Below are 57,671 nucleotides of genomic sequence, written 5' to 3' on the forward strand. Positions count from 1 at the left end.
GATTATCCAGCTCAATCGCGATAACGCGGGAAGGCAGACTCGCCTCCAGCAGCGTGTCCAGTAGCATAAAGAGCGGCGGGAAAACCTGCTCCGGCAGCTCATGCCGGTAGCGTGGGATCTCCTCCGGCGTATTGCTGAGGGAAAACGTCAGCAGGCTGCCTGCCAGCCGCACCAGCTCGCGATAAAGCAGTTCAGGATGACGTGACGGCGCGTGGTGCAGCTCTGTCAGTACCGGATCGGCGCTGTTTAGCGCATTCAGCAGCCAGAACAGGGAAACGTCGGACACGGCAAAGTCCGCCATACGCTCATTGCTTTCGCGGCGCAGCTGCATCAGATGCTGACGCCGCGCCTGCAGGCGGTGCAGCAGGTCACCCAGCCCCGTAACCAGCGCCGGACAGGCAGTCAGTGCCAGCATGGGCGGGATAAACGCCGCGTCGCGCACCCACTCTCCCTGCGCATTGCGCTTAAGACGGGCTACCGGACAGGTCAGATACGCGGCGTTTTCCTGATGCGCCAGCCGCAGCCGCAGGGCATAACGCTGCACCGCAATCTCCGTGATCTCATGACCGGCCAGTTCCTGCACGCGCTCCCGGGCGGCGATCCAGCGGCGCGGACGCTCGCTTTCGGCATCGTTGACCAGATTACCGCCGCTTGCGTTGATGAGCGGTAATGCCAGCACCACCTCCACACAATCCCGATCTGTGACGTTCGTTAAGTCACAGACTGGCGGAAGCGCATCAGCCAGGCGGGTATCAACCAGCGTGCCATCGGTAAAGCGGACGGCAATGCGCGTCGCATTCAGTTTTGAGAGTGCCAGTGCGCCGTCATCGAACTCTGCACACAGCACCCCCCATGGATGGGCCAGCGTCATCCCTGCGACAGTGCCGGCCACGTGCGCGTCCCACATCGCCTGCTGCTGGAACTGCTGCGGCGTCAGAAACGCGCCCTCTTCCCATAACGGACGGTAAATTTTCATTCCGGATGGCCGCCTTACGCTTTCGCTTTTGGCATCCGGGATACCAGTGACAGGTTGACGTCCATGCCTTCCACCTGAAAGTGCGGCACCGCAAACAGCTTCACGCGGAAGAAGCCTGGATTGTCCTCAATGTCTTCCACTACCACTTTTGCTTCACGCAGCGGGTGCGAAGCCTGCAGTGCATCGCCAGGATTTGTCATCTCCGTCACCAGCGTTTTTATCCAGTTATTGAGCTCCAGCTCCAGCAGGCGACGATCTTTGGTGGTTCCGATGTTCTCGCGCTGAATCAGCTTCAGGTAGTGCGCAATACGCGACAGCAGGAAGATATAGGGCAGGCGGGCATTGATACGGCTGTTTGCCGTAGCGTCAGCCGTGTCATACAGCGCCGGTTTCTGCGTGGAGTTTGCCGAGAAGAAGCAGGCGTAGTCGCGATTCTTATAGTACGAGAGCGGAATAAAGCCGAGGTTCGCAAACTCAAACTCGCGGGTTTCCGGGATCATCACCTCTGACGGGATTTTCACCTGGCTGCCGGTGCCGAGATCATAAAGATGAATAGGCAGGTCATCTACTGCGCCGCCCGCCTGCGGACCGCGAATTTGTACGCACCAGCCGTTGCTGATGAAACTTCTCACCATATTTGCGGCAAAAGCGAACGCGGCGTTTACCCACAGATATTTCTCGTGGTCCGGTCCTTTCACCTCCTCCGCGTAGTTAAAACTGCGTACCGGCATGGTGTCGGGGCCCCAGGGCAGACGACCCAGCACGCGCGGCATGGTCAGGCCGATATAGCGGGCATCATCGGTTTCGCGGAAAGATTTCCACCTGATGTACTCAGCGCGATCAAAGTAGTTGCCGATATCCTTAATGGCCGCGACCTCTTCCATGGAGTCTTTCAGGAAGAACGCCGGACCTGCTGAACCGATAAACGGCATATGCGCAGAGGCAGCCACTTTAGAGATGTTGCGCAGCAGCGCGATATCCTGTGCGGATGCATCAAACTCATAGGCTGAAATGACTGCCCCAATCGGCTCACCGCCTGGCATATCGTATTCAGCAACGTAGGTCTGCAAATAGAGACCGCTCTGGACTATTTCCGGCGCATCTTCAAAGTCCTGGCGCAGGTCATCTTTCGATATGTCCAGCACGTCGAGCTTTACGTTCTGACGAAAATCGGTTTTATCTACCAGAGATTTAAGGCCGCGCCACACCGACTCAACCTTCTGAAACGCCTCATGGTGCATCACTGCATCCAGCTGACGGCTAATCTGCGCATCAAGCTCAGCAATGTGGTGATCCAGCAGATGCTTGTCGAGTTTCTCAACCTGTGTGTTGCTGCTTTTCAGACGGGTAAGCAGCACCTGTATGGCCGCGGTAACGCGCTCATCGGCCGAGGCGTCTGACAGCGCCTGACTATCCTGCCAGACGTTCAGATCGCTGAGTTCAGAGACCGGATTGAGATTAATTTTATCAAACAGCGAGGCGTAAACGCCCTCCGCTGCCGGGCGCTGCGGCACGGCGGCACTGCCCGCAGACAGGGTTTCATTCTGAACTGACATCAGGATTGTCTCTCGTATTAGTCCGTTAAGGGGAGAATTCAGTCGTGGTTACTGGCGAGGGCAGAAAGCTCGCTGCGCAGTTCACGGCTCAGGGCCGGATCTCTGAGAATGGTTTCAAACTCTTTGCGAAAGGTCGCATTGTCGAGCAGGTTGGATTTCAGATCGCGCAGCAGGTTGCGCATGGCCAGCATCACATTGAGCTGCGGGATTTGACGGGCAACCTGTTCCGGCTCGAAGTCCTTCATGCTGCGAAATGTCAGGCTGACCTGTTGTTCGCTACCGTCAGCGGCGACGGCGTCTGGTACAGCGTAATGTACCGCAGGTGAAAACTCGCTCAGCACGCTGTCAAAGTTGTTTTTGTTGACGCTGATTTTTTCGCGTTCAGAAACTACACGCTTATCTCTGCCGTTGCTGAAATCGCCTGTCACCAGCAGTTTCAGCGGCAGCTCAGTTTTCTTCTGTGTCCCGCCGGTATGCAGGTCAAGGCGCAGATTAATACGTGCTTTAGGGATCTCGTTTTGATAAGAATTGCTCATATTTACTCCTGTAAAAATGGCGAAAAAAACAGATAACCCCTCTGCTTCCTTAGGGGTATGGCGTGAATATAAAATAGGCCGGATTAATAAATCAACCGCATGGGTTAAATTCTTATAATTGATTTATATAGAAAAAAAGCGAAAATTCGACTTAAGTCATTGAAATTGATTTTTAAAACATTGTTCAGATTTATCTGAAAATTAATCGATTGTATTTTTCACTCCGCCAGGTTATGAGACCTCTGCGCAGTTAACTTGATCAGCATCTTTTAACTGTTGTTTTATGGAACAGTTCCTCGATGTAATTAACAAGCAGGTAAAACCAGACGCTTTTAATCGCGCTCCATACCGCACACCTGCCAGCGCACCGCACTGACGCCCTTCTCCAGGCTGATGCGGCTGACAAGATTTTCCAGCTGCTGGGTCAGATTGGGCTTACCCAGCACTTCGGCGCTGACCATCATGCGCTGCGAGCTGTCGATATCTTCACTCTGCAGCGACTGCAGGCGCAGATCGCTGTTGCCTAAACTGTGCAGCATCAGGCTGCGTACCTGCACCTCATCCTGCGCCAGGCAGGTGATCTGCACCGTATAGTGCTGCACCGCTTCGGCGGCCGGCACCAGCGTCTGACGGTTGATGCTCCGCGTCAGTTCGCGCAGCAGAATGTTAGCGCACAGGATGATCAGGGTGCCGATAGCCGCCTCCAGCAGCAGCCCCATGCTGCACAGCACCCCTACTGCCGCCGTGCACCAGAGCGTGGCAGCGGTGTTGAGTCCGCGCACGTTCAGGCCATCACGCATAATCACGCCGCCACCGAGAAAGCCGATGCCAGAGACCACGTAGGCGGCGATGCGCGATGCGTCATGGGCAATACCAGGTACGCTCTGCGTCATCAGTACAAACAGGCAGGCACCGGTGCTGACCAGCGCGTTGGTGCGCAGGCCGGTCATGCGCTGCCGCAACTGGCGTTCGCTGCCGATCAGCGCACCCAGAATCAGTGCTGCAGTCACCCGCAGCAGGAAAATTTTCCAGTCCATTTTATCCTCCGCATTTCAGCAGACGCTGACAACAGCTCAGAATGAAAGAATGGATCGCAGCGGGCGACGTGCTGCACGTGAGGCAGCAGATGAACAGAGGCCATTCGGGAGGGAATACGCCATCTCAACGCGCGGTTAAGACAGCGGGAACACTATCTTAGCGCGGAGGCCTTTTGCGATCGTTTGGGACAGTTGTCCAAGAGAGTGCTCCTGTTAAGTAAACCGCCGCGATTTTAAGCACAGGAAGTCGCGTAATCAAACTGATTTCCCGTCTGTTTAGGGATGATTGACCGTTTTTTGCAACAGCGCGAGCACGGCAGCAGGCGCGCCGTTCTGATGCGATTTGCGCTCCCCTGCCCCGGAATACGCGTGCTATCTTAGCTGCTCGCTTAACTGCAATCGGATAAGAAACAATGGCAAAACAGCGCGTAGGGATTGTCTTCGGCGGCAAATCTGCTGAGCATGAAGTCTCATTACAATCAGCAAAAAATATTCTGGATGCGCTGGACCCGCAGAAATATGACGCGGTGCTGCTGGGCATTGATAAACAGGGCCGCTGGCGGCGCTATGACGCCGGCCGCTTTCTGCTCAACGCTACGGATCCGGCGCGCATTGCGCTGCACCCGGAAGGAGAAGCCGTGGCGCTGATACCCGGAGGCGAGCGGGCGCAGTTTATCGGCTGTGAGCAGGCGGAGCCGCTGCCTCATCTGGATGTCATTTTTCCGATTGTGCACGGTACGCAGGGGGAAGATGGCTCACTGCAGGGGCTGCTGCGCATGGCGGATGTCCCGTTTGTCGGCTCGGATGTACTGGGGTCCGCAGTGAGCATGGATAAAGATTTTACCAAGCGTCTGCTGCGTGATGCCGGCCTTCGCGTTGCGCCGTGGATCAGCGTGACCCAGGCAGAGCGCGACACGCTGGACACGGCAGCGGTCATTGCGCAACTGGGCCTGCCGCTGTTTATCAAACCGGCTAATCAGGGATCGTCGGTGGGCGTCAGCAAAGTTACCGATGCCGCTGAGTTTAACGTTGCTGCCGATCTGGCGTTCCGTTTTGACCGCAAAATCCTGATTGAAACAGGGATTAACGGGCGTGAGATTGAGTGTGCGGTGCTGGGTAACGACGCGCCGGAAGCGAGCCCGTGCGGAGAAGTAGTGGTGCAGGATGCGTTCTACGCCTATGACACCAAATATATCAACGCCAGCGGTGCGCAGGTGGTAGTGCCGGCAAACATCAGCCGGGAAAACAGCGCGGCTATTCAGGCAACCGCGCTGGCCGCCTTCAAAGCGCTCGAATGTTTTGGCATGGCGCGTGTCGATGTGTTTCTGACGGATCGCGACGAGATCGTGGTGAACGAAGTGAATACCCTGCCCGGCTTTACCAATATCAGCATGTATCCCAAGCTGTGGCAGGCGGCGGATCTGAGCTATCGCGATCTGATCAGCCGCCTGATTGAGCTGGCACAGGCGCGACATCAGCAGCGTCAGCGCTTAGCCAGCACGATGTAAGCGGCGCTCAGGCCACATGACTGGCGCTCAGCGCGGCGGCGGGCGCCACCTGGTTACGTCCGTTGCGCTTGGCGCTATAGAGATGTTTGTCTGCTGCGGAAATCAGCCGGTTGATTACCTCCGGCCACTCCCGCTCGTGCCGGGCGCAATCCCACGCCAGGCCCATACTGGCCGTCACCGTCACGCTGTTTCCTTTGATCCAGAACTTTTCGCGCGCCAGCGCCTGGCGCACGGACTCCGCCAGCCGGTAGAGCTGTTCCGGCACGGCATCAAACACCACAATCACAAACTCTTCGCCGCCAAAGCGGCAGATCATGCCCTGCTGCTGCGCCACCTGTTGGATACGTCGCCCAATCTCTTCCAGCACGCTGTCACCGGCGTCGTGTCCGAAGTTGTCGTTAATGGTTTTGAAGTAATCGACATCCAGCATGATCACGCCGGTATGGCGCTGCAGAGAAAACGGCATCTGTTTCAGCTGTTCATACAGGCCGGAGCGCGACAGCTGCTGCGTCAGCACATCGACGTTTGCCCGCAGCGCCAGACGCTGATTAAGCTGACGGATAGCGTCCATACTGACCGCCACCAGCAGCGGGCTCAGCGCAACGGTCGCCACCCCGAGGCGTGCCGACGTAAGGTGGCCAATCGGCAACAGCGCGTCGTTACCCTGAATATTCATCACGCCGTGAGAAACCAGCACAATCTCTGTAATACCGGTCAGCAGGATCACCACGCTGGTGACCGGCATAGGCAGCACAATCGCACACCAGATCAGCGCCGGCACCGGAAAGGTCAGACTGCCGGCGCCGCCAATCAGCGCGCCCGCTGTCAGCGACAGCACCACGGCGAGCAGCGGCAGCAGCGTCGCCGGCGTCAGCAGCTGACGCAGAGAGACGCTGCGCAGCGGGCGGGCCAGCATAACGGGCAGCAGCATCAGCGAGGTCGAGATCTGTTCGCTGAACCAGTCAGCCCATGCGACCACAAAGCGCGCATTGAAATCGATGCCCTGCGCCCAGGCGCCCCAGGTCGCACAGGCAGCGGCCCCGAGTAAACAGGCGGGAAAAATGCGCATCGCATTGACGACCTGACTGCTGGCAGCTGGTGTCTGCAGCGGTCTGATCAGCATACAGACCGCGACAAGCGTAAACAGAATATTGGCGATATTGATCGTGACAGCAGCAAAGGCCCAGCCTGAAAATACCGTGTCGTTAAAAATCATCGCGGCCAGAGCAACAAGATAGCTGGAGGGCGTATGCAGAAAAGGCTGACGGACAATCAGCCCGGCAATCAGCGCATTAACAGGCCAGAACAGTGAAAACTCTTCAGGGACCCGCAGGTGGCTGCCAAGAAAACAGAAAAAGAGCGTAATCAAGAACAGCGTGAGAGCATTTTTCTTATCGTTATGTTCATCAAACAGCGAAACGCGCATTCATCCGCATCCTGTAACCTGAAATTGTTGCCGCGTTGCAGTGGCACCCCCTTTTATTGAACATCAGATCGTGCGGTGCCAATTCAGCGAACAGGTTCGGGTTTACTCTCCTGTTCGGCTGGCTAAGGCATCCGGCCTGCAGACGTTCTGCCGCCGATTATGCCGCGCCCGAACAAAAACCGTCTACCCGTGATATCCGATTTTTGCCGGGCATAATCATTTACTTAACGGCTACCGGCCACTGGCTCAGCCGTATGCCCCGCTCCGGCGCATTTTCACCAAAGTCGCGCAGAACCGCTTTCACATCCGGATCGAGATATTCCGCGTTACCCTGCTCCACAATCACCAGGCTGTTTTCCGGAATTTCTGCCAGCACGCCCTGCAGCTTAGGGTTATGCATAAACGTCAGGTTCTGATGAAAGCGCAGCACATAGTGATCGTCATGGCGGGTGAGCTGCAGCGCATTGCGGTGGCTCTGATAGATGCTGCAGAGGATCTGCACGGCGATCCCGAGGAAAATACCGGCCAGCATCCCCAGCAGGATGATGCCGCCAATCGTGGCCAGAAAAGGCACCGACTGCGCCCACCCCATCCGGATCTGCTCAGCAAACAGGCGCGGCGTCGCCAGCTTGTAGCCGGTGTAAAGCAGCACAGCGGCCAGGCTGGCCAGCGGGATCGCGTTGAGCAGCGAACTGAACCACAGGCCACAGACCAGCAGCAGGACGCCATGGATCAGAATTGAGAGTTTACTCTGTGCACCGACGCTGACGTTCACCGAACTGCGGACAATGACGGCGGTAATCGGCATTGCGCCCAGTAAGCCTGCCGTTAAGTTACCTATTCCCTGCGCAAACATCTCCTTATCAGGCGAGGGAGCAGGATACTGCGGACGCAGTTTTTTCAGCGCCTCCTGGCTGAGCAGCGTCTCCAGGCTGGCGACCAGCGCCAGCGTAACCGCTACCACCCAGACGGCGGGATTCTGCCACGCCAGCCAGTCCGGCGTTTCCAGTTCAGCGGCCAGCGCACTAAGGCTGTCAAACGCAGGCAGTACGATACGCGGTAACCCGTCGCCCAGCGCCGGAAAGAGCCGGTCTCCGGCGAAGGTTGCCATACAGCCAATCAGCACCGCCACCAGTGGACCGGGGATCCAGCTGAGCACCCTGACTGACTTAACCAGCGGCGTGGTCCAGAGCCAGAGCGTCAGCAGGCCCGCGGCTGCTACCCCAATAGCACTGGCTGAGAACGCGACATTGCCTGACATCAGCGCCCCCAGCCCGCCCTCTCCGGCTGCGCCCAGCGCCACCGGAATCTGCTGCATAATCAGCAAAATGCCGATTGCGGCCAGCATGCCTTTAATCACGCTGCCGGGCACCAGCGCGATAAACCGCCCGGCGCGCAGCAGGCCCAGCAGGCACTGCAGGACACCCGCCAGAATCAGCGCGGTCAGAAAAGCAGAAAAACTGCCCAGCGTCTGGATGGACGCCACCACAATCGTTACCAGCCCTGCTGCCGGGCCGCTGACCGCAAAGCGCGACGGACTCAGCGCGGTTACCAGCAGCCCGCCAATTACACCGGTAAGCAGACCGGCGAAAGGCGGCAGACCGCTGGCCTGAGCAATGCCCAGGCAAAGCGGCAGCGCCACCAGAAATACCACCAGCCCGGCCGGAATATCCTGCCGCAGTGTTTTAACGTTCATGGCACATGCTCCTCAGCTGATTGCGGTACAGATGACGCAGAGGGTATTTAACATAGCCTGAGCGGTGCTCATGACAGGGTAAAACGGCGCCGCGATATTTCACTGATAACGGTTTTTGTATCATCACAATCATCTTCTCTTTATGCCTGCGTATCTGATTTGCAGATAATAAATGCCCTCTGAGCAGGAGGCCGTAAACCTCCGCAGCGGAAACAAAGCAGCTTCACCTCACAAAAATTGGTTATAGCCGCTTAAGATTTAAGTTGCATCTTTATTATTTAACGCCGCGGGACGGCAGCCGTTTTGTAAAATAAAAGTCAGGAAAGGTAATTAATAAGTCAGTTTAAGCAAGCATATTTAAAAGAGGATAATTAGTTAAAGCGATTATATTTCAATGGATAAAAATCTATAAAAAATAACGCAAGAAGCTGGCTGACAAAAATATACATATTACCTGGCAGCAGCGTGCACCGCGCTGGCTAATAATCGCACTATAACCAGGATAGTTCTTAGTTATTAAAATTAATGCTTAGCGCAATAATCTGTATTACCCGGAAAACATCAAAATTATCCACTCATCGCTGGCGTAAAATCAGGTTATATATCATGAAATGCCGCCAGCGCCTGGCAGCTAACGCAAAATGTAAATATGCGTGGCTCTGACGGTAAAACGTAATCCCCTGCGCCGCCGGGTGTTTTTTCAGTGGTCAAATTATTTACCGTTCCACTCTTTTATGCAGTTACTCCGGCTCTGCCCGGCAATCTCAGCGCAGGCCATCGTGAAACACAGCGCTGTGATACGGGCAGCTATAAGCTGAACGCATGACGTTAGCCGTGATGAGAAAGATATCTGCCAGAGCGCTGTAAAAACGTACCGGTTAACGTAAGCTGTGCGCAGTCGCCGGTTACGTTCAGGTCACAGGAGAGAAGTATGGAGAGTAAAATCTGCGGTCCGCGTTCAGCGCTGCTGGATAGCCTGACATGGCTGGAGTATGCCTTTCAGCCTGCGGGTCTGCCTGCACCTGAGGCTGCCGCTTACGGACATCAGCGTCACAGCGCCCGCGTGGTGTTATCGGGACAAAACCGGCCGCCAAAAAGCTGTGAATCTGACGGTGTGATTGCTGAAGATAACCGTCCGGTAGCGGTTTATACTGCCGACTGCCTGCCGGTGCTGTTTGCCGATCCCGTGCAGCAGCAGGTGGCGGCGATCCATGCCGGGCTGAACGGCACGCTTAGCGGAATTCTGCAAAGCGCGCTGGATGCCCTGCTGGCACGCGGCGCGAGTATCGATACGCTTTGCGTCGCTATCGGTCCGGCCATTGGCCCCTGCTGTTATGAGCTGGGCGAGGATCGTATCCGCCAGATGCAGCAGCGCAGCGATCTGCCGCCGCTGCAGTGGACGCATCAGCAACCCGTGAATCCGCAGGCGGTACGTGCGCAGGCGCAGGCGCAGCAGCAGGGGGCGTGGTTCAGCCTGCCCGGGCTGGCGCGCAGCATCCTGCTAGAGCGCGGACTCGGGCCGGCACAGATTGATGCGGTCAACGTATGTACCTACTGTATGGCCGAGGCGGGATCCAGCTACCGGCGCAATACCCACTTCAGTAGTGGATACCAGTCGCGCTTTTCGTGGATCCGCCGTCGTTAATCGCTTTGCTGCCCTGTGAGCAGCCGGCCCGTGGATAAGCGCGCTAAGCGTCAGCAGAGCCGCGGCTCCAGGCGGCGAGATTGGCGCTTTCTTCTGAATCTCCACTGTTTAAAATGTTGCCAGGCAGGCTCTCGGGCCACGCACTACACGGCTACGCGCATACCGCCATCGACAAACAGCAGATGTCCGTTAACGAAATCTGAGGCGGCAGAGGCCAGAAAGATGGCGGCACCAATCAGCTCTTCCGGCTTACCCCAGCGCGCAGCAGGCGTACGCTTAGTCAGCCAGCCGGTAAACGCGGGATCGTCAGCCAGCGGCTGCGTCATCTCGGTGACAAAGTAGCCCGGCGCAATCGCATTAACCTGAATGTTGTAGCGCGCCAGCTCGACGCACATTCCCCGCGTCAGCATGGTGACCGCCCCTTTAGAGGCCGCATAAGGCGTGATGGTGTCGCGGCCCAGCTCACTCTGCATTGAACCGATATTGATAATTTTGCCGCGCTGGCGCGTTACCATCTGCTGCGCCACTTTTTGCGAGACAAAAAACACGGCGGTCTGGTTTACCGCAATTACGTCGTGCCAGTCCTGTTCAGGAAACTCCAGAAAAGGCCGCCGACGCTGGATGCCGGCGTTATTTACCAGAATATCGATGGCGCCCCACTGTGCTTCAATTTCATCGATCGCCTGATGCACCGCGCCGGAATCGGTTACGTCAAACGCTTTGGCCCGGGCGACGATCCCCTGCTCACGCAGGGCGACGGCGGCGCGCTCTGCCCCTTCAGCTGTGGTCGCGTTAATAATCACTTCGGCGCCGGCTTCACCCAGGCCCTGCGCCAGCAGAAACCCGATACCGCGTGCTGAACCGGTCAGCAGTACACGCTTGCCGGCCAGAGAAAAGAGTGCGTTCATAGTATCTCCCTAAAAAGTCAGCTGAACTTTTGCCGCGCGGGTTTTATCGCTGGCAAACTGCAGCGCCGCATCGATATCCTGAAGCGGGTATTCCCCGCTGTAGAGCGGCAGCGGGTTGATAACGCCCTGCGCCAGCCACTCAACTGCCGTATTGAATTCATGCGTAAAACGGAACGATCCCGTCAGATTTATCTCTTTGGCAATCAGCGTCATCAGGGGGAAATCAGGAAATGCGCCGCCCATTCCTACCTGCACCACCGTGCCTCTGGCACACACAACTTCCAGGCAGCGCTGCAGTGACGCCGGATGGCCGGACGCTTCAAACGCAACATCGAAGTAGCCCTTATCCGCCATCCAGCCGGTGAAATCGCCGCTTGCCGCGTTAACTATTTGCGTGGCACCCATTTGCTGCGCCATCTCCAGCGAACGTTCACTGATATCGCTGCAGACAACCTCTGCAGCACCACGCGCCTGCGCGGCAGCGGCAATCAGACAGCCAATTGGCCCGGTGCCGGAGATAAAGATACGCTTACCGGTAAGATCGCCAGCCTGATGCGTGGCGTGAATGCAGACCGCGAGCGGCTCAGCAAACACCATCACCTTTTCATCGGCATCCTGTGGAAAAGGCACGCACTGGCTGCTCGCCACCACTTTGTGCCGGGTAAATCCGCCATCGACGTGCGGGACATACATTGCACTGCCAAAAAAGCGCATGGCGGTACACTGGTTCTCCTGCTGGCGCTGACAATATTTGCATTCACCGCAGGGTTTAGCTGGATTGACAGCCACTTTTTGCTGCGGCTGCAGGCGGGGATCGTCGCTTTCAATGACGTAACCAATCACTTCATGCCCGAGTATCATGGGCATTTGCAGCGCAAAGCTGCCCACTTTTCCCTCCAGGTAGTAGTGCAGATCGGAGCCGCAGATTCCGCCGCGCGTAATGCGCACCAGCGTGCCGGAGCCATCCCATTGCACCTGCTGCTGTGCGACACTGACCTGCTTTTTGCCGGTAATAACGCAGGATTGCGTTTCAATATTCATGTTTATCCTGTGAGTCTGATGATGTGACGACTATAAAAACGGGTTAAACAGGATAAAACTGTGATGAACATCACTCAGAACGATGTTACAGAAAAGATGTTACCGGGAACGTGAACTGGCTTTCAGGTTGCTGCGCTCGGGCGCGGCCGCCCTGCGCGATTACCGTGCTGACAGCAGCTCCCGGCTATATTTAAATAGTTCCGAATCTGAACGGACGCCGAGCTTTTTCAGCGCCGACTGCTTCTGTCCGCTTACCGTCTTCCGGCTTCGTCTGAACTTGGCCGCAATCTGTGAAACGCTCATGCCATCAAGAAAGCAGCGGATCACTTCTGCTTCACGCGGACTTAATAATCTTATTTTTTCGTGAAGAACCGGCTTACAGTTGATACAGAAATCATCGTCCGCCTTTTTTCCGGAAATGGCATACAGCGTCTGTATCTCTTCAGCAAGGTGCGTGGCTAAAAACAGGTTATTCTCAGCAACGGATCTGACCGCCGCCAGTACCTCTTCAAAGGGATGGCTTTTACCGATAAACCCGTTTACGCCGGCCCGGAGTACCATTCTTGCTACCGCCGGGCTTTCGGCAGAGGTTAAAACCAGCATTTTCTGCATCGGATAGTGATTACGTATTTGCTTTATTAGCGTCAGGCCATCAATTTCACGCTCGCCCAGCAGGAAATCCAGAATCAGAACATCAACACTGTGCGTACTTAACGCGCTGAAAAGCTTGCTGCCGGAAGACCAGGCAGCAACAAGGTGAATATCGGGATGGTTTTTCAGACATAGCTCAAAAACCAGACGAATCATAGGATGACCGTCAAGAACAGCAATACGGACTGGATGAGTGTTTAAATCCAATCTGCCTCTCCTCTAAAAGTATATGACAGGTAAAAGGGCTATATCGTTCAACCTTTTCAGTTAACTCAGTGGTAATAGCAGGAAAATCACCTTCACAATGTGATTATTCAGGTAATTATATAAAACCGATAAATAAAAAATTATTAAGATATGGAATTAACTGCTTCACAAATAAAATAAAGGATAATCCATCCAGAAAAAAAGGTACCCCGGCTGCTGGCTGCCGCTAACTGTGCGGGCTGGCGCGCAATAAATATATCACTCATCCGATCGCACCATTCAGCTGCGCGCTATGATTAACAAGCATCATTAATAACATTAAAATAGCGGTTAAAATGATAAATTCTCTGTCTGACTCTATCTGAAGACTTATTTCCAGATTACTTTCCCGCTATAATATTTAAAACTCAGGCGATTTGCGATGAACACAGGTTGCCGCGGTCTGATAATTACCCGGCGTTTCCGGAAAAAGGAATCCATGATGATATATAAAAAGTGCTAAGTCATTAGCCCTGTACTCTGGCCCTTTCAGGGCGCGCCGGTCCTTCCCGTGCGTAACGAAGACAAGCTGATACTTCGTACGTAACCTGCCGTCCTGCTTTTTTTGACGTCTCTCACAAGCTCAGCGTCCCCCTCTTCCATCATGCGCGATTACCGTTAGAGTTAACTCATCCGACCACTTTCGAGTACCCGATCATGATCGAGCACTACCCCTGCTTATTTACGCCTCTCGATCTGGGATTTACCCGGTTAAAAAATCGTTTTCTGATGGGCTCAATGCATACCGGACTGGAGGAGCACCCTGACGGGGCGGAGCGACTGGCCGCTTTTTATGCTGAGCGCGCACGCGAGGGCGTGGCGCTAATTGTAACCGGCGGCGTCGCGCCGAATGCGCAGGGTGTGGTGGCACAGGGTGGTGCGATGCTGACCGATGAAAGTCAGTGCGGCTGGCATCGTCAGATCACGACGGCGGTCCATGCGCAGGGCGGAAAAATCGCGCTGCAGATACTGCATGCCGGACGCTACAGCTATCAGCGTGCGCTGGTAGGCCCTTCCGCACTCCAGGCGCCTATTAATCCTTTTACTCCGCATGCGCTGAGCGAAGCAGAAATTGAACAGACGATTGCCGATTTTGCCCGCTGCGCCCGTCTGGCACAGCAGGCGGGCTATGATGGCGTAGAGATCATGGGCTCCGAGGGGTATCTGATTAATCAGTTTCTGACGGCGCAGACTAACCAGCGCACTGACGCCTGGGGAGGCGATGTGCAGCGGCGGCAGCGCTTCGCCCGTGAAGTGACGCAGGCGGTACGCCACGCCACAGGCGAAGACTTTATTGTTATTTTCCGGCTGTCGCTGCTCGACCTGGTGCAGCACGGCAGCACGCTGGATGAAACGCTGATGCTGGCTGAAGCGCTGGAAGCGTGTGGCGTGACGCTGTTCAACAGCGGTATTGGCTGGCATGAAGCGCGCATCCCGACGATAGCCACCTGTGTCCCGCGAGCCGGCTTTGCCTGGGTAACCCGCCACCTGCGCGAACGCGTATCCGTGCCGGTAATTGCCACCAACCGGATCAACCACCCTGACGTGGCTGAAGCCCTGCTGCGCGACGGGACTGCTGATATGGTTTCAATGGCACGGCCGTTTCTGGCGGATGCCGCGTTTGTCTCCAAAACGGCGCAGGGTCAGCCTGAAGCTATCAATACCTGTATTGCGTGTAATCAGGCGTGCCTCGATCAGATTTTTGCAGGCAACGTGACATCCTGCCTGGTCAATCCGCGCGCCTGCCACGAAACCCTGATGCCGGTTGTGCCAGCCACGCAGCCGAAGCAGCTGGCTGTGGTTGGCGCCGGTCCGGCAGGCATGGCTTTTGCCCTGCAGGCGGCTCAGCGCGGGCATAAGGTAACGCTCTATGAAGCGGAGGCGGAGATTGGCGGGCAGTTTGGTATCGCCCGACAGATCCCGGGTAAAGAGGAGTTTAGCGAAACCCTGCGCTACTTCCGCCATCAGCTTGCGGCAGCGAAGGTGACGCTGCGGCTTAACCACCGGGTCTGTGCCGAAGAGCTGACAGACGCGGATGAAATTATCATCGCTACCGGCGTAACGCCGCGTCAGCTCTCTATTCCCGGCATCGATCATGCCAGCGTGATCGGCTATCTGGATCTTCTGCGCCATAAAAAACCGGTGGGTCAGCGCATCGCCATTATCGGCGCAGGCGGCATCGGTTTTGATACGGCCGCCTATTTACTCCATTCATCAGAGGATTTTTACCAGCGCTGGGGAATCGATCGGACGCTGCAGGCGCGCGGCGGCGTTGTTCCTGCCCGGCCCCCCTCTCCCGGCCGGCAAATCTGGCTGCTGCAGCGTAAAGGCGGGAAGCCCGGAGCGGGCCTGGCGAAAACCACCGGCTGGATCCACCGCACCAGCCTGCAGGCGCACGGCGTAGAGATGTGGGGAGATGTGGAATATCTGCGCATTGACGATGCAGGGCTGCATCTGCGTCACCAGGGTAAACCGGTCACGCTGGCCGTGGATAATATTGTGGTTTGCGCCGGTCAGGAGCCGCTGCGCCTGCTGGCTGACGAGCTTGCCGCACGCGGCAAACCGGTGCGGGTGATCGGCGGCGCAGATGTGGCGCAGGAGCTGGACGCGCGGCGGGCTATTGCACAGGCTACCGCGCTGGCGCTGAGTCTGTGATCAGCGCAGTTTGACCGCGCGCAGCACCACAAACTTGGCGCTGGACGCCACCAGTTCGCAGTTACCAAACAGCTTCTTCATCTTCTGGTGATAGCCGAGGTGCCGGTTGCCCACGATGCGCAGCTCACCGCCATACTGCAGGCAACGCTTTGCGTCGCGCAGCATCTGCCACGCCAGGTGATCGGTAACCGCATGCTGCTGGTGGAACGGCGGATTGCACAACACCGCATGCAGCCGGTCGGAGGGAAAGCCGCTCAGCACATTATTAACGCGGAACTGACTGCGCGACAGATCCTGCGGGCGGTTAACCCTGACGTTCAGCTCGCTGGAGGCGACCGCCATATAAGATTCATCATAAAACAGTACCTCAGCCTGCGGATTCTGCTCCAGTGCCATTAAGCCAATCACGCCGTTGCCGCAGCCGAGATCCATGATTTCGCCTTCAATATTGTGTGGCAAATGCTGCATAAACAGCCGCGCGCCAATATCCAGCGAAGTGCGTGAAAAGACGTTGGCGTGGTTATGGATCTGGTAAGGCGTCTCATCGAGTGGCCAGACGGTAGTGTCCGCCGCCTCAGCCAGCGCCGGGGCGCTGTAACGGCTGTAGATCAGACGCGCTTTTTTCCAGGCCAGCGACGTTTTACTCTCACCCAGAATTCGCTCAAACAGCTGCAGGGTGGAGTTATGAATATCTTTTGCTTTGGCTGCCGCCAGAATCAGCGTATCTGGCGTGGCCACGCTGCGCAGCGCACGCAACTGATGCTCCAGCAGCGCCAGCGCTTTGGGAATTTTGATTAAGACAGCAGCAGGCGCCGCAGGCAGCGCGCTCAGGCTGTCAATAAAGTGAATGCGATCGTCAGACAAACCATTTAAGCGCAGATTCTGTCTGGCTGCCTGCTGGCTCAGCCAGGAGTCGCTGACGTGCCAGATCTCCCGATCCTGCAGGCCACAGGTTAATGCCCCAAAGCTGTCATTGAACACCAGCACCGGACCTTCCGGCAGCGTCTGCTGCAGCAGATATTCATCGGCAGCATCCCACGCCTGTAACGGGCTCTCTTCGCGCATCGGCGGAAAGCGCTCCAGCGTAAGGGTGCTATGGGTCAGTTCAAGTTGGCTCATGGGATCTCCGGCGTGGTACACTTTGCGCAATTTTCGCCCTGAAAAGGGGGGCGCAGTATACTGTCTTTCGTCAGGAATCCCAATGTCATTAATTTATCTGCAGGGTTACCCTGAAAATATCCTCGAACAGGTGCAAATGCTGATTGATCATCAGCGATTAGGCGCGTTCCTGCAGCAGCGCTATCCCGAGACGCATGATGTGGTCAGCGATCGCGCGCTGTATGACTACACGCAGGCGATAAAAAATCGCTATATGCGCAGCGCACCTCCGGTAAGCAAAATCCTCTGGGATAATAAAATCAAAGTGATGAAGCATGCGCTGGGGCTGCACACGGCCATTTCCCGCGTACAGGGCGGCAACCTGAAAGCTAAAGCGGAGATCCGCATCTCCACCTTTTTCCGCCTTGCTCCTGAGCCTTTCCTGCGCATGATTGTGGTGCACGAACTCGCCCACCTCAAAGAGAAAGATCACAGCAAAGCGTTCTATCAGCTCTGCTGCCATATGGAGCCTGACTATCATCAGCTGGAATTTGACGCGCGCCTGTGGATGACCGATCAGGCGATGCGCGGCAACGCAGCTTAAAGAAACTCCTGTGCTTTCTGAATCAGACTGGTTTTGGTCAGGGCGCCCATAAAACGACGCTCCTGCGGATTATTCAGCACCGGCAGCCGCTCGAGCGTCACGCGTGAAAATGCCTCCCACCCTTCGCGCATGCTCTGTCCCTGAAAAATGCAGGGAAAGTTGCTATCCATGACGGTGCTGACCGGCGAGTCCAGAGTGATCTCCTGCGCCAGTACCTTGCGCGAGATCTCGTGAATGGAGACCACGCCCAGAAACTGCCCCGCCTGATTCAGTACGTAAACATAGCGTTCACGCTTCAGCGAGCTGACCGCCAGCGCCTGTCCGACCGACTCTTCCGGCTGCAGCGCTGCACCGGGAATAATCAGCTGGTCGACACGCATATGGTCAAAATCATACCAGGCTTCAGAACGGCTCAGGTGATGGCTGACCACCGGATAGGTGCTGGCGGACTGCAGGCGGTAGACCACCATTGAAGCCAGGACCGAGGCGATCATCAGCGGAAACAGCAGGCTGCTGTTAAGCGTCATCTCCAGTACCATCAGCATCGCCATCAGCGGAGCCTGACTGACAGCGGCCAGCACGGCGGCCATGCCTATTGCTGCATAGAGCAGCGTATCGCCCACCGGCAGCTGCAGCGCGGCTGCGCTCTGCGCCAGAATCACCCCGAGCAGGGCGCCAATCAGCAGCGAGGGCGTAAACAGTCCGCCGACGGCATTTGAGCCTACGGAGAGGGTTGTCGCCAGGGTTTTGAGCAGCAGCAGCAGCAGCAGTCCGGTGATGACATAGTGCCCCTCAATGATCTTCACAATCACTTCATAGCCGTTGCCGAGAATATCCGTGGAGAGCAGCGCCAGCAGGCCGACAGCGACGCCTCCTGCGCCAAGCCGCAGCGGCAGCGATCGCACGCGGCTGAATAGCCGCCGGCTGCGGCCAATCAGCGCGATCAGCAGCCAGCCGGCAACGCCTGCTATCAGACCAATCAGCACTGTCATCAGCAGGCTCACTCCATCCATCTGAAACAGCGTATCGGCAAGCGGATAAAGCGCATTGCGAAAACCCAGCGCCCACATGGTCATCACCGCCACCGCAGAGGCGACAATCAGCGGGATCAGTCGCTGCAGGGCTGAAATACCAAAAGCAATTTCAGCAACAAAGATCGCCGAGGCAAGTGGCGCGTGGTAAACCGAGGAGAGGCCCGCTGCTGCCGCCATGGCGACAATGTCGCTGTTGCGCAGATTGAGCGATGCCGGCAGCCAGCGTCCCAGCAGACTGCCGCTGAGCGCTGAGAGCTGTACCATCGGCCCCTCTTTACCGATTGAAGCGCCGCTGCCAATGCTGGCGATTGAAGAGAGCGCGCGAAACAGTGAGGTGCGCGTCGGCACGGCATCCAGCCTGGCGTTAATCACTTCCAGGTAGTCTGTTTTTACCGTTTGCTGCTGCTCAATTGCGACGGCATAGCGCAGGAACCAGCCCGCCAGTACGCCGCCGCCGCCCACCAGCAGCGGCCAGAAGATCCACGGCCAGACGTGCATCGCCACGGTGATCTCATGGTCACTGTTAAACAGCAGCTGGTTAATCACATCGATAATGCCACGAAACGCCAGCGTCACCAGCGAGGCCATCAGCCCCACCGGAATGGCGATCAGCAGCGTGGTCCAGTTTAATGCATGTTTGCTTCCGCTCACCCGGCTCTCCCGTTCGCAGGCTTTCAGACACAGGGGCTCACTATATTGGAATGCGGATCGCAGGATCAAATAGTGCCGGCAGGTTTCCTGCCGCCGCGTGCTACCCTGCGGCTTTATTTTGTCAGGAGAGCAGACCTGTGATTCGCTTTGCCATTGTCGGCACCAACTGGATTACCCGTCAGTTTATTGACGCAGCACATGAGAGCGGCAGGTTTACGCTCAGCGCAGTCTATTCACGCAGCCAGCAGCAGGCTGACGCCTTTGCCGCAGATTACGCCTGTCCGCTCACGTTCACCTCACTGGAGGCTCTGGCGGCATGCCAGGATATCGACGCGGTCTATATCGCCAGCCCGAATGCACTGCACTGCGAACAGGCGCTGCTGTTTATGTCTCACGGTAAGCATGTGATCTGCGAGAAACCGCTGGCCTCCACGCTGCGTGAAGCCGAAGCGATGATCGCCTGCGCTCAACAGCATCAGGTTGTGCTGTTTGAAGCCTTTAAAACCGCCAGCCTGCCTAATTTTCTGCAGCTGCAGCGCACCCTGCCGCAGCTGGGCACGCTGCGTAAGGCGCTGTTCAGCTACTGTCAGTACTCTTCCCGTTACCCGCGCTATCTTGCCGGTGAAAACCCGAATACGTTTGACCCGCGCTGGTCCAATGGCTCCATCATGGATATCGGCTATTACTGCCTCGCTGCTGCCGTCACGCTGTGGGGTGCGCCACAGCGCGTCACGGCTGAAGCCACGCTGCTGGCGAGCGGCACAGATGCGCACGGCACCGTGATACTTCACTATGGCGAGTTCGACGTCACTCTGCTGCACTCCAAAGTCAGCAACTCCGCTATTCCGAGCGAAATTCAGGGAGAGGAGGGTTCGCTGCTTATTGAGAAACTGGCAGAGTGCCAGCAGCTGCGGCTACTGCCACGCAGCGGTGTTGAGCAGAATCTGACGCAGCCGCAGCACAGCAATACGATGCGCTATGAAGCAGAGGTGTTTGCCAGTCTGGTGGAAACGCAGCAGACCGCACACCCTGGCCTCGAAATTTCGCGGCTGACAGCAGCGCTGCTGACCACCATCCGCCAGCAGACCGGCGTGATATTTCCCGCCGATCGCCAGGAAGTGTAAATATTGCTAAATATGACTGGTCCTGCATTGCATCGGAGTGCGGCTGCGCTATTTTTTTCTAAGCAAAGGGGAGTAACTTGTCAGCTGATTGATCGTCATTACGATGTGTAGCGCATCCGGTCGTCAGGCAACCCGGAAGTGATTCTGTGTTGTAAGTGAGACCTTGCCGGAAGGCGAGGAGCGCTTGCAGCGTAATGAAAGCGGCTTACGTCTTCTGATGGAGCCGTTTTTTTTAACTTTCGCACAGGACACCATTATGCAATCGATAGGCACACCGTTACTCTGGGGCAGCTTTACCGTTGTTGTGCTGATTATGCTGGCGATCGATCTGCTGCTGCAGGGCCGGCGCGGCGCACAAACTATGTCGTTCAGACAGGCGGCTATCTGGTCGCTGATCTGGGTTTCCGTTTCACTGCTGTTTGCTGCCGCTTTCTGGTGGTATCTCGATACGCACGCCGGGCGCGAGGTTGCCACTACGCAGACGCTCGCTTTCCTGACCGGATACGTGCTGGAAAAAGCGCTGGCGGTGGATAACGTCTTTGTCTGGCTGATGCTGTTCAGCTACTTTGCTATTCCGCCCCAGCTGCAGCGGCGCGTCCTGATTTACGGCGTGCTGGGTGCCATTGTCTTGCGTACCATCATGATCTTTGCCGGCAGCTGGCTGGTCATGCAGTTCAGCTGGATCCTCTATATTTTCGGCGCGTTTCTGCTGTTTACCGGCATTAAGATGGCGCTGGCGCGCGAGGATGACACGGCCGTGGGTGATAAGCCGGTGGTGCGCTGGCTGCGTCAGCATCTGCGCATGACCGATTCGCTGGAGGGTGAGAAATTTTTTATTCGCCGTAACGGCGTACTGTTTGCCACCCCGCTGCTGCTGGTTCTGATTATGGTCGAGCTCAGCGATGTGATTTTTGCTGTCGACAGTATTCCGGCTATTTTTGCGGTAACCACCGATCCCTTTATTGTGCTGACCTCTAACCTGTTTGCCATACTCGGCCTGCGCGCCATGTATTTCCTGCTGTCGAATGTGGCTGAGCGCTTCTCTATGCTGAAATATGGGCTGGCTATCGTGCTGGTGTTTATCGGCATCAAAATGCTCATCGTCGAGTTTTACCACATTCCGGTCGCTGTCTCACTCAGCGTGGTGGGCATTATTCTGGGTGGAACGCTGCTGATCAACGCCTGGGTTAACCGGCGAAATGACCGCCGGCGCATCTCGCCATAATCTTCTGCAGGGGCGTAAATCGCCCCTGCTTTATTTCGCCTCAATGAAACTTTCCCTTTTTTATCTCTGTCACACTTCCTCTGTTTAGCAGATTGAAAAATCGATCCCGCACGCAAAGCCGGAATTATCGCTTTTCTCACCAGCACTTTTCCTTATACTCCGCCGGGCAAACCCTCTGGCGCGGAATAAACGCGCACCACACTCATGACCGATAGTAAAAGATCACGATATGCAAAATAACCTTTCCAGAGTGGCAGGCGTGCTGTTTAAAGGCAGCCTGGTCAAACAAATCATGGTAGGCCTGGTCGCTGGCGTAGCGCTGGCGTGGCTGTCGCGCGATGCCGCATTAGCCGCCGGCCTGCTGGGTGAACTCTTTGTCCGGGCACTGAAAGCCGTCGCGCCGCTGCTGGTTCTGGTGCTGGTCATCGCGTCCATTGCTAACCATCAGCAGGGACAGAAAACCAATATCCGTCCCATCATTATGCTTTATCTGCTCAGTACCCTGTTTGCCGCGATGATCGCGGTGATTTTCAGCCACCTCTTTCCGCAGACGCTGTCACTCGTTGCTGGCGATACGACAATCACGCCACCTTCCGGGATCACCGAGGTGCTGCATGGCCTGCTGATGAGCATGGTGGCTAATCCGTTCGAAGCGCTGATGAACGCGAACTACATCGGCATTCTGGTCTGGGCGCTGGGCCTTGGCCTTGCATTTCGTCATGCCAGTCCCGGCACCAAAGATTTTTTAAATGACGCCTCACACGCGGCAACCTGGGTCGTACGCTGTGTGATCCGCTGCGCGCCACTGGGCATCTTTGGCCTGGTCGCCTCCATTCTGGCCTCTACCGGCTTTGGGGCGCTGTGGGAATATGGCAGCCTGCTGGTCCTGCTGATTGGCTGCATGCTGTTCATGGCACTGATTGTGAACCCGCTGCTGGTGTATCAGAAAATCCGGCGTAATCCCTATCCACTGGTATTTACCTGCATTCGTGAAAGCGGCGTGACGGCTTTCTTTACCCGCAGCTCGGCCGCCAATATCCCGGTGAACATGGCGCTGGCAAAACGACTCAACCTTGATGAAGACACCTACTCCGTATCAATTCCGCTGGGTGCGACCATCAGCATGGCGGGCGCATCTATTACGATTACCGTACTGACGCTGGCTGCGGTGCATACGCTGGGCATCAATGTCGATGTACCGACAGCGATTCTGCTAAGCCTGGTTGCCACGCTGTGCGCCTGTGGTGCCTCCGGCGTAGCGGGTGGCTCATTGCTGTTAATCCCGGTGGCCTGCAATATGTTCGGCATTCCTAACGACCTGGCCATGCAGGTGGTGGCCGTTGGGTTTATTATCGGTGTGCTGCAGGATTCAGCAGAAACGGCCCTGAATTCCTCAACCGACATTCTGTTTACTGCGGCTGTCTGCCAGGCAGAAGCAGAACGCCAGCCCGGCACCGCGACCTGACCTCTCCTCTGCGGCGCACACTGTGCGCCGCGCGCTTTCATAGCCGCTGTGCTGCCATCCTTCCCTTCTGCCTCATGTAACAAACTGCTGCCATAAACTGGCAATGTTGCCATATCTGGAAAATACTAAGCGGTGGCGGCGCAACGTTACGCTAAATCACACGGCTTCTGCCCGTAACTGCAACTTGTTTGCCGCAGGCCGGCGAATCAAGCCGAACAGCGTAAAAACGGCCACGTTTGTACATTCTGAACCTGCAGACGGGGTCAGATAATCTGCAATAGTGTCAGCTCGTGTAAAGCTCCTTTTACTCCTGGCAGCAAAGGGTAAAACTCCACTACAACGGACATAATGCACTGTCTGAATTGGGAAGTATTTGTTACAGTTATCGCCCTTTTTTTACCATTTGCGACAAGGGCGTCAGAAAGTCGCTGATTTAACACGCATAGCCGCATGGATACGGACCCCTGCTCAGGTGGCATACCCAAAATGTATAACTCACCTCTGCCTGCGCTTTAGCCCCTGATGGGCTCGTTTAACAATGATGTTCGGGAAAGATTGATGGATATTTTGAAAGCACTGCTGCATGCCCTGTGGCAGCAGGATTATGAGATGCTCTCTGACCCCACGCTGGTGTGGGCGATCTACGGCTTACTGTTCATGATCCTGTTTCTTGAAAATGGCCTGCTTCCTGCCGCCTTCCTGCCCGGTGACAGCCTGCTGATCCTTGTCGGCGTGCTGATTGCCAAAGGCACAATGAGTTTTCCCCTGACGCTGCTGGTTCTCACCACAGGTGCCAGCCTCGGCTGCTGGGTAAGTTATATCCAGGGGCGATGGCTGGGTAATACCCCTACCGTACAGAAATGGCTTTCGCACCTGCCGGCACAATACCACCAGCGCGCCCACAGCCTGTTCCATCGTCACGGTCTCTCTGCCCTGTTGATTGGGCGCTTTATTGCGTTTGTACGCACGCTGCTGCCCACCATTGCAGGGTTATCTGGTTTGAGTAATGCGCGCTTTCAGTTCTTTAACTGGATGAGTGGCTTCCTGTGGGTATTGATCCTGACCGTACTTGGCTTTGCACTGGGCAAAACACCGCTGTTTCGCCGTTATGAAGATGAGCTGATGTTTTTTCTGATGATGCTGCCGCTGGCGCTGCTGGTCATCGGCCTGATCGGCTCGCTGGTCGTACTGTGGCGTAAGCGTCAGGCAGGACAAAACGGGAAAGCGCAGTAATGAAAACAGGACGTCTCTTTACCCGACCGCTGCTGCCGTGGCTGTGCGGCGGCCTGCTGCTGCTGCTCGCGGCCGGGGCTGCTCCACTGCTGTGGCAACATGAAACCGTGGTACAAATTCGCGTGGCGCATAGCGGCACCAATCTGCCGGATGGCTTTTATCTTTATCAGCAGCTCTCTGCCCAGGGCGTGCGCATTAAAAGTATTACGCCAGCAGGAGATGCGCTGGTGATCCACTTTGAAGATGAAGAACAGAGTCTGGCGGCGCAGAAGGTATTACGCCGCTTATTACCACAGGGTTTTGTTGTGGCCGCTGGCCCGCAGGCCTCACAGCAACCGCGCGACGCCAATCCCCCGACCTACAGCTAATCCGATCGTCTGACCTGCGGTCAGACGATACTTTTTCTCCGCTATCTCTTCGTCTTTTTTGAATTTTTGCCCCGGCTGACTATGCTTAACGTTAGCACAAGCCGACGCGACGCCGGGATACGCTCCTGTCTGGCAGGCGGCAGTTCATCAACAATGGAAGGTGTGAACGTGATGAAACAACTTCTTCTGGGTGCCATGCTTATCTCCTGCTCTGGCTCTCTGCTGGCGGCAGAGTCGCTGTGTCAGCAAAAAGAGCGCGATATCCGGCACGAGATTGCTATGGCAAAACAACATGATAATCAGCGCCGGGTAAACGGACTGGAACGGGCGCTGACAGAAGTTCGCGCCAGCTGCAGCGATCGGCAGCTGAAATCAGCGCACTCAGAACGTCTGAAGTCGCAGCAGAACAAGGTGGCCGAGCGCGAGCAGGAGCTGCAGAAAGCGCGCGACGACAGGGATGACAAAGACAAAATTGAAAAACGTGAACGCAAGCTGGATGAGGCACGACAGGAGCTGAAAAAGCTTGCTGCAGAGCCTTACTAATCGGACATAAATAATTGAAGTAATGGAGAACTCTCATGGCTAAAGACACCACATCTGAACATCTGCGCGCCGAACTGAAAAATCTGGCCGACACCCTGGAAGAAGTATTAAGCAGCTCTGCAGACAAATCCCGCAGCGAGCTGGATCGCCTGCGTCATAAAGCGCGCGGCGCACTGGAAAGTTCACGCGAGCGTCTGGGTGATTCCGGTGAGCGTATTGCCAAATCCACGCGTGAAGCCGCAGAGAAAGCGGAAGACTATGTGCGTGAGAACCCGTGGCACGGCGTTGGCGTTGGCGCAGCCGTGGGCGTGCTGATTGGCATTCTGATTTCGCGTCGTTGATATGAACGATTCTCAGCAAAGCCACGGCCCGGGCAAAGGGGTCTTTAACATCGGTCAGCGCGTGGTAACTACGCTGGTCAGTATGGTCGAGACGCGTGTCCGGCTGGCCGTTGTCGAGCTGGAAGAAGAGAAAGCCAATCTGATCCAGATGCTGATCATGATTGGCCTGACCATGCTGTTTACGGCATTTGGGCTGATGAGTCTGATGGTGTTGATCATCTGGGCGGTTGACGCGCAATACCGGCTGATGGCGATCGGAGTGACCACAGGCGTACTGTTTTTGCTTGCGCTGATTTTCGGTCTGTGGACGCTGCGTAAATCGCGTCAGTCGACGCTGCTGCGTCATACCCGTAAAGAGCTCGATTCCGATCGTAAACTACTGGAGGAGGACCGCTCATGAGCAGTCGCCATGAACGCGAAGCCCGCATTCATGAACTCCTTAATACGGTTCAGCAGCAGCGGCTCGATTTAAGCGCAGCAGGACGTGACTGGCTGGAAAATACAGCCCGCTATGACCGCGGCTGGCTGACGCTGGTAAGCTATCGCCGCTATCTGGCGATAGGAAGCAGCGCGCTGGCTATCTGGTCAGTACGCAGCCCTAACCGGCTGTTGCGCCTCGTTAAACGCGGCTTCGGCCTGTGGAGCACCTGGCGTATGATTAAATCATCCATGCCGGGGCGCTAACCGCTCTATAAAAAACCGGACCAGCAGGTCCGGTTTTTTTTCGTCAGAATTCCTGAATAACTTCGACAGTTTATCTTGCTTACAACCCTTTCGCGCCGCGATTATTATCTCTCTCCATCAGCCCGGTGAACGTTTATCTGCGTTGCAGCGGGAAATTAACGGACAGGTTTTCAGCCTGCCACAAAATTACGCTGGAGTAGATGATGAAAAAATTCGAAGATGCAGGACTGTTAGCCGCGCGTGTACTGATGACTATTCTGTTTATTACGGCCGGCTGGGGCAAAATTACCGCTTATGCCGGCACTGAGCAGTATATGCAGGCCATGGGCGTGCCGGGCTTTATGCTGCCGCTGGTGATCCTGCTGGAACTGGGGGGCGGCCTGGCTATTCTGTTTGGTTTCCTGACGCGCTTTACCGCGCTGTTTACCGCAGGCTTTACTCTGCTGACCGCATTTCTGTTTCACAGCAACTTTGCAGAAGGCGTAAACCAGCTGATGTTTATGAAAAACCTCAGCATTGCTGGCGGTTTCCTGGTTCTGGGTCTGGTGGGACCAGGCGCCTGGAGTATTGATCGTCTGATCCGCCAGCGCATGGCCCCCGCCGCCGCCCGTTAAGCGCGCAGGTAGCTTACAGCAGATATACTGAATACAGGGGCAGAGGATCATCCTCGCCCCTTTTTTCTATGGAGGGCATATGGGACAGCTGATTGAGGGTGTCTGGCACGATACCTGGTACGATACAAAGTCAACCGGAGGGCGTTTCAAACGCTCAGAGTCAGCGTGGCGTAACTGGATCACGCCTGATGGCAGCGCCGGCCCTGACGGTAAGTCCGGCTATGCAGCAGAGCGCGATCGCTACCATCTGTACGTTTCACTTGCCTGCCCGTGGGCGCATCGCACGCTGCTGATGCGCAAGCTTAAAGGGCTGGAAGAGATGATATCGGTTTCCGTGGTTCATCCGCTGATGCTGGAGAACGGCTGGACGTTTGATGACAGCTTTCCGGAGGCAACCGGCGACACGCTGTATCAGCATGAATTTTTCTACCAGCTCTATCTGCATGCCGATCCGCACTACAGCGGCCGCGTGACCGTACCGGTGCTGTGGGACAAGCAGCAGCACACCATTGTCAGCAATGAGTCGGCCGACATTATCCGCATGCTCAACAGCGCATTTGATGCACAGGGCGCACGAGCCGGCGACTACTATCCTGCCGATCTGCGCGATAAGATCGATGAACTTAACGGCTGGATTTACGATACGGTCAATAATGGCGTCTATAAGAGCGGTTTTGCTACCTCTCAGGCCGCTTACGATGAAGCCGTTACCGCCCTGTTTCATTCACTGACGCGGCTGGAGCAGATCCTGGGACAGCATCGCTATCTCACCGGCGATCGCCTGACTGAAGCCGATCTGCGCCTGTGGACCACGCTGGTACGCTTTGACCCGGTGTATGTTACTCACTTCAAGTGCGACAGGCACCGCATTAGTGACTATCGCAATCTGAATGGCTTTCTGCGCGATATTTACCAGATGCCCGGTATTGCAGAGACGGTGAATCTGCCGCAGATCCGCCATCATTATTACTGCAGCCATAAAACCATCAACCCGAACGGCGTGATTTCACTCGGTCCGGCATTTGACTGGGATGAACCCCACGGCCGCGGTTAATCGGATGTAAAACGGGCGCCATTAATGGCGCCCCTGGCCGCAAACAACCGCGAACCGAATACCTGCATACGAAACGGGCGCCATTAATGGCGCCCCTACGCATAACCGTAGGGGGCGCATTCTTGCGCCCCGGGGTGTTTAGATGTAGGGGACGCATTCATGCGTCCCTGGCTGAATCCATGCGCCCCTGGCCGCAGAGAGAAACGGAAATACCTGCACTCGCGGCTCACAAAACAAAAAGCCCCGCCGGGGCGGGGCTTTTCATTTGAAAAGTCGAAACTGACCGATAAGCCGGGTTCTGTCGTGGACAGTCATTCATCTAGGCCAGCAATCGCTCACTGGCTCAAGCAGCCTACCCGGGTTCAGTACGGGCCGTACCATGTGAACCCCTATTTGGCCTTGCTCCGGGTGGAGTTTACCGTGCCACGGACTGTTGCCAGCCGCGCGGTGCGCTCTTACCGCACCCTTTCACCCTTACCTGATCCCGTTTCCGGGCCATCGGCGGTTTGCTCTCTGTTGCACTGGTCGTAGGCTTGCGCCCCCCAGGCGTTACCTGGCACCCTGCCCTGTGGAGCCCGGACTTTCCTCCCCTCTGCCTGTCTCCCCCGAAAGGGACGACGACAAAGCGGCGACTGTCTGGTCAGCTTCGGCGCAGGATAATAGGCGATCTGACCACGTTTGTCACTCTTCTTGCTGCGCCAGCGCATATTTATACAGCGCATTTTTTTTCACGCCGTGGATCTCCGCGGTCAGCGCAGCGGCTTTTTTCAGCGGCAGCTCCGCCTGCAGCAGCGCCAGCGTACGCAACGCCTCGGCTGGCAGCGCCTCCTCATCTGCCTTATGTCCCTCAACAATCAGCACCATCTCGCCCTTGCGCCGGTTCTCATCTTCCCGCACCCAGGCAAGCAGCTCTCCCACCGGCGCGCCATAGATCGACTCCCAGGTTTTGGTCAGCTCGCGCGCCAGTACCACATAGCGCGCTGCGCCCCATACGGCTGCCATATCCTGCAGCGTATCCAGCAGTCGATGGGTCGACTCATAAAACACCAGCGTACGCGGCTCTTCGCTCAGCGCACGCAGTGCATCGCAGCGCCCTTTGCTTTTCGCCGGCAGAAACCCCTCGTAACAGAATCGATCGGACGGTAATCCCGCCGCGCTTAATGCTGCAATGGCTGCACAGGCGCCCGGCAGCGGCACAACGCGCACGCCCGCCTCGCGGCAGCGACGCACCAGATGGTAGCCCGGATCGTTGATCAGCGGCGTGCCGGCATCGGAGACCAGGGCGATACTCTGCCCCTCCTGTAGCTTCGCCAGCAGCACATCCGCTTTCTGCTGTTCGTTATGATCGTGAAGTGCGAACAGTCGCGCATTGATGGCGAAATGTTGTAGCAACAGCCCGGTATGACGTGTATCTTCCGCTGCAACGAGATCGACGCTCGCCAGCACCGTCAGCGCACGCTGTGTGATATCACCCAGGTTACCGATCGGGGTAGGAACGATATAGAGCGTACTGGCAGAAATCTCTGCCCGATCGAGTTGTTTCATTGTCTCATCCGAATTGCCGATTTAATATTGAGCATCAAGAAAAAAACATCACTGGATACAGTATGCTTCCTTCAAAAGTCGTACGTCGTAAAGCAGGACGCTTTGTACCTGTTCTTCTCGCCGGGCTGATTCTGGCCGCCTGTAGCGGTCAGGGTCCGCAGCAAACCTCTAACGTCAATATTCAGGGGCCCGCAACCGGACGCTCTGACTATTATCTGCAGCAGGCACAGCAAAGCAGCGATGATAGCAAGACCGACTGGCAATTACTTGCCATCCGTGCCCTGTTGAAGGAAGGAAAGTATCCTCAGGCACAAACGCAGCTTGGCCAGCTGCCGCAGCAGCTCTCTGATGTGCAGCAGCAGGAGCTGCAGCTGCTGCGCGCGCAGCTGCAGATTGCGCAGCAGAATTACAGCGGCGCTCAGCAGCAGCTCAGCTCGATTAAAGTGGCCGATCTCTCTTCCGATCAGCAGGTACGCTACTACGCACTGCAGATCGCCGCGGCGCAGAACCGGCCATCGCTGGCGCTGCTGCGCGCCTATATCGCGCAGGAACCGCTCTTAAAAGGTGACGAACACCAGAGTAACATCGACGCGACCTGGCAGGCGCTGACCCAGCTGACGCAGGACCAGCTTAACAGCGTTGTCATCAATGCCGATGAAAATACCCTGCAGGGCTGGCTCGATCTGCTCAATACCTGGCACGCTAACAGCCAGGATCCGCAGATGCTGAAGGCGGCCATTAGCGACTGGCAGACGCGCTACCCGCAAAACCCGGCGGCAAAAACGCTGCCAGCGCAGCTAAGCCAGGTCAAAAACTTCAGCCAGGCTTCCACCAGCACCATCGCCCTGCTGCTGCCGCTGAACGGTCAGGCGCAGGTGTTTGCGAATGCGATTCAGAAAGGCTTTAACGATGCAAAAAATGGCGTGCTGAGCGCGGCTGCCCCGGCACAGAGCAGCGCGCCGGAAAGCGCCACTGCCCAGCCTGCGCCGGACGCGACAGCGGATAGTGGAGCGGCCAACAGCGTGGTTAGCCCGGCGGCCGCCAGCATGCCTGCGCAGGAGAACACGCAGCAGCAGCCTGCTGCACCAGCCTCTCAGCCAGCCGCCAGCAGCGCACAGATTAAAGTGTACGATACCAGCAGCCAGCCGATCGCTCAGGTCATGCAGCAGGCGCAGCAGGATGGCGCCACGCTGGTCGTTGGCCCGCTGCTGAAAAATCATGTGGAAGAAGTAGCAAACAGCCAGACCCCGCTCAACGTACTGGCGCTAAACGAGCCGGAACAGATCCAGAACCATCCGAATATCTGCTATTTTGCGCTTTCTCCTGAAGACGAAGCGCGTGATGCAGCGCACCATATCTATGAGCAGGGCAAGCGCCAGCCGCTGCTGCTGCTGCCGCGCAGCAGTTATGGCGACCGGGTCGGAAAAGCGTTTGCAGAAGAGTGGCAGCAGCTGGGTGGTGCCACGGTGCTGCAGCAGCGCTTTGGTGGCGTGGCCGAGCTGAAACAGGGCATTAACAGCGGAGCCGGTATTGCGCTGAGCGGCACGCCGCTGACGGTACAAATGGAGCAGCCGCAAAGCGTGGCCATTGCAGGCCTGACGATCCCGGCGCCGCAGAGCAGCACCCCGGCACCGGCAGCTGACAGCAGTGGCGGTAGCGTGGACGCCGTTTACATCGTCGCCAGCCAGAATGAGCTGCAGCTGATCAAACCGATGATCGCCATGCGCACCAGCAGCCGCAACAGCACGGCGCTTTATGCCAGCTCGCGCAGCGCGCAGGCGGGCGCCGGTCCCGATTTCCGGCTGGAGATGGAAGGCCTGCAGTACAGCGATATTCCGCTGCTCTCCGGCGCTAACCCTGGCCTGATGCAGCAGGCAGCGAAGACGTTTAACAACGACTATTCGCTGGTGCGCCTCTACGCGATGGGCATTGATGCCTGGACGCTGGCAACACAGTTTAACCAGATGCGGCAGGTAGCCGGCTTTGCCATTGATGGCAACACCGGTAAGCTGAGCGCCGACACGGATTGTGTCATCAACAGGAAGCTGGCATGGAACCAGTATCGCCAGGGACAGGTCGTTCCGGTACAGTAAACCGCCAGCGTATCGGCGCGGAGCATGAACAGCAGGCGCGTCACTATCTGGAGCGCGCCGGGCTGAAGTGGGTCGCCAGTAACGTCCGCTTTCGCGGAGGTGAACTTGACCTGATTATGCGCGACGCCGACTGCTGGGTATTTGTAGAAGTGCGCTACCGGCGCGATGCGCGCTACGGCGGAGCAGCCGCCAGCGTGACGCGTCAGAAACAGCAGAAGCTGCTGCGGGCAGCGGCGCTCTGGCTGCTGACGCGCGGCGGCAGTTTTGAGACGGTCAATTGCCGTTTTGACATCATTGCCATTACCGGGCGCGAACTGACGTGGCTGCCCGCTGCTTTTAATGCCGATGAATAGAACCAGGTGGTCTTGTGCAGGACAGAATTAAAGCGTGTTTTACTGAAAGTATTCAGACGCAGATTGCCGCAGCCGAAGCGCTGCCGGATGCGATCTCCCGCGCCGCGATGACGCTGGTGCAGTCGCTGCTGAATGGTCATAAAATTCTCAGCTGCGGTAACGGTGCCTCAGCGGCCAATGCGCAGCACTTTGCGGCCAGCATGATTAACCGGTTTGAAACCGAGCGTCCCAGCCTGCCGGCGCTGGCGCTGAGCGCAGATAACGTTATGCTCACCGCCATCGGTAACGATCGGCTGCATGATGAGATCTACGCCAAACAGGTACGGGCGCTGGGTCAGGCGGGTGATGTGCTGCTGGCGATCTCAACCCGGGGTAATACCCGTGACATCGTTAAAGCGGTTGAGGCGGCAGTGACGCGCGATATGACTATTGTCGCGCTGACCGGACACGACGGCGGCGAGCTGGCTGGCCTGCTCGGCCCTCACGACGTGGAAATCCGCATTCCCTCTCATCACAGTGCGCGCATTCAGGAGATGCATATGCTGACGCTGAACTGCCTGTGCGACTTGATCGATAACACCCTCTTTCCCCACCAGGAATGACTGAAGGAGCTTACATGAAAGCATTGAACGCTATCGCCCTGCTGTTAACGGCCATGCTGCTGCAGGGCTGCGTGGCAGTGGTTGCCGGCGGTGCCGCTGTTGCCACCAAAACCGCCACTGACCCCCGCACCGTGGGTACGCAGGTTGATGACGGTACGCTGGAGCTGCGCGTCTCTAACGCGCTGGCAAAAGATGAACAGATTAAGAAGCAGGCGCGGGTCATTGTTACCGCTTACCAGGGCAAAGTGCTGCTGACCGGTCAGGCACCGTCTGCCGATCTCGCCAGCCGTGCCAAACAGATCGCTATGGGCGTCGACGGCGCAACAGAGATCTACAATGAGATCCGCACCGGAGAGAAGGTCAGCCTTGGCACCTCTTCTTCCGATACCTGGATCACGACCAAGATCCGCTCGCAGCTGCTGGGCAGCGATCAGGTCAAATCGTCTAACGTGAAAGTGACGACGGAAAACGGGGAAGTCTTCCTGCTGGGACTGGTCACGCAGGAAGAAGCCACGGCGGCGGCAGATGTTGCCAGCCGGGTCAGCGGCGTGAAGCACGTGACAACCGCCTTTACCATTCTGAAATAATCTTCATTCTTCCTGTGAGGGCGGCGCTGGCCGCCCTTTTTTATGCCGGTAAATCGATCACCAGCGCACGCAGCGGCGTCTCTGCCTGCAGGATAAGCTGCTGCTCATCACGAATAAATGCACCGTCACCGCACTGCAGCCGCTGCTGGTTCGCGCTGCTGCTGCGCACATCCAGCGTGCCGTGAATCGACTGCAGGTACGCGCGCGCGCCGCGCAGCTGCACAATCTGCTCCTCTCCCGGCGCTAACGTCACCTGATACACTCTCGCATCCTGACGCAGCTGCAAACTCTGGTCTGCCCCATCAGGCGAAGCCAGCAGCAGCGGCGATGCGCCATTAAGCGTCATCCGCTGCTGCAGCGGGTTTTCCCGTTCCGGACAGGCGCTCAGCCAGAGCTGCAGGCGCGTCAGCGGCCGATCTTTGCTGAGGTTTATCTCGCTGTAGCTTACGCCCTGCCGCGCAGACAGCAGCATCGCCTCACCTGCCCGTACGGTCAGGCGCTGTCCCTCGCTGTCGCGATACTCCGCCTCGCCCTGCAGCACCAGATTTAACACATCAACCTGCGGATAGGTGCGGGGCTGAAAAGCGGCACCCGGCGCCAGCACCTCCTGGTTCAGCACGCGCAGCGCGGCGTACCCCATCAGTTTGGGATCAAAATAGTGGCCAAAAGAGAAGCTATAGCGCGCCTGCAACCAGCCAAAATCAGCCTGGCCACATGCGGACGCGCAGCGGGTTGTCATCATGCTATACCTCCGGTGCACTGCAGGAGACGCTCACTGCAGGCTTAATCGGTTTATGGTAAAAGGCTGGACGGCGGAATGTTAGCCAGTTAATCTGCCTGGCATATTCAAATTTACTGACAGAGAATCAGTATGGCTAAAGAGCGTGCATTAACGTTAGAAGCGTTACGGGTGATGGATGCGATCGATCGGCGCGGCAGCTTTGCCGCCGCGGCAGATGAGCTGGGTCGCGTTCCCTCTGCGCTGAGCTATACCATGCAGAAGCTGGAAGAGGAGCTGGATGTGGTGCTGTTCGATCGCTCCGGTCATCGCACCAAATTCACTAACGTTGGCCGGATGCTGCTGGAGCGCGGCCGCGTACTGCTGGAGGCCGCAGACAAGCTCACCACCGACGCAGAAGCGCTGGCGCGCGGCTGGGAAACGCAGCTGACTATCGTAGCGGAGGCACTCATCCCCACCGACCTGCTGTTTCCGCTGGTCAGCAAACTGTCAGAAAAAGCCAACACGCAGATATCTCTGATCACTGAAGTGCTGGCGGGCGCGTGGGAACGTCTGGAGCAGGGCCGGGCGGATATCGTCATCGCACCTGACCTGCACTTCCGCGCCTCCAGCGAAATCAATACCCGCAAGCTTTACACCATTATGAGCGTCTATGTCGCCAGTCCTGACCACCCTATTCATCAGGAGGCAGAGCCGCTTTCGGAAGTCACGCGTGTGAAATATCGCGGCATTGCCGTCGCTGACACGGCGCGTGAACGTCCGGTGCTGACGGTACAGCTGCTGGATAAGCAGCAGCGTCTTACGGTCAGCAGCATGGATGACAAGCGGCGGGCGCTGCTGGCGGGACTGGGCGTTGCCACCATGCCTTATCCGATGGTAGAGAAAGATATTGCCGAGGGCCGGCTGCGCGTGGTCAGCGCTGAGTATACGCGGGAAGTGGATATTATTATGGCCTGGCGTCGCGACAGCATGGGTGAAGCCAAAGCCTGGTGCCTGCGTGAAATCCCGAAGCTGCTGGCTAAGCGCAATCAGGCCTAGTCAGGGGCGGCCCAGACACTCTATCGCCACGGTTTTAAAATGGTCAAAGTCACGGCACTCCCGCAGGCGCGGCATGGCACGTTCGCGCAAAAAGGTGACAAACAGATCGTAGAGCGCCATCGCCTCTTCATATTCACGTTTGCTGATAGCCAGCAGAAAGATCACGCAGGCGGTCTCATCACCCCAGCTGACGCCATGCGGCGCAATAACGGTATAGACCGCGGTTTTCTGCGCCAGCAGGCCGAGCGCGTGCGGCAACGCAATGCCATCCCCGAGCAGCGTGCTGACAATCGCTTCACGCTCAACCACGGATGGATAAAAGTCTGCTGCAACAAAGCCCTGCTCCTGCAGGCGATCGCACAGCAGCTGAAAGAGCGCCTGCTGCGTCAGCGGCTGATCCAGCACCATAAAATGCTGCGCGGAGAAATATTTTTCCAGCATCCACGGCCGGGTGCGATCCACCAGCACCAGCTTGCCGAGCTGCTCCAGCTGAAAGCCGGTCGGAAAGGGCGACATCACTACCACCGGCCGGTTCTTTTCATGCAGCCGCACCGTAGAGATAACAAAATCTTCTTCAATCCGCTCGCGCAGCGCGTAGTCGCGCTGTGTCAGCCGGGCGGTGACCACCAGCTGCGGATATTTGCGCAGCAGCAGCGCCTCAATCATCCGCAGCGTTGAGGTTCCGCTATCGCACACCAGCAGTACGCGCGGGTGGCGCTGATAGCCAACGTCATAGTGCCGCTCCAGCCCCACGCCAATATGCAGCACCAGAAAGCCAATCTCATTTTCGCTCAGCGTATAAGGAGTATATTTGCTCCAGCTGCTGACGGCGGCCAGCGTCACATCCCACGCCAGCGGATAGTGCTGTTTGATGTTGCTCAGCAGCGGATTGGGAATATGGATCTGATAGCGCACCCGGGTGATCATCGATTTGATATGGGTAAGCAGATCGGCGCGCAGCTGCTCGTCGTGCTGCAGCTGGTAGGCATAATGCGTATTGATATAACTCAGCAGCCAGCTCACCAGCGCGTCAGCGTCATCTGCATTGATGGTGCTTGGCTCCAGCGCCTGGATCTGACGCGCGGCGATATTGACGCGCAGCCAGTTCTCTTCCGCCCGCGATAAGGCTTTGCCGGTAAGCGGTCGCAGCTGATGCACCAGCGCGTGCGCCGCCTCACGCACCTCTTCGCCTACTTCTTCTGCGCCCGGATCGCTGAGCGGAAAGCCTTCGCTGATGCGGCGTACTGCTACCGCGCAGTAGATCAGCAGGTAGCGCTCGCCCTCATCGCTGAGACGAATAGCGTAACGGCTGAGGCAGTGCTGCAGCAGCGGCTGCAGCTGCGTCAGCATATCACTGCGCAGTACTTCAATGCTCAGCAGCGGGCTGTCGGGCGTCTCCTGGTCGATCTGCCACAGCAGATCGGTAAGGCAGGTGCGGATAGCCGTCTCGCTGCCAAACAGCTTCATGCCGTAGCGCGGTTTAGTTTCGATATGCAGATGATAGCGCCCCAGCCACTCCCGCACCTCTGCCATATCCCCCTGCAGCGTGGCGCGACTGACAAACCACTCTTCCGAGAGATCTTCCAGCCGCAGTGACCAGGCCGCAGTAAGAAAGCGGCTGAGCAGATAGCGAACCCGCTCCTGCGAGGTGCGCGGCACCCGCAGCGGCGCGCTGCTTTGCTGCTGCAGCGAATCAAAGCGTGCCGCGTCAGCCACCTGCAGCTGATAGCCGGCGCCGCGCGCCAGCACAAACTGTGCGCCGTGCTGCTCCAGCAGCGCGTTCAGCGCCGCAATGTCGGTGCGCACCGTGCGCGTAGAGACCGAGAAACGCCGTGCCAGCTCATCCTGCGGCAGCGTTTCATGCTGCAGTGCGGCAAACAGCTGCGCCAGACGCTGATTAGGAAATCTCACAAAGCCTCACCCGTAACGAAGTTATTGCAGCAGTGCCTTGCACGTTGCCAGAAGCTGGCGCACATCGTCAATGCGCGTCTCACCGCTTGCGCTGTCGATAATTGAGCTGTAAACGTGCGGGATCACTTTACTGACGCCCGCCTCCAGCGCGATCTGCACGATCTCCGCAAAATTATGCAGATCGATACCGCCGGTGGGCTCCAGCCAGAAATCGCGCCGGGCGCACGCCTCTGCGACCGCGCGATACTCCGCCACCGCGCTCAGACCGCCCATCGGAAAATATTTTACCGAGCTGCCGCCCATGTCCTGCAGCATGGCGATGGCGCTGTCGATCGGCACAATCGCTTCCGCCGCCTGTGAGCTTAGCGGACCGGTTGAGATCTTCACTTTCCCTGGCGTTCCGCTGGGGGAGACCAGACCATTTACCACCGTCTGCGACTGTCCCAGCAGCGCACGGCTGGTCGCGACTCCGGTAAACACCTGATTGACATGCTGCGGCTGCAGCACCGCTGCCAGTTCGCTCACCATAGCAGACTGACGCGGATCGCCGGCCCCGAGACCGATAGAGAGCGCGTTATCAATCAGCGCGGCGTAATCGCGCATGTCAGCCAGCGCCGCGTCGTGGCTGGCATAATTTTTTGACAGCACGCCAACCAGCACATGCCCTTCTGCTGCCAGCCAGATGTCGCGTGCGTTCTGCTTTGAGCCCGCCAGTACGTTGAGACAGAGACGATCCTGATAAAAATCGGGGGTCAGCTTCATGCACGGTTTCCTTTTGCCAGCAGCGCGTCAATACGGCTGAAGATAGTCTGCAGCTGCGCGGCAGTGACGCTGCGCACGTCGGCTTCGATAATGCTTTCGTTTGCCTTATAGCCGCGAAAATAGATAGCGATGTCGCCGTTTTTCAGCGCCTGGACGAGATCGCCGGTTGCCCAGCCGGTCAGCGCTTCATCGAGATGAATTTCTGTACGCGCAATATCGCGCCCGGCGCTGTCCCATACCACCCGCGCGGTGACGCCCGGCAGCTGGTTAAGCTGGTCGATGAATGGCGTCATGTGCTGAACCATCTCGCTGCCGCTGATTTTTGGCTGCGACAGGTAGCGCTCAATGGCCTGCGTCAGGCCCAGAATCCCCTCTTTGCCCACTTTCATCGCACGACCGATGCCGTTGCTCTGCCGTTTTACCCATTCGACACAGCGGCTGCGCCCTACCACCAGTCCGCTGGAGGGACCCTCTATCGCCTTGGCACCGCTGTAGATCACCAGGTCAGCACCCATCTGGTAGTAGCAGCGCAGGTCTTCTTCTGCCGCCGCATCCACAATCAGCGGGATGCCATGCTGCTGCGCGACTTCTGCCGCCTGCGCCACGCTGAGGTGGCTTTTTTGCACGCAATGGTGCGATTTTACGTAGAGCAGCGCTGCCGTAGCCGGCGTGATCGCCGCTGCCAGCTGCGCGGCGGAACACTCGTTGCTGTAGCCCGCTTCCACCAGCCGGCCACCGCCCAGCGCGACCATGGTGCCGACCGGCGCGCCGTAGTTCACGTTGTGCCCTTTAGGCACGACGATCTCATGCGGAACCGTGAGCGGCGCCGCGTGCAGGTTATCCAGCAGCCAGGCGTTATCTTTCACAATGACCCCGGCCACACACTGAGCGATACCCGCCGAGGCGCAGGAGACCACGACGGCGCTTTCTGCCTGCAGCAGTCCGGCAATGTAGTCACCGGTATGGTTCACCAGATCTTTCATTTCAAAGTAGTGGTTCAGGCCATAGCTGACGCTTTCCACCACCTCCGGTGCCGGCGTCGAGACGCCCAGAATAGTCATACGGCCTGACGCGTTGATCACCTGTTTCAGGTGATATTTTTCATAAACTGAAGACATGATGACGCTTTCCCTCTTCGGTCAGATGCCACTGGCCTGCCACTGTCACAGCCACCGGCAAAAAATGGTGCTCTCCCGCCACCTGTTCGCCCTCTGCATCGGTAAACGGACGGGTCTCCTGATTCACACTGAAAATAGTCAGATCGGCATCGCTGCCCGGCGTCAGATCGCCTTTGCCACTGAGGCGCAGCGCCGCTGCTGCCTGGGTTGTCACGCAGGCGATCACCTGCGGCAGCGTCATGCCCAGCGCAAGAAACTTAGACATCACGTGCGCGAGGCTGTGTACCGGCCCGTGCAGGCGGTTGCGACAGTAGATATCGGAGCTGATGGTATCGGGCAGAATGCCGCGGGCGATCGCCTGTCGCGCCACCGCAAAGCTGAAGCTGGCGCTGCCGTGCCCGATATCGAGCGTGACGCCGCGCGCCAGCGCCTGACTGACCGCCGCTTTCAGCTCACCCTGCGCGGAGAGAATGCGGTTAGGTTTGCCGTTAAAGCAGTGGGTAATGATATCGCCGGCGGTCAGCAGCTCAGCGATCTCCTCCAGCACCGGCGGATCGTTACCGATATGTACCATGAGCGGCAGATCGCCGGCAGCGTGCTGGATCGCTTTGGCGCGGATCAGCGGTGCAATGCCGTTTTCCCCGACCACGCTGCTGCTCATGCGCGCTTTCAGACCAACAATGAAACCGGGATGGCGCGTGACCGCCTGCACCACCGCTGCTTCATCAATCTGACGCATATCCGCCAGTTCGTTCTGGGTGACTATCCCGGTGCGGGCAACGTTGATCAGCGCCCTGACGTCGGTGGCGGCGTGGCGCGTCAGCTGCCGGAAGTCATCGATCTGGTCGGCGCCGGTGCTGCCGGCATCCACCACGGTGGTGACGCCCTGCGCAACGCCGACAGCGTCCGCTTCATCGTGGTAGACAGGCGATTTTGCATAGCAGTGTACGTGGCTGTCTATCCAGCCTGCGCTGACGTACCAGCGCCCGGCCAGATCGCGCTCCTGCTGCGCGGTGCCCGTGACGTTGCCGACGACGGCGATTTTGCCGTCGCGAAGAGCGATATCCACCAGCTGCTCATCGCACAGTCGTGCGCGGCGCAGAATCAGATCAAACATGGTTACTCCTTACTGCGTTTGCGGCCAGGGGCGCATGAATGCGCCCCCTACATCCTTACCCCAGGGTCGCCATTCATGGCGCCCGCCCTGTTACAGCGAAATCGGGAACATCGCACCCAGCACCATGGCACCCAGAATTGCGCCGCCGGTAATCGGCTTGTTCCACAGGTAAAACAGCAGAGCGCCAGCGAGCGAGCCCAGGCCAATGGGAATGGAGGCTGCCATCGCCGACAGGATAATCAGCGGGCCGAGAAAGCGTCCGGAGGCGTTGCCTGCGCCCATCATCACATCGGCGCCATAGGTGGAATCGCTCTGGTTGATGGTAAATTTGCGCGCCAGAATAATGACGTAACCAATCGCCACCCCGATCACCAGACCGGTTACCAGCGAAGCCGCAAAGTTCGCGACCGGAAACACAATGCCTGCGCCCAGCAGCAGCGCCGGCACGCCCAGCCCGACGCCGGTCTGGATCGCACCGCCGATATCCAGAATACCGACCAGCGAGCCTTCAATGATGCGGGCAAACAGAAAGCTGGCGCCAAACGCGGCGACCGCGCCATAGACGCCGGTCTCCATGCCGGCGCGCAGCATCGACACAAACGCCACTTCGTTAAAGGCGCCGATTCCGTAGAGGTAGTACATATGCGTACCGGCAAATACGCCGGATGAGAGCAGGCCGACAAAAATCGGGAAGGACCAGTCGGCATACCAGAAGCCGCGATTTTCATGTTCGTTCATGGATGGCTCCTTATTTGCCGCTCAGGCTGTTGTGGATCATGTCAAGCCAGCCAGGGACGCCGAGCTGGAAAGATTGCAGCAGTTTCATATCGAACCCGCGGAAGAAGCCGCTCAGTACAAACAGCAGCACAATTGCCGCCATCATGACTTTCGTCACCCGGTTCCAGCCGCTCTCCTCTACCCCTTTCCCAATCAGGATCCCCAGCACCAGCCCCGGTACGGCATTACCCATAATCAGCTGCGCCAGGCCGCCAAAGATGGTGGCCCAGAAGCCCGATTTTTTGCCGGCGTCGATGGCTGCCAGCCAGAAAATGACCGGCATGACGGTGTTTACCAGCAGGTTAGCCGCCGGCACCAGCACCTTGACTGCCGTCACCTGCAGCGCAGCCGGAACGGCTGAGGCGGTGCTGTTCAGAAAAGCCACGACGATCATGCCGATGATGCCGCACGCTATCGCCATACGCTTCGGGTTATGCAGCGTCTCTGCCACATTGCGATTTTTGACCATCAGCGCCGCAGCACCCCAGTTCGGCAGAATGCGGTGATCCACATCCTGCGTGAAGGAGCCAGCCGCCACAGAGGACGCCCAGGCGTTGAAAAAGAAGCCGAGACCAAAAGAGAAATGGGAAGCGGGGTCGCCTTCACACGAGTTAAGCTCGCCCAGGGTACGAAATGCACCCATGCCCTGTGTGACCGGTGCGTGGAACATGCGCGCTGCGCCAGCTCCCACCCCGACGCCGACCAGCCCGCCGATAATTAACGACTTAAACAAAATGATGAGAAACATAGTGTTGTACCCTTTATTGTCATTGTTGCGCCGGGTAAGCCCGCTCTCCTGGCAGGATAACGACCAGACCAGCGCGTTCAGGGTGTCGCCGTAAATGTCACGCTTTCCATATCGATAACGGTGACGCTGACGCTGATTTCCAGTTCAACGCTGTAGTGATGTCGCTCGCGCGCCAGGAAAAAAAACAGAAATTTTTCCCGCCGGGTACGCACCCTGGCGTGCAGCACCCGCACATCCAGCGGCTCAATGCGCAGCAGCAGCTTCTGGCTGTTGCGCAATACCTGCTGCTGCACGCTGCTGAGCGCATCGGCAAAGGCTTTTGCTTTGGTATCGCCTTTACCCTGCACGATAACCTGCGTCTCATAGTGCTGTTTCATACGTCAGCTGCCGTGCTTCTTGTTCCAGGCCTGCACCAGCCGTTCGCCCAGCTCCTCTTTATCCATAAAACCAAAGCCCAGCACGGTTGCCCCTTCGTTGATCGCCGTTACGCCCTCGTCTACCGAGCGCATGCCATGTTTCGCCCGGTAGCCATATTTGTTCTGCGCGGTGATAGCACCCGCGCCGCCGCTGCCGCAGAAAGAGATGCCGAAATCAGCGTTTTCCGCTTTCATCACATCACCCAGCTTCATATCGGCTGCCACGCCCGGCACCACCACCGCGCGTCCACCCGCTTTTTCAATGCCGGCAGCCACTTTCTGGCCTTTACCCAGACGATCGCCAATCACCACTGTCACCATGTTCACTTCCTCTCTGTTTATGCGTCGTTACTTTTCGCCACTTCAATATGCACCGAGAGCAGCCAGGCCTCTTCCACCGGCAGATTGCCGAACAGATCGACGATCTGTTGCGCCAGCTGCAGGCTGTCAGGCGGAATATCATCAAACAGCTCCGCTTCTACCTCCGGCAGCGCCTCGCCGCTTAGCGAGCGGCTGGCCATCGCCTGAACGTGCGAATTCAGCATCTGCTGCTGCACCGGTGTGGGGCTAATCTGGTGCGCGGTATAGAGGATCGCGATTTGACTTAATATGCGATCCGCCAGCGCCTGAACGGCTTCTGCGTTCAGCGGGACAGCATCACTCCTCACCCTTCTACTCCTGTTTACGGCAGATAATTCGCGTTAAAAAACAAACTACGCGTTCCGTCCGGCCGTGTGGAGACGCACTTTTTCCACCCTGAAACGGAAATGTGGCAACGCGCGGTGCGTCAGATCGCAGACAGCACATATCGCGCATGCCAGCGGCTGGCATGCATCAGGCGTGCGGGAAAGTTATATATTTGCAGAGGAGTGTGCAGGGGAGGATCGGTAAAGCGGGCCAGCACGCAGGCTGGCCCCGAGTATCAGCGGAATTTCTTATGGTTGGTATTGCGGATATCTTCCAGTTTTTTCGCTTCGGCTTTTGCCTCATCCAGCTTGCTGGCCTGAGCGAGCTTGTCGACCACGTCAATCTGCGCAATCAGTGCGTCAAGACCGGCGTGATAATCTTTGATCTGTGCGCTATCCGCCGGCTGCCCTTCCAGCTTGTCCGGCGTGGAATTTTTGGCATCCTGCGCGGCCTGGCGCATTTTACCGAGCGCAGTATGCATCTCCTGCGCGTCATCCGTTTTCTTCACTACGCTCAGGTTCTCTTTCAGCGTATCCATATCCTGTTCAAGATCTGCCGCCAGCACGCTGGCAGAAGAGAACAGTAACGACAGAGACAACATTGCAATTAAATGCTTACGCATGACGTGTTCCTTTTAATTATTATCGGGCAAAAAAAAGCAGCCTTGCCGGCTGCTTTCTGGAAGCGATGTCGTTATTGTCCGGCGATTTTCATCTCCGGCAGCAGCACCGATCCGCATTGTATATTGCTGCGGGTTTCAATGTCGTTACCGACCGTAACCATATTGCGCCACATCTCTTTAAGGTTTCCTGCAATTGTGACTTCGCTCACAGGATACTGAATTTCGCCGTTTTCAACCCAGAAGCCCGCCGCGCCGCGCGAGTAGTCGCCGGTCATGGCGCTGACGCTCTGACCCATCAGTTCAGTGACAATCAGGCCGCGTCCCATCTGTTTAACAAGGTCATCAAAGCTGTGGCCCTGACCGGCAATGCGCCAGTTATGTATGCCGCCCGCGTGGCCGGTGCTCTGCAGGCCAAGCTTGCGCGCTGAATAGCTGGTCAGCAGCCAGTTCTGCAGCACACCCTCTTTGATAATATCGCGCGCTTCGGTTCGCACGCCTTCACTGTCAAACGGCGTCGAGGCGAGTCCTTTCAGCAGATGCGGCTGCTCCTGAATCGTCAGCCATGAGGGCAGGATCTGCTGGCCCAGCGAGTCGAGCAGAAACGTCGATTTGCGATAGACGCTGCTGCCGCTGATCATACCAACCAGATGACCAAACAATCCGGTGGCGACCTCAGGTGCAAACAGCACCGGTGCTTTCATGGTTGGCAGCTTGCGCGGGGCAAGGCGGGCCAGCACGCGGCGGGCACACTCGTTACCGACCCACTCTGCGCTCTGCAGATCGTCTATCGAGCGGCCGATAGTATAGGCGTAGTCACGCTCCATATCGCCATCCTGCTCGGCAATGACACAGCTCGACAGCGAGTGGCGGCTGGAGCAGTAGCTCTGCAGCATGCCGTGACTGTTACCAAACACTTTGATGCCAACGTGGCTGTTGAAGCTGCCACCTTCCGTATTGGTAATGCGCTTGTCCGCCTGCAGCGACGCCTGTTCAGCACGCGCGGCCAGCTCGATGGCGCGATCGGCATCGATCTCCCACGGATGGTAGAGATCAAGATCGGGTGCATCAAACGCCAGCAGTTCACGCTCTGCCGGTGCAGCGTAAGGATCGGGTGAGGTGTAGCGCGCAATGTCGATCGCTGCCTGCACGGTGCTTTTTATGGCATCGGGACTGAGATCGGTCGATGAGGCGCTGCCTTTGCGGTTTTGATGATAGACGGTGATACCAAGCGCACCGTCGCTGTTGAATTCGACGTTTTCCACTTCACCATAGCGCGTGCTGACGCCGATGCCGGTGGTTTTTGTCACCGCAACTTCCGCACCATCGGTGTGAGCTTTAGCGAGTTCCAGCGCCTGGGCGACAGCCTGTTCCAGCGCTTTACGTTGTTCTGCAACCTGAGTAGATACGTTCATCGACCTGCCGTCTAATCTTAAGTGTGAATCTGTTGAGTCTATCAGACTCAGAGAACAATTTCGCAGTCGCCCGATAAACTGGTAGGATTAGCCTCTTTTTTTAAGGAGCCAAGAGATGACCAGGCAGCCCGAAGACTGGCTCGACGATGTACCGGATAATCAGGAAGAAGAAGATGAAGAGATTATCTGGGTCAGCAAAAGTGAAATTAAACGTGACGCCGAAGAGCTAAAACGCCTCGGTGCCGAGCTGGTTGATCTGGGGAAAAACTCCCTGGATAAGATCCCGCTCGATGAGGATCTGCGCAACGCGATTGAGCTGGCGCAGCGTATTAAGAAAGAGGGTCGCCGTCGCCAGCTGCAGCTGATTGGTAAAATGCTGCGCCAGCGCGATGAAGATCCGATCCGTCAGGCGCTGGATAAGCTGAAAAACCGTCACAACCAGCAGGTGGCGCTGTTCCACAAGCTGGAGCATCTGCGCGACCGCCTGATCGATCAGGGTGACGACGCGATGACCGAGGTGATCACGCTCTATCCGCAGGCCGATCGGCAGCAGCTGCGCAGCATGATCCGCAACGCGCAGAAAGAGAAGGCGGCGAATAAAACGCCAAAAGCAGCCCGGCAGATCTTCCAGTATCTGCGCGAGCTGGCTGAAGCGTAAGAGGCGGCCTGCCGGCGGCCTGCCAGCCGCACGCTCTCCGGAGGCGTCCTGCAGGACGCCCCAGCCTTAGCGTCCCAGTCGCTCCAGCAGTTTTTGATGGATCCCGCCAAAACCGCCGTTGCTCATCACCAGAATTGAGTCGCCTGGCTGCGCCTCTTTCGCAATCATTTCCGTCAGCGTATCGACGTCCGCACTCCACTGCGCAGGCGGAATACAGGCGTCTGCCACGTCGGAGACCTGCCACGGAATATGGTGCGGCTGGAGCAGAAAGACCTTGTCTGCCCGGCCCAGCGACGGCGCCAGATCGTTTTTACTGACCCCCATTTTCATGGTGTTGGAGCGGGGCTCCAGTACCGCGAGGATGCGCGCCCTGCCACCTACTTTGCTGCGCAGCGCCGCCAGCGTGGCGTGTATCGCCGTCGGGTGGTGGGCAAAATCGTCATAGACCTTGATACCGTTGACCTCACCGCGCAGCTCCAGCCGGCGGCGCGCGTTGATAAAGCTGCTGAGCGCCTCGCCCGCATCTGCCGGTTTCACACCCACGTGGCGCGCGGCGGCAATCGCCATCAGGCCGTTATGCATATTGTGTTCGCCGACCAGCCCCCAGTTCACCTCGGCCACTTTTTCCCCCTCCAGCCAGACTTCCCAGCGGGCGGCGTCTGGCGTCAGCTTTTTCGCCTGCCAGTGGCCATGTTCGCCTGTGGTCTCCTGCTCGCTCCAGCAGCCCATCGCCATCACCTGCTTCAGGTTGTGATCGTGTTCCGGCAGCAGGATTTTGCCCTGGCCGGGTATGATGCGGATCAGATGATGGAACTGCTTCTGGATAGCGCGCAGGTCGTCGAAGATATCTGCATGGTCAAACTCAAGGTTATTGAGGATTAGCGTACGCGGGCAGTAGTGCACAAACTTGGAGCGCTTGTCGAAGAAGGCGCTGTCATACTCATCCGCTTCAATGACAAAGAATGGGCTTTTTCCTAATTTTGCCGAGACGTCGAAGTTGCCCGGCACGCCACCGATAATAAAGCCTGGTTCGAGGCCGCACGCCTCAAGGATCCACGCTGCCATGCCGGCAGTAGTGGTTTTACCGTGCGTTCCGGCTACGGCCAGCACCCAGCGATCGCGCAGCACAAAATCGTGCAGCCACTGCGGCCCGGAGAGGTAGGGAATGTTGCGCTCCAGCACGGCTTCAACACAGGGATTACCGCGCGTCATGGCGTTACCGATAATCACCAGGTCTGGCGCCGGATCGAGCTGCGACGCCTCGTAACCCTCAGTTAATTCAATGCCTTGCTGCTCAAGCAGCGTACTCATCGGCGGGTAAACATTTGCGTCCGAGCCGGTTACCTGATGTCCCAGCGAACGCGCCAGCATAGCCAGGCCGCCCATAAAAGTGCCACAAATGCCGAGGATGTGAATGCGCATAAATAGATCCATTAACTGAAAGTTCGGCGCACAGTGTAACCCCGAGTCTGAAGGGAAGAAACGGATTAGGACTATGGTTTTTAAAGTTCAATCGGCTAAACTGCGTACGCATACGTTGGCAGTTTGTTACAGCTGCTGCCACTCCATCGTAGATTCAGGGAATGTGTTATGAAAACGTTAGGCGAATTCATCGTCGAGAAGCAACACGACTTTCCTCACGCCACAGGTGAACTGACGGCGCTGATTTCCTCCATTAAGCTGGGCGCTAAAATCATTCACCGCGATATTAATAAAGCGGGTCTGGTGGATATTCTGGGTGCCAGCGGCGTGGAAAACGTGCAGGGCGAACAGCAGATGAAGCTGGACCTCTTCGCGAATGAAAAACTGAAAGCTGCCCTGAAAGCGCGTGGTGTGGTTGCCGGCATCGCCTCTGAAGAAGAGGATGAGTTTGTTATCTTTGAAGGCTCGGAAGATGGCAAATATGTGGTGCTGATGGATCCGCTGGATGGCTCATCCAACATTGACGTAAACGTTTCTGTCGGAACCATTTTCTCTATCTATCACCGCATCAGTGAACCCGGTACGCCGATCACAGAAGCGGACTTTATGCAGCCGGGGAATCAGCAGGTGGCCGCAGGTTATGTGGTGTATGGCTCCTCAACCATGATGGTCTATACCACCGGCGTCGGCGTGCACGCCTTTACCTATGATCCGTCGCTCGGCGTTTTCTGCCTGAGCCACGAGCGCATGACCTATCCGGCAAAGGGCTACACCTATTCCATTAACGAAGGTAACTACATTCGCTTCCCGCAGGGCGTGAAGAAATACCTGAAGTTTTGCCAGGAAGAGGATATCGACACGCATCGTCCTTATACCTCGCGCTATATCGGTTCGCTGGTGGCAGACTTCCACCGTAACCTGCTGAAAGGCGGCATCTACCTCTACCCAAGCACCGCCAGCCATCCCAACGGCAAACTGCGCCTGCTGTATGAGTGCAACCCGATGGCGTTTCTCGCCGAGCAGGCGGGCGGTAAAGCCAGCGATGGTAAAAACCGTATTCTTGACCTGCAGCCTGAAACGCTGCACCAGCGCTGCCCGTTCTTCTGTGGTAACGAAGCGATGGTCGATGATGTTGAGCGCTTTATCCGCGAATATCCGGATAACCACGGCGCCTGAGCCGTGCCGGACAGTAAAAAAACCCGCCGCTGAGCGGGTTTTTTATGGTTTGCGCTTACGCCGCGGCGATGCGGAACTGCGCCATTGAGGCCTGCAGCTGCTGCGACTGCGCTTCCAGCAGCCGGGTGGCGGCTCCCGCCTGCTCCACCAGCGCCGCGTTCTGCTGCGCCGCTTCATCCATCTGCGTCACCGCCATATTGACCTGCTCAATACCGCGACTCTGCTCGTCAGATGCACCGGAGATCTCTTTCATCAGCGTCGTTACGCGCATCACTTCACCGGCGATCTCATCCATGGTCGCCCCCGCGCGCGTCGCCATTTCACTGCCCTCTTTAACCCGCGTCTGCGACTCGCTGATCAATGTCCGGATCTCTTTCGCCGCGCTGGCGCTGCGTCCTGCCAGCGTGCGTACTTCATTCGCCACTACGGCAAAGCCCCGGCCCTGCTCGCCAGCGCGCGCCGCTTCTACCGAGGCGTTAAGCGCCAGAATATTAGTCTGAAAGGCAATACCGTCAATCACGCTAAGGATATCCGCGATGCGGTTGGAACTCTGCGTGATCTCCTGCATCTTCTCCATGACGTAGCAGACCACTTCGGCACCGCGGCCGGCGGTGTCAGAGACGCTGCTGGCGAGCTGATTTGCCTGCTGCGCATTAACGGCGTTGAGCCGCACGGTGGCGGTGAGCTGTTCCATGCTGGCAGCAGTCTGCTCCAGTGATGCGGCAGACTCCTCGGTACGCTGTGAGAGATGCACCGTACCGGCCGCCAGCTCGCGGCTGCCGGTATCGATCTGCAGGCTCGCTTCGCGCACCTGACTCACCGAGTGGCGCAGCGCGCGCTGCATAACGGCCAGCGCCTGATTCAGACGGCCAATCTCATTGTGACCGGCAGCCGGCAGCGGCTGCGACAGATCGCCTGCCGCCACCTGCTCAAGATGCCGGACGGCGCTCTCCAGCGGACGCAGCAGCGCCTGACGCAGCAGCAGCCAGGCCAGGCCGGTCAGCAGCAGGGTGAGCGCCACCGCAATGCCGATCAGGATTTTCATCTGCCACTCATTGTGCGCCGCCTGCGCCAGCCGTGCGGCAGAGACCTCATCGGCGTAAAGGCTGAATGCGTTAACCGCACCGGCATAGCGGGCCGCAAGCTGCGATACATTGCCCTCCAGTACCTGGTAATATTCATCGGTATACTGCTTTTCCAGCGCGGCCATCATCGGCGCAACTGCACCCTGCTGATACGCTTTATAGGCGGCGGCGATCGCCTCCGCCAGCGTTTTGCCGTGAGCCGTTACGGTGCCGGCGTCGATAAACGCCTGCAGATGCCGCTGCGAGCTGGCGACGTCCGCGGCGGCCTGCTTCGTGACGGCGGTCCCCTCATCCAGCAGACCAATCTCAATTTTGCGCACCGCCAGCGCGGCGCTGGCGCGTGCGCGCATCAGGTCGGCGTTGCTCTGATAAAGGCTGTTCAGTTCAATTCCCTGAATACGATTGATGGCGTTAAGCGACTGATTACCGGCATTGATGGCGTAAATGCCCATGCCGCTGACGGCCAGCAGCAGCAGCGTCATGCAGATAAGCAGCGAAAGTAAGGCAGTGCGAAGCGAGAGCTGAGCAATCATGATAATTCCCGTATGTGGTAAAAAAGGGAGAATCCAGTGACCCTAAACGAAGAAATTATCGGCTGTGACGTGCGGAAACTTTACCGGTGCCTGACGATCGGGCGAATGATGATCGCTCATGCTGTGAATTTTCTTTACTGCAGCAGAGATAATTATGCATAAGCCGGTTGCGCCATTTTTTCTGATGGTTGATAAAGGACAGCAGACAAACCGTTGCACGGCTCATTGTCAGCCTGCTGATTATTTATGGAGAAATCATGGCCCCCTACGCCTCAACGCTGATCCTTATCTGTCTCGCCATACTGAGTTATTTTGTTCATAACAGCGCTGTGACGATTTCGATTCTGATCCTGCTGGCCATCAAGCTCACGCCGCTGGCGCAGTTTTTCCCTTACGTGGAGAAACAGGGTATTCAGATGGGAATTATTATTCTGACCGTCGCCGTCATGGCCCCGCTGGCAAGCGGCACCCTGCCGGTGAGCGCCCTGCTGAAATCATTTGCCAGCTGGCAGTCCATTGTGGCAATTCTGGTTGGCGTATTTGTTGCGTGGCTCGGCGGGCGCGGCGTCAGCTTTATGAGCATTCAGCCATCGGTGGTTGCCGGGCTGCTAATTGGTACCGTGATTGGCGTGGCGTTCTTTCGCGGCGTGCCGGTAGGGCCGCTGATTGCGGCGGGCATTGTCTCGCTATTTGTGACGGCGAAGTAGCGGGCTTGGAGCATTCCGAAACGCCAAAAAGGGGGCATACTTTCAGAGTCAGTTGGCTATAATAGCCGTCACTCAACATACGACTAATGAAGGAAAGCCAGATGAGTCTGAACCAGGTGCCTGCAGGTAAAGATCTGCCAGAAGATATCTATGTAATTATTGAGATCCCGGCGAATGCCGATCCGATCAAATATGAAGTGGATAAAGAGTCTGGCGCCCTGTTTGTAGACCGCTTTATGTCTACCGCCATGTTCTATCCGTGCAACTACGGCTACATCAACAACACGCTGTCACTGGATGGTGACCCGGTTGACGTGCTGGTGCCAACCCCTTATCCGCTGGTGCCGGGTTCAGTGATCCGCTGCCGTCCGGTTGGCGTTCTGAAGATGACCGATGAGTCTGGCGAAGATGCCAAACTGGTGGCGGTGCCGCATACCAAACTGAGCAAAGAGTACGATCACATCAAAGATGTGAACGACCTGCCAGAGCTGCTGAAAGCGCAGATCACCCACTTCTTTGAGCACTACAAAGATCTGGAAAAAGGCAAATGGGTGAAGGTTGACGGCTGGGATAACGCAGAAGCGGCCAAAGCTGAAATCATCACCTCTTTCGAGCGCGCGCAGCAGAAATAATCTTTGCCGGGCAGACCGGCTGAGATGCGCGTTACCGATATAAAAACACCGCCTTTACGGCGGTGTTTTTATTTATGCATCTGCAGCGTCATCGCGTTGCAGCCAGTCGCCGCTGGCAATGTGCGGTCGCCCCGCAACTGAGCGCTGGTAGACGTACAGCCAGGCGCTGCCGTAGGGCGTCTGAATAAGCTGACGCTTATACTCGCCGTTCTTGCAGCGCAGGGCATCCAGCTCACCGAGCGTGCTGGCATCAATGCGGTATACCTCACCCAGGACGGTTCCTTCGCCCTCCACCACACCCGGGTAAAGCCCCAGATTATAGAGGTCAAACCCCTTAATCTGGTGCTCGCCGAGCCACTGCGCATTGGTCATCCAGTGACTATTTCCCTGCTTGCGCCGTAAACTGCCGTAGACAATTATTCGCATTGCTAGAACTCAAACTGATAGAGCAAATCCAGCGCCTGATCGAGACCAGACACAGCTTCCAAATAGAGTTTTGGCATCAGGCGATAACGCAGAGTCAGCGTCGCCAGTGAGTCAAAGATACCTACGCCATATTTCACCTGCAGCCCCGGCAGCACATAGCCGCTGACCTGAACCTGCTGGCTGTCACCTACGCCTGTGGTATCAAGCGCAAGATTACTGACGCCAAACGTCTCACCGATTTTACCCACAACCTGCCCACTTTGTGCAACCCCCAGACCTACCAGCGCGGAGGTTAATGCATTACTGTCACCGTCGCTGTTCAGTCCCTGACCGCGTAACAGGTAAGAGAGCGCTTCCTGCTGCGACATGGCCGGGTCGGAGAACACTTCTACTTTCGGCTCATCCGCCAGACCGGTCACGCGCAGACCCGCCGTGACATCATCTTCAGTGGCATCCGGGTTGCGGATCGCTTCCAGATTAACATACGGCTGATCCGGCGGGCCGGCAAACTGCAGCTCACCTTTGCGGACGATCAGATCCTGCCCATAGGCGTGGAAACGGCCTGACGGAATATTGATCTGCCCGTTAAGGCCGAGTCCGGTTTTATCCTGTACCAGCTTCAGGTCGCCGCTGAGGCGCGCTTTCAGGCCAAACGCGGAGAGGCGCACATCATTGCCGACGTGGATCACCAGATTACTGTTAATCGGGATGGCAGCCGTTTTTGGCGCTATAGGTTTGAGGTTCTCATCCAGCATCACTTCATCCGATGAGACGCCGGTAGCGCTCGCCGGCACCTCCTGTACGGTGATACGCGCCCACGGCACATCCACTTTACCGTCCAGGCTGAACGCGGCAGGCGTCGCCTCAAAAACCAGATCCGGCGAGACATCCATGCGCACCATCGGCGGCACGGTAACGCGAATGCGGCTGCCCTGCGCCGTGACACGCGCACGCCAGTTATCGAGCTGGCTCCAGTCAGCATTTCCGCCCAGATTCAGGCTGCCCTGCTGCGTCTGAATCAGACCATTCAGCGTAGAGCTCATGCCGTTGAATACCATGTTCAGGTTAGCCGACGTCAGCGTCACCGGCATAAAGCTTGCCTGGGCGTTGACATCGCTCAGGCCGAGCTGGCCAAACACCTGCGGACGCTGCAGCGTCCCGCCCAGCCGCAGATTGCTGTTGAGCCTGCCCTGCACTTTCTCGCCCTGCGACAGCGCCGGATTCAGCATTGCCAGGGAGATGTTGCTGATGCCGATGTTGCCGGAGAGCTGTCGCCGGTTCTGCGGATCGTTGATCTGCACATTGCCGTTAAGCTGGCCATTGTTAGCAATACGGATCAGCCAGTCGAGCTGCGCGCGTCCGTCACGCAGTGCCGCGTTGAGGTTCAGCGTATCGAACGCTATCGGCAGCGCATTGCCCTGCACATCCTGCACGACTTTTACGCCACTGCCTTTCAGCGCCACGGTGCCGGTTGGCAGCGCGCCGTCCGCGTTCCAGTTAACGCGCACATCCCCGCTGAACAGACCGCTAAGCCGGGTGGCATCGGTCAGAAACGGCTTCACCATCGCCAGATCAAAGCGATTCAGCACAACGTGCGCCCGGCCGCTCGCGCCCGCCTCTATCGGTTCCGGTACGCAGAGCTGTGCATTGGGGTTCTGCCAGCAGTGCGGGCCAATGGTTGCGCTCTGCTTGCTGTTGAGATAGTCAATCGCCATGGCGCGCGTCAGGCGCCACTCGCCGACCGGCGTATCAAACCGGGTATTATTCAGCGACCCCTGCCAGCGGCCAGCCTGGCGATCAAAGCTGCCGTTCAGCGCCAGCTGACCTGAAACCGGCTCACCCTGAACATTGAGTTTCAGCTGATGCTGCTTCTCGCTACCGTCGGCGTTCAGCGTCAGCAGGTTGATTTTCAGCGCCTCCTGCTGCAGCTGTTCCACGCGCAGCTGCAGCTTGCCGGCCACCTGCTCACCCGACTTAATGTCGCTCTGCAGCGTGGCGCGACGGATCAGCAGCTGCTGCCAGCGCAGGCCGGTAGCGGTAAGATCGGCCAGCAGCTGCGGCGCCTGCAGCGTGCCGCGCGCGTTGATAGCCCCTTTGACGACGCCGCCAAGGCCCGGCAGCGCATTGTCGAGACGCGGTGCATCCACAATCGCATCCAGATTCAGCGTATCGCCCAGTTCGCCTTTTACATCCAGATAGTTACGTCCCAGCGCCACATTCAGGCCTGGAATTTTCCACTGGTTGTAGCTGTTACCGCTCAGGGAGCCTTGCGCGCGTACGGCATTCTGCTTCACGTTACCGTTAAGCTCCAGCTTCGGTACGCGCAGCTGCCAGCTGCCGCCGTAAAGGCTGCCGCGAGTAGTGATTTTGCCATCCAGCTTCGCAGGCCAGTCAGGATACTGCTTCGCCGTATTGATACCGGCCAGCGTCAGCTCGCTGCGCCAGCTAATCGCTTTGCGCCAGTCCACCAGCGCCGAGAGATCGATGTTGCCCTGCAGCGCGGCGACGCGCAGTTTATCCAGCGTAAACTGCTGCTCGTTGCCGTTGCCATCGAGCGTAATCATTGCCGGTGGGATCGCCTCGCCTTTTACCGCCGTACGCAGCGACATCACATAGTCGGTGGCTTTGCCTTTGAACTGATAGTCGAAATTATCTGCCTGGTACTGCACCGGTCCGGTCAGCGGCCAGCGCAGCTGCGGGCTGGTCAGCGTCAGCGACAGCGGCAGTTCAGCGACGGCAGGCTGTGCCGTCGCCGCAAGCTGAGCGCGCACCGGTCCGGAGAGGTTCAGCCCCAGCTGCAGCTCGTCGCGCATTTCACCGCCCAGCGTCAGCTTCACTTTTTCGCCTTTTACCGGATCGATATTCAGCGCGCCGTTCAGCGTGAAGTTAACCGGCCAGTTGCCCGCCAGCTGCGCGTCACCGCGGGCGCTCACCTGGCCCTGGGGTGAATCGATATCAAACGTCTCCAGCTGCAGATGCGTATCTGCCGTTTTGGCTTTTACCAGCAGGCGCGAGAGAGTGAGATCCGTATCCCCGGTAATGCGCAGCTGCTCGCCGAGCAGCGACTGGACGGTGATATCCAGCGGCAGACGGAAGTCAGGCAGCTCCGGCAGCAGCGGTTTGGCAAACAGCGCCTGCAGCGTTTCGCCCAGCGGTTTTTCGTCCGGCTGCGGCTGCTGAACTTTCGGCTGAACAATCTCTTCATTCGCCACCTGAGCCGCTTTTGGCAGCGCAATCAGCAGGCTCTGGATACGGGTAGGATAGAGCGTCAGCGCCCGATCCTGCCACTGCAGACCGGTGCTGAAATCGAGCAGTGAAATCGCCGTATCATCAACTTTAACGTTGATATTGTGCAGCGCGACATTCCGCAGCGCGATCGGGTAAGGCGTACTGAGATTAGCGCTGCCCGGCTCCTCCGGCGGCGGCTCGCTGGCCGGCGTCATTTTTTTGCTGTCGACCACCACACTGACATCCTGCAGCGCGAGCGCGTTAACGCAGACCGACGAGTGCAGCAGACAGTTGAGATCCAGTGCGAGATGAAAGCGCCCGGCATCCACGCTGACGCCCGGCATCTCATATTTCACATTATTCAGCGTCAGATTGCGCCAGCCGCCCTCAACCTTGCCAATTGAGAGGCCGGGTACCCAGCGATCAGCACCTTTCAGCAGCAGATGCAGACCCGGCGTCGTGCCAACCAGCAGCGCCACGCTGCCCAGCAGAACGACCAGAAAAATAATCAGGCCGATCAGGACCTTTTTCCACAGCTTCATAGTTCCGGCCCCAGTCCGACATAAAATTGCAATCCATGCTCCTTGTCATCGCCAACAGGCCGGGCGATATCAAACTTAATGGGCCCGACCGGCGAAGACCAGCGCACGCCTACGCCTGCACCCGTCTTGAAGTTGCTCTGCTTAATATCGTTAACCGCTTCACCGGAGTCGATAAATACCGCGCCCCACCATTTGCCGGAGACGTTGTACTGATACTCCAGCGATCCGGTGGCCAGTTTCGAGGCACCGGTCAGCTTGCCCTCTTCGTCGCGCGGCGAAATATTTTTATATTTATAGCCGCGGATGCTGCGGTCCCCGCCGGCAAAGAAACGCAGGTCGGGCGGCACTTTTTCAAAATTATTGGTTTCAATCCAGCCCAGGTTGCCGCGTGCGACAAAGCGATGTTTATCCGCCAGCGTACGGATCCAGACGTTCTGCGCCTGCAGGATCAGGAAGTCGACATCGGAACCCCAGGTGGTATCAGAAACGTCGACCGAATAGCGCTGTGAATCGCCCCACGTGGGCATCAGCCCGCCGCGCGACCGCGTGCGGTTCAGGCTCAGGCCCGGATAGAGCAGCATGGTGGTATTGGTTACGTTACCCTGGGTAAAGTGATCGAGACTCCAGCGCAGGTTAACCGCTTTCTGCCAGCCGGAGCTGCTGTCCCAGTTACGCGACATCGCCAGCGTTGTGGTATCCGATTTCGTATCGTTGAGATCGGTACGCTTCAGGCCGCCGGAAAAGGTGTAGTACTGCTCCAGCGGGCTTTTCAGCAGCGGCACTTTGTAGCTGAGATCGAGCTGCTGCTCCGGCGCGGAGACATAGGCGCTGGCCGCAAGACTGTGGCCGCGATCGTTAACCCAGGGTTTTCGCCAGGTGCCTTTCAGGCGCGGGCCGACGTCGGTAGAGTAGCCTACGCCGGTTTCGATGGTATTTTCCACGCGCGGCGAAAGTGCAGCGCTGAGCGGCAGCACTTTGGTTTTACGCCCTTTATCAAACTCCGGGGCCACCACGACAGAGTTAAACCAGCCGGTGGCGGAAAGGCGGCGGTTCAGCTCAGCCAGCTCGCGTGAACTGTAGGGATCGCCTTTCTTAAACGGCACCAGATTATGAAGATAGGCTTCATCTATCTGCGAGCCTTCAAAGCTGACGTCGCCAAAGCGGTAGCGCGGGCCGCTGTCGTAATCGATATCCCAGAAAGCCAGCCGCCGCTCTGCAGAGACGCCGAGCTGGCTCTTTTTGAAATCACCATCAAAATAGCCGTTACGCAGCGCCAGGTTAGAGAAACCGCTTTTGAATTTATCGTAGGTGCCGTGGTTCAGCTGCGATCCCACTTTTGGTCTGCCCTGCTTTACCCACGCCTGGTAGTCCGGATCCTCTTTCGCTTCGCCCTCGATCACAATGGTGCTGCCGCCGATTTTTACCGGTTCGCCGGCTGTCACATGGGCAATCAGAACCGGACGACCACCCTGTGGCGGGGGCGGACGCGATTCAAAGTCAATCTGCGGTTCATAGTAGCCGAGCGCGCGCAGTCCCTCTTTAATGGCATTTGAGACGCGCGCCTGAAAGCGCCCGTCACTGGAGACTTCATCGCTGCCAATAGTGGACAGGCGCGCCCTGACATTTTTTTCTAAATCCCCGGTAAGACCTTCTACCTGCAGTCGCACTTTCGCTGCCTCAACGGCAGGCGCAGCAAGCAGCAGGCTGGCCAAACAATAAGCATGAAATCGCGGCACGCGTACTCCTGTTATCAATGCCTGCCCCCCTTCCGCAGGGGCGTTAATCAGTCAGGCAGGGTTTCACTTCTCCCATTTACCCATCAGCATAGCCATCTTTTAGGGCAAGCGGCTACGTTAAACCCACGACTAAGCCAAATTGATCGCTATTGTCGGTAATTGATCGCGGTGATACAACCGGGATGCCGTGCTTCTGTGCGCCGCTGCGCTGCTGTCGGATAAATCTGATGTCACCGATCGTGCCTCTGGCGGCATGACAGGCGCTGCTGCTATAATCACCGACCAGCAGGCCCTGCCTGCATTCAATTCTGCCCCGACGTTACTTTCTATTGTCGAACTGGCGCAGACATTTTTGGCACGGATAGCCCTGTCAGACTGGTGTGTACCGGACGTACCCCTCTTCGCGCTGCCCAGGCCAAAAATGACAAGTGATTAACTCAACGGATCTTTTATGCTAGATAGCCTGCTTGTCATACTTTTACTGATTGTCATCAGTTCCTTTTTTTCTCTTTCGGAGATCTCGCTGGCGGCCGCCCGCAAGATCAAACTTAAACTGCTGGCTGATGAAGGCAATATCAACGCGCAGCGCGTGCTAAAGATGCAGGAACAGCCCGGCATGTTTTTTACCGTGGTGCAGATCGGCCTGAACGCGGTCGCGATTCTGGGCGGTATCGTTGGTGACGCAGCGTTCTCCCCCGCTTTCAGCAGCCTGTTCAACCGCTTTGTGGAGCCTGAGCTGGCGGAAAAGCTCAGCTTTATCTGCTCCTTTACCATCGTAACCAGCCTGTTCATTCTGTTTGCTGACCTGACGCCCAAGCGCGTCGGCATGATCGCCCCGGAAGCCGTCGCGCTGCGTATCATCAATCCGATGCGCTTTTGCCTGCTGGTCATGCGGCCCCTGGTCTGGCTGTTCAACGGCCTCGCCAACGTCTTTTTCCGTCTCTTTAAGCTGCCGATGGTACGCAAAGATGATATTACCTCTGACGATATCTATGCGGTGGTAGAGGCGGGTGCGCTGGCCGGCGTGCTGCGCAAGCAGGAGCATGAGCTGATTGAGAATGTGTTTGAGCTGGAGTCGCG

General features: G+C 57.4%; 54 protein-coding genes and 1 other RNA gene (2 of these 55 cut by a window edge). 25 read left to right on the forward strand and 30 right to left on the reverse strand.

Translation table 11 applies throughout. From position 1 onward, the window contains the following. The 4 genes from tssK to B4056_RS01745 form a co-directional block, all read right to left on the reverse strand. Positions 1–976, reverse strand: the 5' portion of a protein-coding gene (tssK, locus tag B4056_RS01730; RefSeq protein ID WP_094111008.1) for a type VI secretion system baseplate subunit TssK. Its footprint begins 362 nt before the window's first position; only the first 976 of its 1,338 coding nucleotides appear in the window; the start codon lies at positions 974–976; its stop codon lies beyond the left edge, outside the window. A 14-nt stretch (positions 977–990) separates the two neighbouring features. After that, positions 991–2,532 (reverse strand): type VI secretion system contractile sheath large subunit, encoded by a 1,542-nt coding sequence (gene tssC / locus B4056_RS01735; RefSeq protein ID WP_288653657.1) that lies wholly within the window; start codon positions 2,530–2,532, stop codon positions 991–993. Positions 2,533–2,570: 38 nt separating this feature from the next. Next, positions 2,571–3,068: a type VI secretion system contractile sheath small subunit gene (tssB, locus tag B4056_RS01740; protein ID WP_094111010.1), complete on the reverse strand. Its 498-nt coding sequence runs from the start codon at positions 3,066–3,068 to the stop codon at positions 2,571–2,573. 332 nt (positions 3,069–3,400) lie between these two features. Beyond that, the gene (locus B4056_RS01745) at positions 3,401–4,105 is read right to left on the reverse strand and encodes an MgtC/SapB family protein (protein WP_039380478.1); all 705 of its coding nucleotides are present in this window, start codon (positions 4,103–4,105) and stop codon (positions 3,401–3,403) included. A gap of 413 nt (positions 4,106–4,518) precedes the next feature. On the opposite strand from B4056_RS01745, the gene ddlA reads away from it, so the two are divergent. Continuing rightward, on the forward strand, positions 4,519–5,613 hold the full coding sequence (gene ddlA / locus B4056_RS01750; protein ID WP_113655526.1) for a D-alanine--D-alanine ligase: 1,095 nt from the start codon (positions 4,519–4,521) through the stop codon (positions 5,611–5,613). Between the two features lie 7 nt (positions 5,614–5,620). On the opposite strand, the gene B4056_RS01755 is transcribed toward ddlA, so the two are convergent. Further along, a complete protein-coding gene (locus B4056_RS01755) occupies positions 5,621–7,039 on the reverse strand; it encodes a GGDEF domain-containing protein (RefSeq protein ID WP_094111012.1) in 1,419 nt (472 codons plus the stop codon). 220 nt (positions 7,040–7,259) lie between these two features. Beyond that, the gene (locus B4056_RS01760) at positions 7,260–8,735 is read right to left on the reverse strand and encodes a SulP family inorganic anion transporter (protein WP_288653661.1); all 1,476 of its coding nucleotides are present in this window, start codon (positions 8,733–8,735) and stop codon (positions 7,260–7,262) included. Between the two features lie 931 nt (positions 8,736–9,666). Here B4056_RS01760 and B4056_RS01765 point away from each other — a divergent pair. After that, positions 9,667–10,380, forward strand: coding sequence for a polyphenol oxidase family protein (locus tag B4056_RS01765; protein WP_039380486.1), 714 nt, complete (start codon positions 9,667–9,669; stop codon positions 10,378–10,380). Between the two features lie 143 nt (positions 10,381–10,523). Here the strand turns inward: B4056_RS01765 and idnO are convergent, their stop codons facing one another. From idnO to B4056_RS01780, 3 genes are all read right to left on the reverse strand, one after another. After that, positions 10,524–11,288 carry a gluconate 5-dehydrogenase gene (gene idnO, locus B4056_RS01770; RefSeq protein WP_113655525.1) on the reverse strand — a complete coding sequence of 255 codons (765 nt, stop codon included), beginning with the start codon at positions 11,286–11,288 and terminating at the stop codon, positions 10,524–10,526. A 9-nt stretch (positions 11,289–11,297) separates the two neighbouring features. Beyond that, on the reverse strand, positions 11,298–12,329 hold the full coding sequence (idnD, locus tag B4056_RS01775) for an L-idonate 5-dehydrogenase (protein ID WP_288653664.1): 1,032 nt from the start codon (positions 12,327–12,329) through the stop codon (positions 11,298–11,300). Positions 12,330–12,488: 159 nt separating this feature from the next. Then, positions 12,489–13,187: a response regulator transcription factor gene (locus B4056_RS01780; RefSeq protein WP_288653667.1), complete on the reverse strand. Its 699-nt coding sequence runs from the start codon at positions 13,185–13,187 to the stop codon at positions 12,489–12,491. A gap of 696 nt (positions 13,188–13,883) precedes the next feature. On the opposite strand from B4056_RS01780, the gene B4056_RS01785 reads away from it, so the two are divergent. Further along, the gene (locus B4056_RS01785) at positions 13,884–15,881 is read left to right on the forward strand and encodes an NADPH-dependent 2,4-dienoyl-CoA reductase (protein ID WP_288653669.1); all 1,998 of its coding nucleotides are present in this window, start codon (positions 13,884–13,886) and stop codon (positions 15,879–15,881) included. Here B4056_RS01785 and rlmG read toward each other — a convergent pair whose 3' ends face one another. Further along, positions 15,882–17,000 (reverse strand): 23S rRNA (guanine(1835)-N(2))-methyltransferase RlmG, encoded by a 1,119-nt coding sequence (rlmG, locus tag B4056_RS01790; RefSeq protein ID WP_288653670.1) that lies wholly within the window; start codon positions 16,998–17,000, stop codon positions 15,882–15,884. A gap of 82 nt (positions 17,001–17,082) precedes the next feature. Between rlmG and B4056_RS01795 the strand changes: the two genes are divergently transcribed. Then, a complete protein-coding gene (locus B4056_RS01795) occupies positions 17,083–17,583 on the forward strand; it encodes a M48 family metallopeptidase (protein ID WP_039380498.1) in 501 nt (166 codons plus the stop codon). On the opposite strand, the gene B4056_RS01800 is transcribed toward B4056_RS01795, so the two are convergent. Next, on the reverse strand, positions 17,580–19,268 hold the full coding sequence (locus tag B4056_RS01800) for a chloride channel protein (protein WP_094111018.1): 1,689 nt from the start codon (positions 19,266–19,268) through the stop codon (positions 17,580–17,582). The genes B4056_RS01795 and B4056_RS01800 overlap by 4 nt on opposite strands. A gap of 137 nt (positions 19,269–19,405) precedes the next feature. Between B4056_RS01800 and B4056_RS01805 the strand changes: the two genes are divergently transcribed. From B4056_RS01805 to B4056_RS01855, 11 genes are all read left to right on the forward strand, one after another. Then, positions 19,406–20,392: a Gfo/Idh/MocA family protein gene (locus B4056_RS01805; protein WP_039380502.1), complete on the forward strand. Its 987-nt coding sequence runs from the start codon at positions 19,406–19,408 to the stop codon at positions 20,390–20,392. 256 nt (positions 20,393–20,648) lie between these two features. Continuing rightward, positions 20,649–21,617, forward strand: a complete 969-nt coding sequence (locus tag B4056_RS01810) for a TerC family protein (RefSeq protein ID WP_039385651.1) — start codon at positions 20,649–20,651, stop codon at positions 21,615–21,617. 229 nt (positions 21,618–21,846) lie between these two features. Further along, the gene (gene sstT / locus B4056_RS01815) at positions 21,847–23,082 is read left to right on the forward strand and encodes a serine/threonine transporter SstT (RefSeq protein WP_094111019.1); all 1,236 of its coding nucleotides are present in this window, start codon (positions 21,847–21,849) and stop codon (positions 23,080–23,082) included. A 558-nt stretch (positions 23,083–23,640) separates the two neighbouring features. Next, on the forward strand, positions 23,641–24,315 hold the full coding sequence (locus B4056_RS01820; protein WP_039380506.1) for a DedA family protein: 675 nt from the start codon (positions 23,641–23,643) through the stop codon (positions 24,313–24,315). Next, entirely contained in the window at positions 24,315–24,683 is a 369-nt protein-coding gene (gene mzrA, locus B4056_RS01825; protein WP_094111020.1) for an EnvZ/OmpR regulon moderator MzrA, read from the forward strand. The genes B4056_RS01820 and mzrA overlap by 1 nt, the downstream gene beginning before the upstream one ends. Positions 24,684–24,854: 171 nt before the next feature. Continuing rightward, the gene (locus tag B4056_RS01830; protein WP_139239686.1) at positions 24,855–25,226 is read left to right on the forward strand and encodes a DUF1090 domain-containing protein; all 372 of its coding nucleotides are present in this window, start codon (positions 24,855–24,857) and stop codon (positions 25,224–25,226) included. A gap of 35 nt (positions 25,227–25,261) precedes the next feature. Next, on the forward strand, positions 25,262–25,567 hold the full coding sequence (locus B4056_RS01835; RefSeq protein WP_039380513.1) for a DUF883 family protein: 306 nt from the start codon (positions 25,262–25,264) through the stop codon (positions 25,565–25,567). 1 nt (position 25,568) lies between these two features. Further along, positions 25,569–25,967: a phage holin family protein gene (locus tag B4056_RS01840; protein WP_039380515.1), complete on the forward strand. Its 399-nt coding sequence runs from the start codon at positions 25,569–25,571 to the stop codon at positions 25,965–25,967. Beyond that, entirely contained in the window at positions 25,964–26,251 is a 288-nt protein-coding gene (locus tag B4056_RS01845) for a YqjK-like family protein (RefSeq protein ID WP_288653677.1), read from the forward strand. Before B4056_RS01840 ends, B4056_RS01845 begins: the two co-directional genes overlap by 4 nt. A gap of 203 nt (positions 26,252–26,454) precedes the next feature. Continuing rightward, positions 26,455–26,865, forward strand: a complete 411-nt coding sequence (locus B4056_RS01850) for a DoxX family protein (RefSeq protein ID WP_039380520.1) — start codon at positions 26,455–26,457, stop codon at positions 26,863–26,865. Between the two features lie 79 nt (positions 26,866–26,944). Continuing rightward, positions 26,945–27,919: a glutathione S-transferase family protein gene (locus B4056_RS01855; protein ID WP_288653678.1), complete on the forward strand. Its 975-nt coding sequence runs from the start codon at positions 26,945–26,947 to the stop codon at positions 27,917–27,919. A gap of 271 nt (positions 27,920–28,190) precedes the next feature. On the opposite strand, the gene rnpB is transcribed toward B4056_RS01855, so the two are convergent. Both rnpB and rsmI read right to left on the reverse strand, forming a co-directional pair. Beyond that, positions 28,191–28,567, reverse strand: an RNA gene (rnpB, locus tag B4056_RS01860) — RNase P RNA component class A. A gap of 33 nt (positions 28,568–28,600) precedes the next feature. After that, positions 28,601–29,464, reverse strand: a complete 864-nt coding sequence (gene rsmI, locus B4056_RS01865; protein WP_039380525.1) for a 16S rRNA (cytidine(1402)-2'-O)-methyltransferase — start codon at positions 29,462–29,464, stop codon at positions 28,601–28,603. A 62-nt stretch (positions 29,465–29,526) separates the two neighbouring features. Here rsmI and B4056_RS01870 point away from each other — a divergent pair, with 62 nt between their 5' ends. From B4056_RS01870 to dolP, 4 genes are read left to right on the forward strand one after another with little or no spacing between them, the layout of a single operon-like run. Continuing rightward, entirely contained in the window at positions 29,527–31,557 is a 2,031-nt protein-coding gene (locus B4056_RS01870; protein ID WP_288653679.1) for a penicillin-binding protein activator, read from the forward strand. Further along, complete coding sequence (locus B4056_RS01875; RefSeq protein WP_071669191.1) at positions 31,515–31,910, forward strand: YraN family protein; 396 nt, start codon at positions 31,515–31,517, stop codon at positions 31,908–31,910. The genes B4056_RS01870 and B4056_RS01875 overlap by 43 nt, the downstream gene beginning before the upstream one ends. Positions 31,911–31,924: 14 nt before the next feature. Next, entirely contained in the window at positions 31,925–32,512 is a 588-nt protein-coding gene (gene diaA, locus B4056_RS01880) for a DnaA initiator-associating protein DiaA (RefSeq protein WP_039380533.1), read from the forward strand. 14 nt (positions 32,513–32,526) lie between these two features. Continuing rightward, complete coding sequence (gene dolP, locus B4056_RS01885) at positions 32,527–33,099, forward strand: division/outer membrane stress-associated lipid-binding lipoprotein (protein ID WP_288653680.1); 573 nt, start codon at positions 32,527–32,529, stop codon at positions 33,097–33,099. A 40-nt stretch (positions 33,100–33,139) separates the two neighbouring features. Here dolP and B4056_RS01890 read toward each other — a convergent pair whose 3' ends face one another. Continuing rightward, on the reverse strand, positions 33,140–33,841 hold the full coding sequence (locus tag B4056_RS01890) for a pirin family protein (RefSeq protein WP_094111023.1): 702 nt from the start codon (positions 33,839–33,841) through the stop codon (positions 33,140–33,142). A 129-nt stretch (positions 33,842–33,970) separates the two neighbouring features. Here B4056_RS01890 and B4056_RS01895 point away from each other — a divergent pair, with 129 nt between their 5' ends. Next, complete coding sequence (locus B4056_RS01895) at positions 33,971–34,876, forward strand: LysR family transcriptional regulator (protein WP_039380543.1); 906 nt, start codon at positions 33,971–33,973, stop codon at positions 34,874–34,876. Here B4056_RS01895 and B4056_RS01900 read toward each other — a convergent pair whose 3' ends face one another. From B4056_RS01900 to pmbA, 11 genes are all read right to left on the reverse strand, one after another. Continuing rightward, positions 34,877–36,787, reverse strand: coding sequence for a BglG family transcription antiterminator (locus B4056_RS01900; protein ID WP_071669189.1), 1,911 nt, complete (start codon positions 36,785–36,787; stop codon positions 34,877–34,879). It abuts the gene before it with no gap. Between the two features lie 21 nt (positions 36,788–36,808). Next, positions 36,809–37,549: a 2-dehydro-3-deoxy-phosphogluconate aldolase gene (dagF, locus tag B4056_RS01905; protein WP_113655521.1), complete on the reverse strand. Its 741-nt coding sequence runs from the start codon at positions 37,547–37,549 to the stop codon at positions 36,809–36,811. After that, entirely contained in the window at positions 37,546–38,667 is a 1,122-nt protein-coding gene (locus B4056_RS01910) for a DgaE family pyridoxal phosphate-dependent ammonia lyase (protein ID WP_288653681.1), read from the reverse strand. Before B4056_RS01910 ends, dagF begins: the two co-directional genes overlap by 4 nt. Then, the gene (locus B4056_RS01915; protein WP_094111025.1) at positions 38,651–39,784 is read right to left on the reverse strand and encodes an amidohydrolase/deacetylase family metallohydrolase; all 1,134 of its coding nucleotides are present in this window, start codon (positions 39,782–39,784) and stop codon (positions 38,651–38,653) included. Before B4056_RS01915 ends, B4056_RS01910 begins: the two co-directional genes overlap by 17 nt. Before the next feature lie 90 nt (positions 39,785–39,874). Further along, on the reverse strand, positions 39,875–40,522 hold the full coding sequence (locus tag B4056_RS01920; protein WP_039380556.1) for a DUF4310 family protein: 648 nt from the start codon (positions 40,520–40,522) through the stop codon (positions 39,875–39,877). 10 nt (positions 40,523–40,532) lie between these two features. Next, positions 40,533–41,309 (reverse strand): DUF4311 domain-containing protein, encoded by a 777-nt coding sequence (locus tag B4056_RS01925; RefSeq protein WP_071669187.1) that lies wholly within the window; start codon positions 41,307–41,309, stop codon positions 40,533–40,535. Positions 41,310–41,386: 77 nt separating this feature from the next. Beyond that, entirely contained in the window at positions 41,387–41,686 is a 300-nt protein-coding gene (locus tag B4056_RS01930; protein WP_071669186.1) for a DUF4312 family protein, read from the reverse strand. A gap of 3 nt (positions 41,687–41,689) precedes the next feature. Further along, on the reverse strand, positions 41,690–42,046 hold the full coding sequence (locus B4056_RS01935; RefSeq protein WP_039380562.1) for an SFCGS family glycine-rich protein: 357 nt from the start codon (positions 42,044–42,046) through the stop codon (positions 41,690–41,692). 17 nt (positions 42,047–42,063) lie between these two features. Beyond that, on the reverse strand, positions 42,064–42,393 hold the full coding sequence (locus B4056_RS01940) for a glycine dehydrogenase (protein ID WP_039380564.1): 330 nt from the start codon (positions 42,391–42,393) through the stop codon (positions 42,064–42,066). A 254-nt stretch (positions 42,394–42,647) separates the two neighbouring features. Continuing rightward, positions 42,648–43,034 carry a cytochrome b562 gene (gene cybC / locus B4056_RS01945; protein ID WP_071669184.1) on the reverse strand — a complete coding sequence of 129 codons (387 nt, stop codon included), beginning with the start codon at positions 43,032–43,034 and terminating at the stop codon, positions 42,648–42,650. A gap of 71 nt (positions 43,035–43,105) precedes the next feature. Next, positions 43,106–44,446 carry a metalloprotease PmbA gene (pmbA, locus tag B4056_RS01950; protein WP_094111026.1) on the reverse strand — a complete coding sequence of 447 codons (1,341 nt, stop codon included), beginning with the start codon at positions 44,444–44,446 and terminating at the stop codon, positions 43,106–43,108. Positions 44,447–44,561: 115 nt separating this feature from the next. Between pmbA and yjgA the strand changes: the two genes are divergently transcribed. After that, positions 44,562–45,104 (forward strand): ribosome biogenesis factor YjgA, encoded by a 543-nt coding sequence (yjgA, locus tag B4056_RS01955; protein WP_065648113.1) that lies wholly within the window; start codon positions 44,562–44,564, stop codon positions 45,102–45,104. A gap of 66 nt (positions 45,105–45,170) precedes the next feature. On the opposite strand, the gene mpl is transcribed toward yjgA, so the two are convergent. Next, positions 45,171–46,526 carry a UDP-N-acetylmuramate:L-alanyl-gamma-D-glutamyl-meso-diaminopimelate ligase gene (mpl, locus tag B4056_RS01960; protein WP_039380571.1) on the reverse strand — a complete coding sequence of 452 codons (1,356 nt, stop codon included), beginning with the start codon at positions 46,524–46,526 and terminating at the stop codon, positions 45,171–45,173. Between the two features lie 168 nt (positions 46,527–46,694). On the opposite strand from mpl, the gene fbp reads away from it, so the two are divergent. Beyond that, a complete protein-coding gene (fbp, locus tag B4056_RS01965) occupies positions 46,695–47,702 on the forward strand; it encodes a class 1 fructose-bisphosphatase (RefSeq protein WP_039380574.1) in 1,008 nt (335 codons plus the stop codon). Between the two features lie 55 nt (positions 47,703–47,757). On the opposite strand, the gene B4056_RS01970 is transcribed toward fbp, so the two are convergent. Beyond that, entirely contained in the window at positions 47,758–49,317 is a 1,560-nt protein-coding gene (locus tag B4056_RS01970; protein WP_039385652.1) for a methyl-accepting chemotaxis protein, read from the reverse strand. A 260-nt stretch (positions 49,318–49,577) separates the two neighbouring features. On the opposite strand from B4056_RS01970, the gene B4056_RS01975 reads away from it, so the two are divergent. After that, entirely contained in the window at positions 49,578–50,027 is a 450-nt protein-coding gene (locus B4056_RS01975) for a DUF441 domain-containing protein (RefSeq protein ID WP_039380575.1), read from the forward strand. A 101-nt stretch (positions 50,028–50,128) separates the two neighbouring features. Further along, entirely contained in the window at positions 50,129–50,659 is a 531-nt protein-coding gene (gene ppa / locus B4056_RS01980; RefSeq protein WP_039380576.1) for an inorganic diphosphatase, read from the forward strand. A gap of 72 nt (positions 50,660–50,731) precedes the next feature. Here ppa and B4056_RS01985 read toward each other — a convergent pair whose 3' ends face one another. From B4056_RS01985 to tamA, 3 genes are read right to left on the reverse strand one after another with little or no spacing between them, the layout of a single operon-like run. Beyond that, the gene (locus B4056_RS01985; RefSeq protein WP_039380578.1) at positions 50,732–51,085 is read right to left on the reverse strand and encodes a gamma-glutamylcyclotransferase family protein; all 354 of its coding nucleotides are present in this window, start codon (positions 51,083–51,085) and stop codon (positions 50,732–50,734) included. Positions 51,086–51,087: 2 nt separating this feature from the next. Further along, a complete protein-coding gene (tamB, locus tag B4056_RS01990; RefSeq protein WP_288653684.1) occupies positions 51,088–54,855 on the reverse strand; it encodes an autotransporter assembly complex protein TamB in 3,768 nt (1,255 codons plus the stop codon). Beyond that, a complete protein-coding gene (gene tamA, locus B4056_RS01995) occupies positions 54,852–56,591 on the reverse strand; it encodes an autotransporter assembly complex protein TamA (protein ID WP_150034712.1) in 1,740 nt (579 codons plus the stop codon). The genes tamB and tamA overlap by 4 nt, the downstream gene beginning before the upstream one ends. Before the next feature lie 451 nt (positions 56,592–57,042). Between tamA and B4056_RS02000 the strand changes: the two genes are divergently transcribed. Next, on the forward strand, positions 57,043–57,671 hold the start of the coding sequence (locus B4056_RS02000; RefSeq protein ID WP_039380584.1) for a hemolysin family protein. It continues 709 nt past the right edge of the window; only the first 629 of its 1,338 coding nucleotides appear in the window; it begins with the start codon at positions 57,043–57,045; its stop codon lies off the right edge, out of view.

It is taken from the genome of Pantoea sp. UBA7232 (assembly GCF_002473195.1).
Taxonomy (GTDB): Bacteria; Pseudomonadota; Gammaproteobacteria; order Enterobacterales; family Enterobacteriaceae; genus Pantoea; species Pantoea eucrina.

Bases quoted from the DNA above. Each gene is read 5' to 3' on its own strand.
- tssC (WP_288653657.1), bottom strand. From the start codon at position 2,532: ATGTCAGTTCAGAATGAAACCCTGTCTGCGGGCAGTGCCGCCGTGCCG.
- tssB (WP_094111010.1), bottom strand. From the start codon at position 3,068: ATGAGCAATTCTTATCAAAACGAGATCCCTAAAGCACGTATTAATCTG.
- B4056_RS01745 (WP_039380478.1), bottom strand. From the start codon at position 4,105: ATGGACTGGAAAATTTTCCTGCTGCGGGTGACTGCAGCACTGATTCTG.
- ddlA (WP_113655526.1), top strand. From the start codon at position 4,519: ATGGCAAAACAGCGCGTAGGGATTGTCTTCGGCGGCAAATCTGCTGAG.
- B4056_RS01755 (WP_094111012.1), bottom strand. From the start codon at position 7,039: ATGCGCGTTTCGCTGTTTGATGAACATAACGATAAGAAAAATGCTCTC.
- B4056_RS01760 (WP_288653661.1), bottom strand. From the start codon at position 8,735: ATGAACGTTAAAACACTGCGGCAGGATATTCCGGCCGGGCTGGTGGTA.
- B4056_RS01765 (WP_039380486.1), top strand. From the start codon at position 9,667: ATGGAGAGTAAAATCTGCGGTCCGCGTTCAGCGCTGCTGGATAGCCTG.
- idnO (WP_113655525.1), bottom strand. From the start codon at position 11,288: ATGAACGCACTCTTTTCTCTGGCCGGCAAGCGTGTACTGCTGACCGGT.
- idnD (WP_288653664.1), bottom strand. From the start codon at position 12,329: ATGAATATTGAAACGCAATCCTGCGTTATTACCGGCAAAAAGCAGGTC.
- B4056_RS01785 (WP_288653669.1), top strand. From the start codon at position 13,884: ATGATCGAGCACTACCCCTGCTTATTTACGCCTCTCGATCTGGGATTT.
- rlmG (WP_288653670.1), bottom strand. From the start codon at position 17,000: ATGAGCCAACTTGAACTGACCCATAGCACCCTTACGCTGGAGCGCTTT.
- B4056_RS01795 (WP_039380498.1), top strand. From the start codon at position 17,083: ATGTCATTAATTTATCTGCAGGGTTACCCTGAAAATATCCTCGAACAG.
- B4056_RS01810 (WP_039385651.1), top strand. From the start codon at position 20,649: ATGCAATCGATAGGCACACCGTTACTCTGGGGCAGCTTTACCGTTGTT.
- sstT (WP_094111019.1), top strand. From the start codon at position 21,847: ATGCAAAATAACCTTTCCAGAGTGGCAGGCGTGCTGTTTAAAGGCAGC.
- B4056_RS01820 (WP_039380506.1), top strand. From the start codon at position 23,641: ATGGATATTTTGAAAGCACTGCTGCATGCCCTGTGGCAGCAGGATTAT.
- mzrA (WP_094111020.1), top strand. From the start codon at position 24,315: ATGAAAACAGGACGTCTCTTTACCCGACCGCTGCTGCCGTGGCTGTGC.
- B4056_RS01830 (WP_139239686.1), top strand. From the start codon at position 24,855: ATGAAACAACTTCTTCTGGGTGCCATGCTTATCTCCTGCTCTGGCTCT.
- B4056_RS01835 (WP_039380513.1), top strand. From the start codon at position 25,262: ATGGCTAAAGACACCACATCTGAACATCTGCGCGCCGAACTGAAAAAT.
- B4056_RS01840 (WP_039380515.1), top strand. From the start codon at position 25,569: ATGAACGATTCTCAGCAAAGCCACGGCCCGGGCAAAGGGGTCTTTAAC.
- B4056_RS01845 (WP_288653677.1), top strand. From the start codon at position 25,964: ATGAGCAGTCGCCATGAACGCGAAGCCCGCATTCATGAACTCCTTAAT.
- B4056_RS01850 (WP_039380520.1), top strand. From the start codon at position 26,455: ATGAAAAAATTCGAAGATGCAGGACTGTTAGCCGCGCGTGTACTGATG.
- B4056_RS01855 (WP_288653678.1), top strand. From the start codon at position 26,945: ATGGGACAGCTGATTGAGGGTGTCTGGCACGATACCTGGTACGATACA.
- rsmI (WP_039380525.1), bottom strand. From the start codon at position 29,464: ATGAAACAACTCGATCGGGCAGAGATTTCTGCCAGTACGCTCTATATC.
- B4056_RS01870 (WP_288653679.1), top strand. From the start codon at position 29,527: ATGCTTCCTTCAAAAGTCGTACGTCGTAAAGCAGGACGCTTTGTACCT.
- B4056_RS01875 (WP_071669191.1), top strand. From the start codon at position 31,515: ATGGAACCAGTATCGCCAGGGACAGGTCGTTCCGGTACAGTAAACCGC.
- dolP (WP_288653680.1), top strand. From the start codon at position 32,527: ATGAAAGCATTGAACGCTATCGCCCTGCTGTTAACGGCCATGCTGCTG.
- B4056_RS01890 (WP_094111023.1), bottom strand. From the start codon at position 33,841: ATGATGACAACCCGCTGCGCGTCCGCATGTGGCCAGGCTGATTTTGGC.
- B4056_RS01895 (WP_039380543.1), top strand. From the start codon at position 33,971: ATGGCTAAAGAGCGTGCATTAACGTTAGAAGCGTTACGGGTGATGGAT.
- dagF (WP_113655521.1), bottom strand. From the start codon at position 37,549: ATGAAGCTGACCCCCGATTTTTATCAGGATCGTCTCTGTCTCAACGTA.
- B4056_RS01910 (WP_288653681.1), bottom strand. From the start codon at position 38,667: ATGTCTTCAGTTTATGAAAAATATCACCTGAAACAGGTGATCAACGCG.
- B4056_RS01915 (WP_094111025.1), bottom strand. From the start codon at position 39,784: ATGTTTGATCTGATTCTGCGCCGCGCACGACTGTGCGATGAGCAGCTG.
- B4056_RS01920 (WP_039380556.1), bottom strand. From the start codon at position 40,522: ATGAACGAACATGAAAATCGCGGCTTCTGGTATGCCGACTGGTCCTTC.
- B4056_RS01925 (WP_071669187.1), bottom strand. From the start codon at position 41,309: ATGTTTCTCATCATTTTGTTTAAGTCGTTAATTATCGGCGGGCTGGTC.
- B4056_RS01930 (WP_071669186.1), bottom strand. From the start codon at position 41,686: ATGAAACAGCACTATGAGACGCAGGTTATCGTGCAGGGTAAAGGCGAT.
- B4056_RS01935 (WP_039380562.1), bottom strand. From the start codon at position 42,046: ATGGTGACAGTGGTGATTGGCGATCGTCTGGGTAAAGGCCAGAAAGTG.
- cybC (WP_071669184.1), bottom strand. From the start codon at position 43,034: ATGCGTAAGCATTTAATTGCAATGTTGTCTCTGTCGTTACTGTTCTCT.
- pmbA (WP_094111026.1), bottom strand. From the start codon at position 44,446: ATGAACGTATCTACTCAGGTTGCAGAACAACGTAAAGCGCTGGAACAG.
- yjgA (WP_065648113.1), top strand. From the start codon at position 44,562: ATGACCAGGCAGCCCGAAGACTGGCTCGACGATGTACCGGATAATCAG.
- mpl (WP_039380571.1), bottom strand. From the start codon at position 46,526: ATGCGCATTCACATCCTCGGCATTTGTGGCACTTTTATGGGCGGCCTG.
- fbp (WP_039380574.1), top strand. From the start codon at position 46,695: ATGAAAACGTTAGGCGAATTCATCGTCGAGAAGCAACACGACTTTCCT.
- B4056_RS01975 (WP_039380575.1), top strand. From the start codon at position 49,578: ATGGCCCCCTACGCCTCAACGCTGATCCTTATCTGTCTCGCCATACTG.
- ppa (WP_039380576.1), top strand. From the start codon at position 50,129: ATGAGTCTGAACCAGGTGCCTGCAGGTAAAGATCTGCCAGAAGATATC.
- B4056_RS01985 (WP_039380578.1), bottom strand. From the start codon at position 51,085: ATGCGAATAATTGTCTACGGCAGTTTACGGCGCAAGCAGGGAAATAGT.
- tamB (WP_288653684.1), bottom strand. From the start codon at position 54,855: ATGAAGCTGTGGAAAAAGGTCCTGATCGGCCTGATTATTTTTCTGGTC.